The organism is Alloalcanivorax marinus (assembly GCF_016785095.1).
Taxonomy (GTDB): domain Bacteria; phylum Pseudomonadota; class Gammaproteobacteria; order Pseudomonadales; family Alcanivoracaceae; genus Alloalcanivorax; species Alloalcanivorax marinus_A.
In genome coordinates, this window is record NZ_JAEKJB010000010.1 from 287,396 (window position 1) to 343,436 (window position 56,041).

A 56,041-nucleotide genomic window follows, 5' to 3' on the forward strand; every position below is an offset into this window, starting at 1 on the left:
GTGAGCGCGCTCAGGCGTTCGCTGAAATCACTGTCACGGGTGTCGAGGCGGGTCGTTTTCATGCCGGGGTCCGTCGTTTCGCTACCGCTTGTTCCAGTTTATCCAGAATACCCTGAATGTCCGCGTGACGAGTCTTCATGCTGGCCCGGTTGACCACCACCCGGGACGAAATATCGTCGGCGATGGTCTCGGTGGGCTCCAGGCCATTGGCGCGCAGGGTGTTGCCGGTGTCGACGATGTCCACGATGCGGTCCGCCAGGCCCACCAGGGGCGCCAGTTCCATGGCCCCGTACAGCTTGATGATCTCGGCCTGCTTGCCCTGGCGGGCGAAGTAGGAGCGCGCCACGTTGACGAACTTGGTGGCCACCCGCACCCGGCCACTTACCGGCGGCGCATCCTTGAGCGCGGCCACCATCAGCTTGCAGCGGGCGATTTCCAGATCCAGGGGCTCGAACAGGCCCTCGGCGCCGTGCTCCATGAGCACGTCCTTGCCGGCCACGCCCAGGTCGGCGCCACCGTGCTGCACATAGGGCGGCACGTCGGTGGCGCGGATCACGATGATGCGTACATCGTCCCGGGTGGTGTCGAAGATCAGCTTGCGGGAGGCGGACGGGTCCTCCAGCAGCTCGATGCCCGCCTCCTTGAGCAGAGGCAGCGTGTCCTTGAGGATGCGCCCCTTGGAGAGGGCGATGGTCAGGGGTGTGGTAGCCATGTTCAGGGGTTCGCGCTCTTATCGGCCCGGCACGCGACGGATGGTCGCGCCCAGGGATTGCAGTTTTTCCTCGATGCACTCGTAACCACGGTCAATGTGGTAGATGCGGTCCACGGTGGTGTCGCCCTCGGCCGCCAGGCCAGCGATCACCAGGGACGCCGAGGCGCGCAGGTCAGTGGCCATCACCGGCGCGCCGGTAAGGCTTTCCACGCCACGGCAGATGGCGGTGTTGCCCTGCACCTCGATGTCGGCGCCCATGCGGTTCATTTCCTGCACGTGCATGAAGCGGTTCTCGAACACCGTCTCGACGATGGTGCCGGTGCCCTCGGCGATGATATTGAGCGCCATGAACTGGGCCTGCATGTCAGTGGGCATGGCCGGATACGGCGCGGTGCGCAAGCTCACCGCCTTGGGCCGGCGGCCTTCCATGTCCAGGCTGATCCAGTTGTCGCCGGTCTCGATGCGGGCGCCGGCTTCCTCCAGTTTCTGAAGCACCGCGTCCAGCAGGCTCGGATCGGTGTCCTTGCATTTGATGCGCCCGCCGGTGATGGCCGCGGCGATCAGATAGGTACCGGTCTCGATGCGGTCGGAGATCACGTCGTGGTGGCAGCCGCCCAGCTTGGGCACGCCTTCCACGATGATGGTGTCCTTACCGGCATCACGCACCTTGCCGCCCATGGCATTGATGAAGTTGGCCAGATCCACCACTTCCGGTTCCCGGGCGGCGTTCTCCAGGATGGTGGTGCCATCGGCCAGGGCGGCGGCCATCAGCAGGTTCTCGGTGCCGGTTACTGTGACCGTGTCCATGACAATGCGAGCGCCCTTGAGGCGACCGTCCACGCTGGCGTGCACATAGCCGTTGGTCACCTCGATGTCGGCGCCCATGGCCTCCAGGCCGCGCAGGTGGATATCCACCGGTCGCGAGCCGATGGCACAGCCACCGGGCAGCGACACCGAGGCACGACCGAAGTGGGCCAGCAACGGCCCCAGCACCAGAATCGAAGCGCGCATGGTCTTCACCAGCTCATAGGGCGCGGTGAGGTCCTCGATGCAGGTCGGGTCCACCTCCACGTTGAGGCGGTCGTCGATCACCACGTGCACGCCCATGCGGCCGAGCAACTCGATCAGGGTGGTCACGTCCTGCAAGTGCGGCAGGTTGCCCACCGTCACCGGCTCGCCCGCCAGCAAGGTGGCGGCCAGAATCGGCAACGACGAGTTCTTGGAACCGGAAATGCGGATTTCGCCGTCCAGGCGTTTGCCACCGGTGATGATCAGTTTGTCCATGGAACGCTCTCTCAGGGCCTGGCGGTCAGGCGATGCCCATCTTCTGGGCCTTGTCCCACTCGGCGCGGGTGAAGGTTTTGAGGGACACGGCGTGAATGCTGTTGTCCTTGAGGTGATCGTCGATGCAGGCGTAGATCAACTGCTGCCGCTTGACCGGCAGCAGGCCTTCGAAGGCATCGGATATCACGCGGATCAGGAAGCGGTCGCCCTCCCCTTCCACGGCCACGTCGGCGCCATCGAAGCCGGCTTCCACCAGCGCCTTCACGTCTTCCGGGTTCATGGTCGCTCCTTACAATACTGAACGGCGAATGATACGCGAGGGCCGGCGGGCTTGTCATGCGGGGCCGACGGTGGCCGGCCCCGGGAACGGGGCGTTACTGGCCGCCTTGGGGAGCGCCTTCCACGTTCACTTTTTCTTCCACGTCGGCGTTTTCCGCCGACCAGTTGTCGATGGCCTGGTCCATGTCGCCGTACTGCTGCATGGACTGGGCGAACTGCGCCTGATAGACGGCGCGCAGATCCAGCCCGTTGACGAACACATTGATCACTTTCCAGTCATCACCACTCTGGAACAGCGTGAAGTAGACCGGGATCACCTTGCCGTCCTTGGTGGTGCCCTGCACGCGCACCCGAGCATAATTACCCTTGCGGTCTTCCTCGCGCAGCGGCAACACCTCGATCTTCTGCCCCTGGTACATGGTCACCCCGGAGGCATAGGTGTTGATCAGGCTGTTCTTGAACACGTCCAGGAAGCGGTATTTCTGTTCGCGGCTGGCGTCGTTGAAATAATCGCCCATCACCATCCGGGTGATGCGCTTGAAATCCACCAGTGGCACCAGTTCTTCACGCACCAGTTCACGGGCGTACTCCGGCTCCTGATTCAAGCGCTGGCGATTTTCGTCGATCAAGGTGGTCATGCGCTCCACCGTGTCCTGCACCAGCTCGCGGGGGTCCTGGGCCGCCTGCGCCAGGCCGGCCAGGCCCAGCAGACACAGCGCCAGAACGGCCGCGAAGCGTTGTTTCAAGGTCATACGTCACTCCCTGTCGTTGTCGTGGGCTCCGGTTGTACGGTTTTCGCGCCGGAGTGTCCAGGCGTTTACCGTTGGAGTGCGGTAGCCGTGGCCGGGTTCCGTTCGCGGTGATCGCGGCATGGGCGGGCATTCAACTTCGCGGGAGCGGTTTCGGCCGCGATAGAAAGGACCAGCGTGGAACGCAGCCACCCCGGGAGAGGTCTGATCCCGGTCGAGGGCAGTCATTGGCCCGCCCGCCAGTGTATAATCGCCGCCAGCGAGGAGACACGAGACACCATGAGCAACAAGCATATCGCCACCGCCCGCCGTGTACTGGACGAGGAAGCCCGCGCCGTGGCGGCGCTGAGTGAGCGCGTCAGCGACGATTTCGAACGGGCCTGCGACCGCATTCTCCAATGCCGGGGCCGGGTGATCGTCACCGGCATGGGCAAAAGCGGCCATATTGGCAGCAAGGTGGCCGCCACCCTGGCCAGCACCGGCACCCCCGCCTTCTTCGTGCACCCCGGCGAAGCCTCCCACGGCGATCTGGGCATGATCACCAGCGACGACGTGGTGCTGGCGCTGTCCAATTCCGGCGAGACCGGCGAGATTCTCACCATTATCCCGGTGATCAAACGCAAGGGCAGCGGCCTGATCAGCATGACCGGCCGACCGGAATCATCCCTGGCGCGGCTCTCCGACGTTCACCTGGACGTGGCCGTGGAAGAGGAAGCCTGCCCGCACAACCTGGCGCCCACCTCATCCACCACCGCCACCCTGGCCATGGGCGACGCCCTGGCCATCGCCCTGCTGGAGGCGCGCGGCTTCACCGCCGAGGACTTCGCCCTCAGCCACCCGGGCGGCAGCCTGGGCCGGCGGCTTCTGCTCAAGGTCGACGACATCATGCATACCGAGGAACGCCTGCCCCGGGTACACCGCGACGCGGGCTTGTCCGAGGCGCTGCTGGAAATGACCCGCAAGGGGCTCGGCATGACCACCGTGGTCGACGACGCCGGCCTGCTGGTGGGGCTGTTCACCGACGGCGACCTGCGCCGCACCCTGGAAAAGGGCCTGGACATCCGCCAGGCGGGCATCGCCGAGGTAATGTCCACCCACCCGGTAACCATGGCGCCGGGCCAGCTCGCCGCCGAGGCGCTGCAGATCATGGAAACCCGCAAGATCAACGGCCTGATCGTCTGTGATGCCGAGCGCCGTCCGCTGGGCGCGCTCAACACCCAGGACCTGCTGCGCGCCGGGGTAATGTAATGGCTTTCCCGATTTCCGCCGACGACGCCCGCGCCCTGCGCCTGATGGCCTTCGACGTGGATGGCGTGATGACCGACGGTCGTCTTTATTTTGGCCCCGAAGGCGAAGCGCTCAAGGTGTTCAACACCCTGGACGGCCACGGCCTGAAGAAACTGGCCGCCAGCGGCGTCACCCTGGCCATCATCACCGGTCGCGATACCCCCATGGTGGCGCGCCGCGCCCGGGACCTGGGCATCGCCCATGTGATTCAGGGCCGTGAGGACAAGGCCGAGGCGCTCGCCGATCTGGCCGCCTCCCTGGGCATCGACGCCGGGGAAACCGGCTACGCCGGCGACGACGAGCCGGATGTGGGCGCCCTGCGATGGGCGCGGATCACCTTCGCCCCGGCCAACGCCCACGCCTGCGCCAAGGACGCCGCCGACCATGTCACCACCGCCCGCGGCGGCGAGGGCGCGGTGCGTGAGATCTGCGACGCCCTGATCGCCCTGCGGGAGGCGCCATGAAGCGTCAGGGTCTGCTCAGTGCCACCGGGGTGATCCTGCTCGGCCTGATCGTGCTGATGACCCTGCACGAGTGGGACAACCCCCTGGAGGAAGACCGCGAGGCCTTCCTCAACGCGCCGCTGATCATCGCCGACAACATCACCGCCAAGGCCTATGACCCGGAAACCGGGCAGGTGCAGTACGACCTCAAGGCCGACCATCTGGAACAGTACCAGCGCCAGGCCCTGACCCAGCTCATCGCCCCGGACCTGCGCATGGAAAATGAAAACGGCGCCTGGACCATCCACTCCCAGCGTGGTGAAGTGCGCGACAATGGCGACATCATCGTCTTCCTGGACCAGGTCAAGGCCCACAGCGAAACCAACGGTGTCGACCTGACCACCGGGGAGTTGCGCTATCTGAACAAGGAAAACCGGGTGCGCGCGCCCGGTGATCTGACCCTGCGCCACCGGGACGGCAGCACCCGGGCGGGCCGCATGGACGCCGACTTGACCAGCGGCGAAATGACCCTCGAACAAGGAGTGGTAAGTGAATTCACGGGTAATTGATCCGCGCCGCCTGGGCCTGATGCTCGGCCTGCTGCTCACCGGCCTGGCCGGCGCCGCCCAGCCCCCCGGCGGCCAGCCGGTGGAAGTAAGCGCCGACAGCGCCACCTTCGAGCAGAGCGCCGGCACCGGCGTGTACCGGGGCAACGCGGAAATGATCCAGGGCAACCGCCACCTGTACGCCGACGTGATCCGCCTGTTCACCGAAAACAATGAACTGGTGCGCGTCGAGGCCACCGGCAATCCGGTGCGCATGAAGGAAGGCAAGGAACTGCAGGCCCGCGCCAGCAACCTGGTCTACGACCTGACCACCCGCCGCCTGGTGCTCACCGGCGACGCCCATGTGGACCACCAGGGCAACACCTTCGAAGGTGCCCGCGTGGAATACAATCTGGATTCCCGGCGGGTGGACGCCAGCAGCGAGGGCGACAAGCGGGTGCGCCTGGTGATCCCGGCCAAGAACACCGGAAAAGCCGGCGACACCGACGATGAGCAGCCGGCCACCGATGGCGAAGCCGGCGGCAGCGACAACCAGCAGGACCAGGCGGAGACTCCCTGAATGGCACATCTGAGCGCCCATAACCTGGCCAAGAGCTACAAGCACACCCGCGTCATCGAGGACGTGTCCCTGGAAGTGGAAGCCGGCCAGATCGTCGGCTTGCTGGGCCCCAACGGCGCCGGCAAGACCACCTGCTTCTACATGATCGTGGGGCTGGTGGCCGCCGACGCCGGTCGCATCGAGATCAACGGCAACGACATCACCCACCTGCCCATGCACGGTCGCGCCCAGCGCGGCATCGGCTACCTGCCCCAGGAGGCGAGCATCTTCCGCCGCCTGACCGTGGAGCAGAACATCATGGCGATCCTGGAAACCCGCAAGAACCTGTCCAACGAAGAGCGCAAGGAGCGCCTGGAGAACCTGCTCCAGGAGTTCCATATCGACCACATTCGCGACTCCATGGGCATGAGCCTGTCCGGCGGCGAGCGGCGGCGCGCGGAAATCGCCCGCGGCCTGGCCACGGACCCGGATTTCATCCTGCTCGACGAACCCTTCGCCGGGGTCGACCCGATCTCCGTGAACGATATCAAGGGCATCATCCGCCACCTCAAGGATCGCGGCATCGGCGTGCTGATCACCGACCACAATGTGCGGGAAACTCTGGACATCTGCGACACGGCCTATATTGTCAGTACCGGGCACATCATCGCCGAGGGCGATTCGTCCTCCATCCTGGGTAACCAGCAGGTTCGGGATGTCTACCTTGGGGCGGACTTCCGGCTCTGAGAGCCGGCTCCCCGCCCTACACCCTCCTCCCCCAAAACGCAATACCTGGCATGATTATTGCTTAATCTGATTTGATGCTGCTATGCTGCCGGTCTTCGCGAGAACAATGACCTCACAGGCAGCATGAAACCCACCCTACAACTGCAAATCGGCCAGCAGCTCACCATGACGCCCCAGCTGCAACAGGCGATCCGCCTGCTGCAACTGTCGACGCTGGACCTGCGCATGGAGATCCAGCAGGCGGTGGAAAACAACCCGCTGCTGGAGCTGGAGGACGGCGCCGAGGACTTCTCCGCCGATGATTCGGACGGCGACGCCGACGGCGATCTCGACCTGGAGCGCGACGACGCCCTCGATGACCTGGTCGAGGGCCAGGTGGAAACCGACAGTGACTGGGACGACCTCTACGTGGGCCAGAGCAGCGCCGGTTCCAGCGGTGAAGGTGACGACGCCGATGCCTGGCAGCAGCGCCACGCCAACCCGGTAACCCTGCTTGAGCACCTGGAATGGCAGCTCAACCTGACCCCGATGAGCGACCGCGACCGGGTGATCGCGCAGATCATTCTCGAAGCCCTGGACGAACGCGGTTACGTAACGGTATCCCTGGCCGACCTGCTGACCACCGCGGAAACCCAGATCAACGACCCGGACGACCCGGTGGAAGAGGACGAGGTGGTGGCCGTGCTGCACCGGCTGCAGCAATTCGATCCGGTGGGCGTGGCCAGCCGCGACCTGGCCGAGTGTCTGGGCGTGCAATTGGCACAATTGCCGGGGGACACCGAACACCTGGGCACCGCCCGGGCCATCCTCGACCATCAGGAACTGCTTGAGAAACACGACTACGCCGGCCTGCGCCGCACCCTCGGCGTGGGCGAGGCGGACCTGGTCGCGGCCCTGGCGGTGCTGCGTACCCTGGACCCCGCGCCCGGGCAACAGATCGGTGGCGAAGAGGTGGATTACGCCGTGCCCGACGTGGTGGTGCGCGCCCATCGCGGCGGCTGGCGGGTGGAACTCAACGAGGAAGTGCTGCCCAAGGTCAACCTGCATGCCCAGTACGCCCACATGGCCCGCCAGGTAGGCGGTGAAGACGGCCAGTACCTGCGTAACTGCATGCAGGAAGCCAAGTGGTTCCTGAAAAGCCTGCAAAGCCGCAACGACACCCTGCTCAAGGTGGCCAGCCGCATCGTCGAGGTCCAGCAGGACTTCTTCAACTACGGCGAGGAGGCCATGAAACCGCTGGTCCTGGCCGACATCGCCGAGGCGGTGGAAATGCACGAATCCACCATCAGCCGGGTCACCAACCAAAAATTCATGCTGACTCCCCGGGGCGTGTTCGAACTTAAGTACTTCTTTTCCAGCCATGTGGACACGGACGGCGGCGGTGAGTGTTCCTCCACGGCCATTCGTGCCATCATTAAGAAGCTGGTCGCCGCCGAGAACCCTCGCAAGCCGCTCAGCGACAACAAGCTGGCGAACCTGCTCAACGACCAGGGTATCAAGGTGGCGCGCCGCACCGTCGCCAAGTACCGAGAGGCGATGCGAATCCCGTCCTCCAGCGCGCGTAAGCGACTGGTTTGAACGGTAAAAAAGGACATCTCTTTCAATAGAGAGAAGGAGCCAGCTATGCAAATCAACCTCAGTGGCCACCACCTGGATATCACCGACGCCCTGCGTGACTATGTGGACGAGAAATTCTCCAAACTGGAACGCCACTCCGACCAGATCACCAGCATCCAGGTGATCCTGTCGCCGGAGCCCAAGTCCCACAAGGCGGAATCCACCATCCACATTTCCGGTGCCGACCTGTTCGCCACCGCCCACGCGGACGACATGTACGCGGCCATTGACGCCCTGACCAGCAAGCTGGACCGGCAAATCCTCAAACACAAGGAAAAGACCGTGGGCCGTAAGCACGGCCACTAGGTCCGACCCGACAGACCCTGACTATGCGAGTACGTGAACTGCTCACCGAAGACCGCACCTACGACGAGGTAGCGGTTACCAGCAAAAAACGGTTGCTCGATCAGATCGCCCAGCTGGCCGCGGCCAGCTGTGGTGGTCTTAACGAGCAAGAAGTCTTCGACGCCCTGGTGGCCCGGGAAAAACTGGGTTCCACCGGCATCGGCGAGGGCATCGCCATCCCCCATTGCCGGCTCGGCCACTGCGACGCCGCCGTGGGGCTGCTGTTGAAATTGGCGGAGCCGGTGGACTTCGATGCCGTGGATGGCCGCCCGGTGGATCTTGTGTTCGTGCTCCTGGTGCCCGAACAGAACCCGGAACAGCATCTCAAGACGCTCAGCCACCTGGCCAACCTGTTCAACGACGACGACTATCGTGACGATCTGCGCCATGCCAGGGGCAGCCACCATCTTTACCAGACGGCGGTGGAGTCGGAAGCGGAAATACGCCTGGCCTCCTGATCACACCGGAACCGTCGCGCCTTATGAAACTGACCATCCTCAGCGGTCGCTCCGGCTCGGGCAAGACCACCGCCCTGCAAGCGCTGGAAGACCATGGCTATTACTGCGTGGACAACCTGCCCCTTGGCCTGTTGCCTACCCTCGCCGCCCAACTCCAGAATGAGGAACACGCCCTGGAACGGGTCGCCGTGGGCGTGGACGCGCGCAACCTGCCACGCCAGTTGCTGGCCTTCAACCACATCATCGAGGAACTGCGCCAGCAACAGCTGGACACCGAGATCATCTTCCTGGAGGCGGAGCCGGCCACCCTGCTCAAGCGCTTCAGCGCCACCCGGCGCCGTCACCCGTTGAGCGGCGACGAACGCACCCTGGCCGACGCCATCGCCCTGGAAGCGCGCCTGCTCGCCGACATCCGCATGCTCGCCGACCTGGTCATCGACACCAGCAACCTGGATGTGCACACCCTGCGCAATATGATCCGCCAGCGGGTAGCGCGCCGGGACGTGCGGCTGTCCCTGCTGATCCAGTCGTTCGGTTACAAGAACGGCCTGCCCCACGATGCGGACCTGGTATTCGACGTACGCGCCCTGCCCAACCCGCACTGGCAGGGAGACCTGCGTCCGCTCACCGGGCGTGACGAAAAGGTGGCCGAGTTTCTGCGCGGCCACCCGGAAAGCGGCGCCATGCTCGACGATATCTTTCACTTTCTGGACCGCTGGCTGCCCGCCTATGGCGCCAATGATCGCAGCTACGTCACCGTGGCGGTGGGCTGCACCGGCGGCCGGCACCGCTCCGTCTACATCACCGAGCAGCTCGCCCTTCGTCTGCGCGAGGAAGGCGTCCCCCTGCACGTGCGTCACCGGGAGCTGGACGGATGATCGAGCGGGACCTGACCATCACCAACAAGCTCGGCCTGCACGCCCGCGCCGCCGCCAAGGTGGTCAGCGTGGCCTCGCGCTACAGCTGCGCCATCGAGGTGGTCCATGGCGAGCGCCGCATCGACGCCAAAAGCATCATGGGCCTGCTGACCCTGGGCGCCGCCAAGGGCACCGAGCTGCGCGTGCGCGTGGACGGCGAGGACGAAGCGCCGGCCATGGACGAGCTCACCGATCTGTTCCAGCGCAAGTTCGACGAAGGCGAGTGACCCCTCCCTTTTGCATCCTTTGATCCTTCCGTCATCACGCCTGGGTTAAACTGTCCGTTGGCGAGGAGGGGTCATGTCGGAAAACACGCAGCATCAACGCAATCTCAAGACGGTTAACCGGGCCCTGGCCAGCGGCACTTTTTCCCAGGTGCGTCAGTTACTCAACAACCTGCCCGGTGCCGAAGCCGCCCACCTGATCGAATCCTCCCCACCCCGGGAACGGGAAATCCTCTGGCAACTGCTCAACCAGGAGCAGGAATCCGAGGTACTGCAGTATCTGGGCGAAGAAGTCCGCGTGGAGCTGCTGCGCGACCTGCCGCCGGAAGAACTGGTCACCCTGGTCGAGGACCTGGACACCGACGACCTGGCCGACCTCCTCCAGGAGTTGCCCGAGCAGGTTACCAGCCAGGTGCTCGCCGGCCTGGACGCCCAGAACCGGGAGCGCCTGGAACAGGTGATGAGCTACCCGGAGGACACCGCCGGCGGCTTGATGAACACCGACGTGATCACGGTGCGCCCGGAGATCACCTTCGAGGTGGTGCAACGCTACCTGCGCCGCCGTGGTGAAATACCCGAGACCACCGACAACCTGCTGGTGGTTAACCGCAAGAATCAGTTCGTGGGGGTACTACCGCTTACCAAGGTGTTGATCTCCGACCCGGGCACCACGGTGCGCGAAGCCATGCGCACCGATGTGGAGGCAATCCCCGCCCACCGTTCCGAACACGACGTGGCCAAGCTGTTCGAACGGTTTGACCTGGTGACGGCCCCGGTGGTGGACGAAAACGGCGTGCTGGTGGGCCGGATCACCATTGACGACGTGGTGGACGTGATCCGCGAGGAAGCCGCCCACTCACTGATGGGCATGGCCGGCCTGGACGAGGACGAGGACACCTTCGGCTCGGTGTGGCAGACCGCCCGCCGCCGCGCGCTCTGGCTGGGCATCAACCTGCTCACCGCCCTGGCCGCCTCGGCGGTGATCAGCCTGTTCGAGAACACCCTGGAAAAAGTGGTCGCCCTGGCGGTACTGATGCCGATCGTCGCCAGCATGGGCGGCATCGCCGGCAGCCAGACCCTGACCCTGGTGATTCGCGCCATGGCCCTGGGCCAGGTACAGGCGGGCAACACCCGCTATCTGCTGTTCAAGGAACTGTCGGTGGGGGCACTCAACGGCTTGCTATGGGCGGCGGTGATCGGCACCACCGCGGCGCTCTGGTTCGACAACCCGAGCCTGGGCGGTATCATCGCCTCGGCCATGGTGCTCAATCTGGTGGTAGCGGCCGGCGCCGGCGCGTTGATTCCGATCGTCATGAAGAAAATGGGGATCGACCCGGCGCTGGCCGGGTCGGTGGTGCTCACCACGGTCACCGACATCGTCGGTTTCATGGCCTTTCTGGGGCTGGCGACGCTGCTCTACGCGCAACTGCTGAGCTGAAGCCGGTCAGACCAGATCCGGCGTGGTATCCGGTTCATCGTCGGCGACACCAAAAATATCGCGGAACGAGGCGTACACCGATACCGTCGTCACCGCCATCAGGAACAGACTCACCACCAAGGTGGCCATCACCAACAGCAGGCCCAGCAGCATCATCGCCAGGCTGTCGGGCCCGAACAACATGCCCGCCAGAGCCAGTAAACCGGCCACCAGCGCCACCAGCACGCCCAACACCAATAGCGGGATCAGGCCGTACCAGAGCATCGGCAGCCAGTTACGCGCCACCGCCACCAGACTCTCCTTGATCGCCACCAGGCCGTTACGTTCACCGAACAACACCAGCGGCGCCTGGAACCAGATCAGCGCCATGTAGGGAACCGACAGGGCGGCGATCACCAGGCCCAGCAACAGCATCTTGAAAACGCTCAGCGCTCCCATGCCGGCCATCGCCTCGGCGCCCAGCGGATCACCGCCCAGGCTGGCGGAAAACAGCGCCGCGATTTCACCGCCATACAGGGCCAGCGTCGCCACCACCGTAAGCAGGGTAAACAGAATCTGCAGCCCTACCTGCACCAGGCCGGCCAGGAACAACGGCCCGGTACGCCGGGAAAAGCCCACGAACAAGTCGCCGAAATCAAACTCCTCGTCGTGCCAGCGCCGCCAGGCCAGCTGCATCAGCCCGGCGCTCAACACCGGGCCCAGCAGGGTGGGGGCGAAATTGCCGAGCACCGGCACGAACAAACCCACCAGGCTGACGCCCGTGAGTATCGCCATGAACACCAGCAACGCCAGGGTCCACAGCACACGGTTCGCGGCGGTCAGCCGCCAGGCACGCTTCCACCACAGCCAGCCATGGCCCAGCGGCCGACGCCGGGCCGGACCGACCACCTCTTCCTTGGTCGATTCCGGCGGCAGCGGATCACTGACCGGACCCTGGTAGGGGTTGCTCGGGTCCATCAACACTCCCGGTTCAGGCTTGTTCGGTAAGCACTTGCTTGAAGGACAGGTAGTAGGCACCGGCCATGATCGGCATCACGAACAGCCAGCCGAGCAGGAACGGCAGGGCCGCGACGGCCACGATCACCACCACCACGATGCCATACACGATGATCGGCAGCAGGTTGCGCAGACAGGCCTTGAAGCTCAGGGCCATGGCCTTGCCCGGGCCCAGGTCGGTGAGCATCACCAGGGGCACGGTGAAGTAGAACAGAAACGCCACCAGCACGGTCAGCACCAGGAACACCGGCACCAGCACCAGCAGGGCGGCGCTCAGGCCACCGTTCATCATCGCCGGGTCCATGCCCTGGGACGCGGAGAAGGCACCGGCGCCGGCGAACATCAGCGCCAGGCCGGCGATCAACAGGCCGAACACCACGTACACGCCCAGTTGCGCCAGAGCCAGCAGGATCAGCGGGCCGGTGCGCTCGGAAAAGCCGGCGAACAGATCCGCGAACTCGGACTGATTGCTGGTATCGATACGATGGAACATCTTCACCAGACCGGCGTACAACAACACCATCAGGAACGGCTGAGCCAGCGGACCGATGAACGGAATGAACTGCAGAACCATGGTGATCACGAAGGTCACCACCAGCGCCCCGATCACCACGCCCCAATGGCCACTCAGCATTTTCATGCCGTCGCCGATCCAGCCCACGGCTTGGCCCACGGAGACCTTGTTGGGGCCACTCAGGGTCAGGGCGCCGGCCGCCGGTGTTTCCTTCACCACGTCGGCTTCAGGCTGTTGATAGGGGTTCAGGTCGTCGCTCATGGATAGCTTCCCTTAATTTCACGAAAGTCGGAATAAAACAGTCAAACGCCGGCGACCTTCATGGGCGCCAGCAACAAGGATCCGGAGGCAATATTCCCGCGCCGGTCCACATCCGTGCCACTGCCCAGGATGCCGGCGAACATCTCCCCCAGATTTCCGGCAATGGTAAACTCTTGCAGTGGCTTCTGTATGACACCGTTCTCAATCCAGAAACCCGCCGCGCCTCGGGAATAGTCCCCGGTGACCAGATTGACGCCCTGCCCCATCACTTCCGTGATCAGCACGCCGGTGCCCATGCGCCGCATCAGCGCCGCCTGATCCTCGCCGGTATCGCTGATGGTCAGATTGCGCACCCCGCCGCCATTGCCGGTAGGCGACATATCCAGCCGCCGCGCGGCATACAATCCGAGCGCATAGCGGCGCAACACACCGTCTTCCACGAACGCCTGATTGCGGGTCGGCAGACCATCGGCGTCGAACGCCGCCGAACCATTGCCGCCGGCCAGCCGGGGACGCTCGGCGATGTCGATGCCGGCGGGAAACAGGCGCTCGCCAAGGCGCCCGCCGAGAAAGGACGCGCGCCGGTACAACAAACCACCGCTGATCGCCGACACGAAATGTCCGAGCAGGGAGGCGGCGATCTCCGGGGACAGCAGCACCGGCAGTTGGCCGGTGGCGGGCACCTCCGCGCCCAGGCGCGCCAGGGTCCGGCGACGGGCGGCCTCGCCCACCTGCTCCGGGCTGGCCAGCCGGTCGGCGCGGCGGCCCCCGTCGAACCAGTGATCGCGCTGCATGCCGTTATCGTCCCCGGCCACCACCGCGCAACCCCGCGAGTGGAAGGTGCCCACCTGCCCTTGCAGGAAACCGGCGCTGTTACCCAGCACCTGCACACTGGTGCCGGTGCTCACCGAGGCGCCCTCGGAATTGACGATACGAGGATCGTCCCGGGCCACACTCTCGCAGCGCAGCGCCTCCTCGATGGCCTGTTCGGTAGTCAGCGCCCAGGGGTGGTAAAGATCCAGGTCCGGGTTGTCGGTGGCCAGTTGCTCCGGCGCGGCCAGGCCGGCGAAGCGATCCTCCTCGGTATGGCGGGCAATGGCGCAGGCGGCGGCCACCGCGTCGCGCAGGCTCTCCGGACTGTCGTCGGAGGTACTCGCCTGGCCCTTGCGCTGACCAAAGTACACGGTCACGCCCAGGCCGCGATCGCGATGGAATTCCACCGTTTCCACTTCACCCAGACGGACGTCCACGGACAGACCCTGGGACAAACTCAGCCGTGCCTCGGCGGCGCTGGCGCCCTGACGTTTGGCTTCTTCGAGGACCTGGGCCACGATGTCCCGGGCGGCGCCCAGGTTATGCGGGCCGAGATTGGCTGTCGCGCTGGCGTTTTCGGACATAAAATAGGGTTTTCTCTTCCGCGTTGACGATATGACCGAGTATAACGATCCCCTGCCGAGCAAGACACGCCGCAAGCTGGAAATGCAGGACCTGCAGGAAGCCGGCCTGAAAATCATGGACCTCAAGGCCGGCCAGCAGGCCCGCCTGCCGCTCAACGACACCCTGCGCGCCGCCCTGGACGAAGCACGCCGCATCACCCATCCGGACGCGCGCCGCCGTCATGCGCTCTATGTGGGCCGCCTGATCAGCGACGACGACCCGGACAGCCTGCTTTCCGCCCTGGATACTCTTACCGATCCGCTACGCCAGCAGCGCCTCGTGCAATGGACCGAACAGGTGCTCGCCTGCCCCGGCCCCCGGGACGCGGAAGCGGTGCTGCAACGTATTCTGGAATTTTACCCGGAGGCGGACCGGCAGACTCTGCGCAACCAGGCCCGCAACCTGATCAAGGCCCGCCCGGACGGCGAGCTGGCCGAGGCCGACGCCGACCAGCGTGCCCGCCTCAAGCGCGAGCGCAAGCGCTTCCAGGGGCTGCTGAACGACCTTGAGAAGAACGCGCCGCTATACTGACTCGTCAGCCTGGACCGGCGCGCCCTCGGCGGCGTACACCCCGGAGACCGCCTGCACCACGGCGATCACCATCAAGAACACCATGGGAATCAACCAGGCGCCGGACAGATCGTAGACGGCGCCCAGGGTCACCGGCCCGGTGGCGGACAGCAAATACCCCAGCGACTGGCACATGCCGGACAGCCCGGCGGATACCCGGGCGTCCGCCCCGCGCACCGCGATCAGGGTCAGTCCCAGGGCGATCATGCAGCCCTGCCCCACGCCGAGCAGCACCACCCAAAGCAGCGGCGCGCTCAACGGCGCCATCAACAGCCCGGCCATCCCCACCAGCGGCGGCACCTGCATCAGCCCCATGGCCAGCCGGCGGCGGCGGCGAAACAGGGCAAACAACAGCGGCGCGAAAAAGTTGGCCGGCATCCCACTCAGGGTGAACAGGGTCAGCAGGCGCCCGGCCTCCGCCTCGCCGGTACCGGTATCGGCGAAGAACTTGGCCAGCCAGGCGGTGAGCGTGTAGAACAGCAGGCTCTGACAACCGAAGAACAGGCTCAGCACCCAGGCATCGCGCTGCCGCCACAGGGTCGGGCGCGCCGCGACCACGGCGTGGCGCGCCGGCCGGTAGCGCAACATGGGCAGCCAGGCCAGAGCACCCAGCAGCGCCACCAGCGCACTGGCCGCCAGCGGATAACGCCAGTCGCCGCCAAACTGGTCGCGCACCGGTACCGCGAAGGCCGCAGCCGCCGACGCACCGCAGGACATCACCACCGAATAGAGAGCGGTCACCGCCGCCACCCGGTGCGGGAAGCGCTGGCGTACCAGGCCCGGAGTGAGCACGTTCATCACCGCGATGGCGGCGCCCATCATCACCGTGCCCGCCAGCATCAACCCGTACACGCCGGGCACCCGCAGAGCCAGCCCCGCCAGCAGCACCCACAGGGCCAGCAGCAAGGCCCGCTCCAACCCCAGCCGCTCGCCCAGACGCGGCGCGAACAGTGACAATCCGGCGAAACACAGCAGCGGCAGGCTGGTCAGCAACCCCAGCGCCACCCCGTCCAGAGCCAGATCATCACCAATGCCGTCGGCCAGCGGGCCGATCACCACGATGCCAGTACGCAAATTGGCGGCCAACAGAATCAACGCGGCCAGAAAACCCAGAAGGGGCCCGGCCCGGCGCAACGCACCGGGAGCCTGGGGAGAAGGGGACATGCACAGCCTCGAACGCCAATGAAAGCGGGAAACGCAATCCTTAAGGATAACGCAAAATGCTTGACCTTTGGTGAGCGACTACCACCAGCCCAGGAACGCCTGGCCGAACCAGGCCCGGGGCAGCGAGCGCTGCTCCTCGTCGATGCCTTGCTCCGTTTCCATGGTGTCGACCCGGGCGCGGGCGGCCTTGAACAGGGCCTTGGGGTCGTCCGGCCCCGGGTTGTCCAGGGCGTCACCGTAGAGAGCCTCGCTGAACCAGGTGCGATCGGAGTCATCGCTGCAGCCAAAGGAGGTACGATCAGCCGCCGCCGCCGTGAAGATCACTCGGCGCCGTTCCGCCAGCGGGTCCACCCATTGGCCGGAGTAGCAAGCGGACACCACCAGCCACAGGTAACCGATGCCCGCTTCATCGAGCCATTCGTCAAACCGGGCCGGGGTCAGATCATTGAGGGCGAGACCGGGCTGCGCCAGCACCAGGTTGCCGTCGCTACCGCCGTGGCTGACCAGATGCACGAACAGCAGATCCTCCTCCGGATCAAGGATGGAGCCCAGGGTGCGCAGGCTTTCATGCAGACTGGTGAGGGTGGCGAGTGGCGCATCACCGTGCTCGCCATTGGCCAGCACCAGGTGGTGCCCCCGTGGCGACCAGTGGCCACCGAGGCGCTCCGCCACCCAGCGCGCCTCCCGGGCGAACACGCCCTGGCGACCGTCCCCGCCCACCACCAGCACATAGACGTCGCGCTGGCCGGCTTTCTGGGGCACCAGGGCGGTGAAGGCACGCTGCAGGCGCCGCTCCTCGGAATAAAGCCGCTGCTCGACCCGTTCAGCGCGGCGCCGGCGCCGGTCCTGATAGCCATTTTCATCCTGAAAAAAATCACCGTGGATGAAAAAGCCCCGTTCGCTGACCTGCTCGCCATCCTGATCCAGGGTGATGCGCTGCCCGGGACCTCGGACACTGCCGTACTGGAAGCGACCCTTGCGCACCTCGCCGTCCGGACGGGTCAGGGTGCCTTGCCCGTGGAACAGCCAGCCCTGGAAGCCCCCTTCGTAGGTCAGGCCGCTGTCATTGTGGTAGCGGCCCTTGACGATCTCGCCGTTTTTGAAGGTACCGCTGTAGACATCGCCGCCCTCACTGGTCCAGGTACCTTGGCCCTGGGGTTGCCAATCTTGGAACTCCCCCTCGTACCAGCCCGCTTCCGGAAACGTCGCCTTGCCACGCAGCGGATCGCCGGCGGCGAAGGTACCTTCGTAAACGGTGCCATCATCGCAGGCATAGCGGCCTTCCCCGTTGGCCAGGCCGTTCTCGAAGGCGCCTTCATGGACGCAGCCGTCGGCGTATTGATAACGGCCCTGCCCCTGGATCACGCCGTCCACGAACTGGCCCTGATAAACGCGGCCATCCGGCCAGGTCAGTTTGCCTTCACCGTTGAAACGGTCATCACGCAGCCCACCCTCGTAGACCGAGCCGTCCGGCAGCCGGTAATCACCGGGCAGCTGTTCCGGCCCGCAGCCGCCGAGCAGGCTGACGGCACCCAACAGGGCACAGGCAAGCAAAAAGCGTTTCATGACGTCCCCGATCCAGACCATCGATGCTCAGCCCAGCGGCAGCATGAACCGGGCCAGGCGGGAAGAGGTCTGGCGCAGGTTCTCGCACAGCAGCAGGGCGATGTTTTCCATCATTTGCGCGGCGGCATGGGGCCGCCGGCGGCGTAGTTGTTCGAAGCCCTTGCGGGTCAGTACCACCAGGGTGGTGTCCTCGGAGGCTCGCACCGTGGCGGAACGCGGCTGGCGATCCACCAGCGCCATCTCGCCCAGGGAATCACCGGGGTTGATGTGGGCGATCAGCACGGTACCGCCCTGGTCCGCCTGGTTCTTGAGAATTTCCAGCCGGCCACGCACCACGAAGCAAACGAAATCGCTGCGGTCCCCTTCCCGGCATACGGTGTCGCCCGCCGCCACCCGGTTAACGAACACCAGCTTCTCGGCGGCCGCCAGGTCGTCCGCGTCCAGGCCCTGAAACAGACCCATGCGTGACAGCACCTCCGCCACCTGCACGCTCATCAGGCGGTCCCGCCCACCGTCAGGGCGTCCACGCGCAGGGTCGGCTGGCCAACGCCCACCGGCACCGACTGACCGTCCTTGCCGCACACGCCGATGCCACTGTCCAGGGCCAGATCATTGCCGACCATGGAAATGTTGTTCATCACCTCCGCGCCGCTGCCAATCAGGGTGGCGCCCTTCACCGGGCAGACGATCCTGCCCTTCTCCACCAGGTAGGCCTCGCTGGTGGAGAACACGAAGCGCCCGGAGGTGATGTCGACCTGGCCGCCGCCGAAGTTCACCGCGTAGATGCCCCGGTCCAGGCTGGCCAGGATCTCATCCGGTTCGGACTCGCCGGGCAGCATGTAGGTGTTGGTCATGCGCGGCATGGGCAGGTGCGCGTAGGACTCGCGGCGACCGTTGCCGGTGGGCTTCACGCCCATCAGCCGGGCGTTGGTCTTGTCCTGCATGTAGCCGGCCAGGCGGCCCTGCTCGATCAGCACGTTGTAACCACTGGGCGTGCCCTCGTCATCCACGTTCAGGGACCCGCGCCGATCCGGCAGGGTGCCGTCGTCGACCACGGTGCACAGGCTGGAGGCCACCGGTTCGCCCATTTTCTTGCTGAACATGGAGGTACCCTTGCGGTTGAAGTCGCCTTCCAGGCCGTGGCCCACGGCTTCGTGCAGCAACACGCCGGGCCAGCCCGGACCAAGCACCACCGGCATGGTGCCGGCCGGAGCCGGTTCCGCTTCCAGATTGAGCAGCGCCTGACGCACCGCGTCCCGGGTCCAGGCCTCCAGCTTGCCGTCCTCGCGCAGCCAGTCGTAGGCCACCCGACCACCGCCGCCGGCGCTGCCGCGCTCGCGGCGACCGTCGCGTTCGGCGATCACGGAAATGCTGAAGCGGATCAGCGGGCGCACATCGGCGGCCAGGGTGCCGTCGGTGGCGGCCACCAGCACCACGTCCTGCTCGCCGCTGAGACTCACGGTGACTTCCTTCACCGCCGGGTCCAGGGAGCGCGCCAGGCGATCCATCTCGCGCAGCAGCGCCACCTTCATCTCACTGCTCCAGCCGGGCAGCGGGTCCAGGGCCGCGTAGCGTGCCGGTACCGGTTTGGCCACGTCGATGCGCACCGGCTTGTCGCCGCCCTGGCGGCCAATGGCGGCGGCGGCGCCACCGGCCTGGGTGAGCGCATCCAGGGAGATATCGTCGCTGTAGGCGAAGCCGGTCTTGTCACCACTGACGATGCGCACCCCGGCGCCCCGTTCCAGGTTGAAGCTGGCGTCACGTACCAAGCCGTCTTCCAGCACCCAGGCCTCGTGGCGGCTGTGCTGAAAGTAAATGTCCGCGTAATCGGCGCTGCCCGCCAGCTTGCCGCCGAGCAGGGTCTGCAGCTGGTCGGGGCCCAGATCGGCCGGGGCCAGCAGGATGTCGGACGCCAGGGAAAGGCGTTCACTGTCAGAGACAGGCACTCCGTCAAAAGTCATCGGGACCGCTCACTTGGAATCGTTGATGGGTATGAACCGGAAGGCCGGAGCGTACTGTCTTGAGCACCGCCGGGTCCACCGGGCCGAGCACCACGCCAGGGCCGTCACCGCCCTCGGCCACCACCCGGCCCCAAGGGTCCACCAGCAGGGAATGACCGTAACTGGTGCGCTGCGTGCTGTGCGCGCCGCACTGGTTGGCGCCCAGCACGTAGCAGCCGTTCTGGATCGCGGCGGCCCGCAGCAGCACCCGCCAGTGGGCCGCGCCGGTGGTGGCGGTGAACGCACTGGGGTAAACGATCAGATCGGCACCGGCGTCCGCCAGGGCGCGGGCATGGAGGGGAAAGCGCAGGTCGTAGCAGATCGCCAGGCCCAGGCGCAGGCCACCGGCCTCCGCCACCACCACCTGGTCACCGGCTTCAAACACGTCGGATTCCCGATAGCGGCCCTGGGCATCGGCCACGTCGGCGTCGAACAGGTGCAGCTTGTCGTAGCGCGCCGCCACCGCGCCGTCCGGGCCGGTGAGCACCGCCCGGGTGCGTACCCGGGGCGCCGGCACGGCGCTGCCGTCCGGTCGGGTCAGAGCCGGCAGGCTGCCCCCCAGAACCCACAGGCCGAGGGCTCGGGAACGCTCGCCGAGCCATTGGCATAGCGCCTCGTGGCGTTCCGCCAGTTGCCGGTAGTCGACGCCATAACCGGCGAAATTCTCCGGCAGCACCGCCAGGGTGGCGCCGCCCTCGGCGGCACGCTCCAGGCCATCGGCGGCCGCCGTCAGGTTGGCGTCGATGTCGGTGCCGCTGGTCATTTGCACGGCGGCCACGGTGATCGGGTTACTCAAGGAAGCCCTCCGTCTCCTTGACCTTGGGCTCGCCCCAGGGCCCGGAGACCTGGTATTTCATGGTGGTCGTTTTATCCAGCTTATCACCCCAGAGCCGCTCCACCACAAAGATACCGGCGCACACCGCCGGTCCGGCCAGGCAACCAGCGTACAGGTTACTGGACAACGGCAGGGTCATGCCCACCTCCAGGTCCAGGGTGTGTTTGGCCAGTTGCGCCTCGCCGTTCACCTCGAAGGCCGCCGAAGGAGACTCGATGGCCAGTTCACGAGCGGTGAGCACCGGTCCATCGAAGCGGAATTCGCCGTCGATACCATCACAGGCCAGTCCCTGCTGGTACACATCGGAGAAATCCAGGCGCAGGCGGCGCTGAATATTCGCCAGGTTGACCACCCCGAGCAGCCGCAGCAGGGAAGTCCGCCCCTCCGGGTCCGGCAGCCGGCATTCGCCGATATCCAGGGTGGCGGTGCCGTTCAAGGCCAGGTAATCGGGCTTCAGAGGCCAGTCGTTCCAGGCCAGATCCAGGGTCGCCCGGGCGTCCTCGGTTTCCACCAGCGGCGGCAAGTCCAGGGCGGAGAAAGCGGCCTTGAGGTCATCGGACCCCAGAGTGCCCTGATAGCGGCTGTGCTGGCTGCCCTCGCCGTCCTCGGTCCAGGTGAGCCGGCCATCCACGTTGATGTGGTTCCACTGGCCGCGCAGGGCGTCCACCCGCACGCCGCCGTCCACCGGGCGCAGCCGTCCGGACCAGGCTCCCAGGGCCTGGCCCCCGAGGCGCAGATCATGCAGTTCCACATCCATGATCGGTACCCTAGTCGGTGACAACGGTGGCTTGCCATCACCATCACCCTGGTCGCCGCCGCCCCCGAGGGGGCTGTCCGGCAGCCGCAGCCGGTTCACCGTCAGTGACAGGGGCGTATCGCCCCGGGCCTGGTACCCTTCCGGCAGGCGCACGGTGCCGGCCACCGACGGACTGGCCAGACCCAGCTCCCAATCGCGGCCGCGTGGGGCGGCGCTAAAACGGGCGGAGGACAGTTCGGTACCGAACAGGTCGAGCCGGTCGATGGACAGCGACACCCGGTTGATCAGACTCCGCGCGTCGGCGCCGCCCTCACCGCCGCTGCCGTTCTGGCCGGCGCCGGCGGGCGTCAGGCCAGAGACGAAATCCAGCCAGCTGGCGGCGTCGGCACGGGCCACCCGGCCTTCGATGGTCAACCCGTGGGCCGGCATTTCGGGCAGCTCGCCGCCGCCCAGCCGCACCGCCCCGGCCAGGCTGTCGCCCAGGCGGAATCGGGCCTCGCCGATCTGGCCGTAGAAAACGGAGACCTGATTGGCGCCGCTGCGCTGACGCCATACCAGGCGACTGGTGCGTGCCTGGCTGGCCGCCTTGCCAAGAGGGGCCGGGGCGTCCACCTTCACGCCTTCCAGGGTGGAACGTCCCTCCAGACGGAAGGCATTGCCGCCCCAGGGCATGGCCAGGTCCAGTTCCAGGGGCAAGGTGCCCGAGGCTGGCGCCATCCAGTCCGCATCCAACCAGTCACGCAGGCGCTCCACCGCCACCTTGCCGGTGAGCTGCATCTGGCTGTCCGGCCCCCGGGTCAACCAGCTCCCTTGGAAGCGGGCGCCGAGGGCGCGGCCTTCCAGGGTACGCATGTTGATGCCGCGCTTAAGGTGGAAATACACCGGTGCGCTCACGTCGGTCAGGCTCAGGTTGAGAGGTTCGTTGCGCAGTGTCACCTGGTCGCCGCGACCGTCCACGATCACCATCGGCTGGCGGGACTTACCACCCAGCGGCATATCCAGGAGCAGGTGCCCGCCCACGGTGCCGTCCCGGAAGCGCCAGTCCAGCAGGCCGGCGGGCAGCCGCTGGGCCAGCGGTGTGTCATGGAACAGGCGGTCCAGATCCGTGGCCGGGCCGTCCAGCCGGCCCTGGACCAGAATGTGGCGCTGGCCGGGGTCCGTCACCTCGGGCAGATCCACGCTCACGCCGCGCAGTTTGGTATTGAACAATTGCCCCTGGCTGACGGTGCCGGTGACGCGCCGGCCATCGATCAGCACATCGGCGTCAACCCCGGTGGCCGCCGGCCAGTCCGGCAGGAAGGACAACACCACGTCACGGGCCTGGAAGCGCATTTGGAAGGTGCGGTCCTGCTGACGGTCCGGGTCGATCTTCACCGGTCCCTGATACAGGAACCGGCCATGATCCAGGTGGCCGCCCTGGAAAGCCTGGGCCAGCCAGTCACCGAGCGGGTCCTTGAGCTTTTCCATGGGGATGTAGTGGGCGGCACGGGCACCGTTGCCATCGAAGACATCCGCCAGCAGGCGCAGTTCCGGCACCGGATAGGCGGCGCCACCGTCCACGCGCAGCATGGCCAGCCCGCGGGCGTCGGCGTTGGCGGCGCGTAACACGCCGCTTTCCACCCACCAGTGGTCCGCCTCGCTGCGCCAGCGCAGCGGGCCGTTAAAGGCCGCGCTCAGCGGGTGGCCATAGAGACGCGGCACGGTCAGTTGCAAGGGCTCGCCATCGAGCCGGGCCACGCCGCCGTCCGGGGTCCCCGCCAACCAGCCGGTCAGGCCGCTGATGCCGGGCACCCGGTCGAGGGCGTCACTGGCCAGCCCGGCGAAACGGGCCTGCAGGTGCGCCACCCGGCCATCCACGCCGTCCAGATAGACCGCCTCCAGCACCCCCCGGGGTTCGTGTTCGCGCAACCGGTCACGCACCGTATCCAGGCCTTCCGGCAACGCGAACGGCCATTCGGCCAGTTGCCGGGTAAGCGCGTGAATGGCCAAGTCGTCGCCCTTGAAACGCCAATGGTACTGATCGTCCTGGCGCCGCCAGCGCAGCGCTACCGGGCCCGGCGATACCGCGCCGGCGGGGGTCTCGCCGGTCAGGGAGGTCACCGACAACTGGTTCTCGCCGTCGCCGTCCCCGTCCCGCCGCCACTGGGCGTCCAGTCGCAGGTCGCTGAGTGGCCATTGGCCATCGCCGTCGGTGAGGGTGGCTTCCGGTGCCGTCAACCGCACCTGTCCGGCTCGGGGCGCGCCGTTCTCGATCCGGCCCCAGGCGCGCACCTGCCCGTTCAGCGCCGCCAGATCCAGCGGCCAGTCCCGTGCCTCGGGCAGCCATTCCTGCAAACGCTCACCGTGCACGTCGAGATAGCCACGGGCATTCAGCTCCGCCAGGGAAAGCGGGTCGCCGTCCACCAGCAGCCGGGCGTCCACGGAGAACGGCCGGTCTCTGGCTTCGACCCGCGCCGACAGCGCGTGCTCGCCGCCCTCGTTGACCATCGCCAGGGTCAGGGAGGAGGCCGCCAGAGGCGGCAGGCCGGGCCAGTCCAGGGAGAAACGGGCGTCCTCGACCAGAATACGATCCTGCCGGTAAAGGGTGCGCAGGCTGTCCGCCAGGTTATCGTCACCGTCACGGTGCAGCGCCTCGAAACCACGCAGCCGGATGCCACCGTCCGGGTCGCGGACCAGATGCACATCGACGCCCTGAATGCGCAGTTCGCGCAGGTAGGGCTGGCGATGCCAGAGGGTGGCCAGCACATTGACGCTTACCGAAACCTGATCCAGGCGCAAAGAGGGTTCGCCATCGGCGTCCGGCAGGGTCAGGCCGCGCACCTGGAAACGGGGCGTGAGCCCGTCCATATCGCCGCTGAGCTGGTCGATGACAATGGGAAAACCGAGCCGTTGCTCGATCAGAGCTTCGAGGTCCTGGCGGTAATCCGGCACCAGCATCATCAGTTGCCGCGCCACCACCGCGTAGGCGGCGATCAGCAATACCGGCGCGGCCACCAGCCACCAGAGCTGGCGGCGCAGCCTGTTACGCCAGCGCACGCCGTGATTCGTCACTGCCAATAGGGAACTCCGGCCCATTCCAGGAGCGAAACGGTCTCCGCCAGGGGCAGACCCACCACTCCACTGTAACTGCCCGTCACGGAAGCCACCAGTGCCGCGCCCAGGCCCTGAATGCCATAGGCGCCGGCCTTGTCCCGGCCTTCGCCGGTGGCCAGGTAAGCGCGCAACCGCTCGGTCGGCACCCGCCGCCAGCACACCCCGGTTTCCGAGGTGGCCAGACGGTGCGCCTCACCGACCCTCAGGCAGACCGCCGAGATGACCCGGTGTTCCCTGCCGTTGAGTGCTTCCAGCATGGCCAGGGCCTGCCGGTCGTCGGCGGGCTTACCGAGAATGCGGTCGTCCAGCACCACGGCGGTGTCGGCACCCAGCACCGGCGCGCCGGGCGGGGCGCCGGACTGGCCCGCGGCGGCTTTTTCCCGTGCCATGCGTTCCACGTAGTCCCGGGGCGCCTCGCCGTCAAAGGGAGTCTCATCGATGCCCGGCGCGCGCAGCACGCTGAACGGCACGCCGATCTGCGCCAGCAACTCGGCGCGCCGGGGTGAACCGGAAGCCAGATACAAACGCGGGGCGCGCGGGTCGCCGGCGGCCATCAGCGCACCAAAAAGCGCAGTTGGACCCAGCGCAACAGCGCGCACAGGGGCCGCCAGATCACGGCGCTGGCGGCGGCGGAATAGAGAATGGTATAGGGCGGGTAAAGCGTCCGCCCCACGGACTCCTGCACCAGATAGGCCAGCAACTGGGCCGAGCCCACCAGCAGGAACACCACCGCGCTTTGCTGCAACAGCGGAAACACCCGCATGCGCTTGTAGGCGGCGAGCATGAAATAGGCGCCCAGGGCGTAGGCCAGGGCCCACTGGCCCAGGGTGGTACCGACCAGCACGTCCTGGTAGAGCCCCACCATGAAGCCCCACAGCACGCCGATACGGTGCGGCAGAGACAGCACCCAGTACAGCAGTACCAGCAACAGCCACTCCGGACGCACCCAGTCAAGGCTGTCGCTGAGCGGCACCACCTCCAGCAGCGCCGCCAGCAACAGGGTCACCAGGATGACGCCAGTGCCGGCCGGGCGTTCGCTATTGAGCTGCATCGGCGGCCTCCTCTCCCCCGGCGGCGGCATCGCCGGGCTCGCGTTCCATGTCCGGGCCACTGACAGGCTCCATGGCCTGCACCAGCAGCACATGGCTGACACGGTCCAGATGGGCGGTAGGCCGGGCTTCGATCTCCGAGAAGGCGGCGCCGGAGTGATGACTCACACTGACCACCCGGGCCACCGGGTAGCCGCGCGGGTAGAGCTGGCCAAGGCCGGTGCTGACCAGCAAATCGCCTTCGCGGATATCGGCGGTATCCGGCACGTACAGCAGCCGCAGGCGGTTGCCCTGGCCAGTGCCGGCCAGGATCGCGCGCACGCCGTTGCGGTTCACCTGCACGCTCATGGCGTGGCTGGCGTCGGTGATCAGCAGCACCCGGGCGGACAGCGGCCCGGTTTCCACCACCTGGCCGATCAGCCCTTCGGAATCCAGCACCGCCTGGCCCTGGGCCACGTCATCGCGCCCGCCCTTGTTGATCACCAGTTCCTGGCGGTTGGGGTCCGGATCGACGCCGATGATCTCCGCCACCAGCACCGAGGCGTCCAGGTTCGCGGAGGAATTCAGCAACTCACGCAGGCGGGTGTTCTCCGCCTGCAACACCGCCAGGCGCTGCACCTTCTGCTCCAGGATCAGGACCTGGCGCTCCAGGCGCTCCCGGGATTCCATCAGCTTGGTACGGGTTTCGGTCAGTCGCAGAAAGCCATTCACGGCGTCCACCGGCAGGTGGGCCAGATAGTGCACCGGGGCGGTCAGGTAGCCAAAGCCGTAACGCACCGGCTCGACCCAGCGGCTGCGCTGATCCAGAGCGATCAGCACAACCGCCAGCACCAGGGCGATCAGCAGGCGGTAGGTAGGGTTGGCGGAGGACATGGGCCCTTAGCCCATGGCCAGCATGTCCAGGCCCTGCGTATCCATCAGTTCCAAGGCCTTGCCGCCGCCACGGGCCACGCAGGTGAGCGGGTCGTCGGCGATGATCACCGGCAGGCCGGTTTCCTCGGAGAGCAGCCGGTCGATGTCGCGCAGCAGCGCACCGCCACCGGTGAGCACCAGACCACGCTCGGCGATGTCGCTGGCCAACTCCGGCGGCGAGGCTTCCAGGGCGTTCTTGACCGCGTTGACGATCACCGACAACGGGTCCTTGAGCGCTTCCAGGATTTCCTCGGAATTGAGGGTGAACTGGCGCGGCACGCCCTCCGCCAGGTTACGGCCACGCACGTCGATCTCCAGGATCTCGCCGCCCGGGTAGGCGGTGCCGATCTCGTGTTTGATGCGCTCGGCGGTGGACTCGCCGATCAGGGAGCCGTATTCCTTGCGCACGAAGGCCACGATGGCCTCGTCGAAGCGGTCGCCGCCGGTGCGCACGGACTCGGAATAAACCACGCCGTTCAGGGAGATCAGGGCGATCTCGGTGGTGCCGCCACCGATGTCCACCACCATGGAGCCGCGCGCCTCTTCCACCGGCAAGCCGGCGCCGATGGCGGCCGCCACCGGTTCCTCTATGAGGTACACGTCCCGGGCACCAGCGCCAAAGGCGGAGTCCTGGATAGCGCGGCGTTCCACCTGGGTGGATTTGCACGGCACGCACACCAGTACTCGCGGCGCGGGCGGGAAGAAGCCGGTGTCATGCACTTTTTTGATGAAGTACTGCAGCATCTTCTCGGTGACGTCGAAGTCGGCGATCACGCCGTCCTTCATGGGCCGGATGGCGGTGATGTTACCCGGGGTCCGCCCCAGCATCCGCTTGGCGTCGGCGCCCACCGCCGCAACGCTCTTCTGAGCACCATGATGACGAATCGCCACCACGGAGGGCTCATCAAGGACGATGCCGCGGCCACGCACATAGATAAGGGTGTTGGCGGTGCCAAGGTCGATGGAAAGATCGGTGGAGAACATCCCCCGAATGCGCTTGATCACGGACATCCTGGCCTGTTTCCTGAGAGTTCGATAAGAAGTAGCGGGGCTGCCGGCGGGGATCGTCACGCGCCGGCAACAAGATGGCGCAACTCTAGCAACGGCGCGGGGAATCGGCAAGGAGAGCGGGCCATCCCTGCTGGCCCGGTCGTCACTTCGTATCCACAACGCCCCCCTTGATGTGGTATTTTCCCGCCTTTCCCCCGAATTCGTGGAGAACCCCATGGCCATTGACTCCCAGGTGGTCGCGCGCGTGGCCCATCTGGCCCGTTTGCAGGTGGACGACGGCGAGAGCGAGGCGCTTTCCGAGCGCCTCAACGAGATTCTCGGCATGGTCGACCAGCTCCAGCAGGCGGACGTGAGCGATGTCGAACCCCTGGCCCACCCGCTGGAAGTGAGCCAGCCCCTGCGCGACGACCGGGTCACCGAACCGGACGTGCGCGACAAGGTCCTGCCCATCGCCCCCGCCAGCGAGGAAGGCTGTTTCCTGGTACCCCGGGTGATCGAGTAATCCAATGCATGACAAGACACTGACCGAATTGAGAGCCGGCTTGCAGGCGAAGGATTTTTCCGCCCGTGAGCTGACCGAGCACTTCCTGGGCCGTATCCAGGCCCGCGACGGCGAGCTGAACAGCTTCGTCACCGTCACCGGCGAGCAGGCTCTGGCCCAGGCGGACGCCGCCGACCAGGCCATCGCCGCCGGCGACCAGCGCCTGCTCACCGGCCTGCCCATCGCCCACAAGGATATTTTCTGCACCGAGGGCGTACGCACCAGCTGCGGCTCGCGGATGCTGGACAACTTCATCGCGCCCTATACCGCCACCGTGGTGGACAACATGGCCCGGGAAGGCGCCATCATGCTGGGTAAGACCAATATGGACGAGTTCGCCATGGGCTCCTCCAACGAAACCAGCTTCTACGGCCCGGTGCGCAACCCCTGGGACACCGAACGGGTACCCGGCGGCTCCTCCGGCGGCGCCGCGGCCTGCCTGGCGGCGCGGCTGGCCCCCGGCGCCACCGGCACCGACACCGGCGGCTCGATCCGCCAGCCGGCGGCGCTGAATGGCGTCACCGGCCTCAAGCCCACCTATGGTCGCGTATCCCGCTGGGGCATGATCGCCTTCGCTTCCAGCCTGGATCAGGCCGGCCCGCTGGGCCTCAGCGCCGCCGACTGCGCGCTGATGTTGCAGGCCATGGCCGGCCATGACGATAAGGACTCCACCTGCCTCAACGAACCGGTGGACGATTACCTGGGCGCCCTGGAGCAAAACCTGGACGGCCTGCGCATCGGCGTGCCGGAGGAATTCTTCCCGGACAACCTGGACGGCGCGATCGCCGACAATGCCCGCGACGCCATGCGCGAACTGGAAAAACAGGGTGCCAAACTGGTCAAGGTGTCACTGCCCAGCATCAAGCTGTCGGTACCGGCCTACTACGTGATCGCCCCGGCGGAAGCCAGCTCCAACCTGTCCCGTTTCGACGGCGTGCGCTTCGGCTATCGCTGCGAGGCCCCGAAGGATCTGGAGGACCTGTACAAGCGCTCTCGCTCCGAAGGCTTCGGCGCGGAAGTGAAGCGCCGCATCCTGGTGGGCACCTATGCGCTGTCCGCCGGCTACTACGACGCCTACTACAAGCGCGCCCAGCAAGTGCGCCGGCTGATCCGCGACGACTTCGCCCGTGCCTTCAAGGAAGTGGATGTGCTGATGGGTCCCACCAGCCCGGAAACCGCCTTCAAACTGGGCGCCAAGGCCGACGACCCGGTCAACATGTACATGGCGGACGTGTTCACCATCGCCGTGAACCTGGCCGGCCTGCCGGCGCTGTCCATGCCCAGCGGCTTTGTCGACGGGCTGCCCGCCGGCACCCAGGTGATCGGCAACTACTTCCAGGAAGGCCGCATCCTGAACGTGGCGCACCGCTACCAGATGGCCACCGACTGGCACCAACGGATCCCGGGAGCGTTTCAATGAGTTCCTCTTTGCACAATGGCTGGGAAGTGGTGATCGGGCTGGAGGTGCATGTGCAGCTGGCCACCCGCTCGAAAATCTTTTCCGGCGCCAGCACCGCCACCGGCGACGCTCCCAACAGCCACGCCAGCCTGATTGATCTGGGCATGCCCGGCACCCTGCCGGTGGTCAACAAGGAAGCGATCCGCAACGCGGTACGCTTCGGCCTGGCGATCAACGCGGACATCGGCCGCCGCTCGGTGTTCGAGCGGAAAAATTATTTTTATCCGGATCTGCCCAAGGGCTATCAGACCACGCAGTTGGCGGAGCCCATCGTCGGCGCCGGCGAAGTGGTCATCCAGCTTGAGGACGGCCGCGAAAAAACCGTGCGCATCCACCACGCGCACCTGGAAGAAGACGCCGGCAAATCGCTGCACGAGGACTTCCATGGCCAGACCGGCATCGACCTGAACCGGGCCGGCACGCCACTCATCGAGATCGTCTCCGAACCGGACATGGGCAACGCCGAGGAAGCGGTGGCCTTTGCCCGCAAGCTGCACGCCATCGTCACCTCCCTGGGCGTGTGCGACGGCGACATGTCCCAAGGCAACATGCGTTTCGACGTGAACATCTCCGTGCGCCGCCCGGGCGAGCCGCTGGGCACCCGCACCGAAACCAAGAACCTGAACTCCTTCCGCTTCATGGAAAAAGCCATCAAGCTGGAAGTGGAACGCCAGATCGACGTGCTCGAGGACGGCGGCAAAATCGTTCAGGAAACCCGGCTCTATAACGGTGAAACCAATACCGCGCGTTCCATGCGCACCAAGGAAGACGCCAACGACTACCGCTACTTCCCCTGCCCGGACCTGTTGCCGGTGCTGGTCAGCGAGGAAGAGATCGACACCCTTCGCGCCGAGTTGCCGGAACTGCCGGACGCCCGCCAGGCCCGCTACGTGGAGCAGTACCAGCTGTCCGATTACGACGCCGGCCTGCTGTCCGGCTCCATCGCCACGGCGCGCTACTTCGAAGCGGCGGCGCAACACGGCGGCGACGCCAAGCTGGCCGCCAACTGGGTGATGGGCGAACTGGCCGCCAGGCTCAACAGCGAGGACAAGGACATCGCCGACAGCCCGGTCAGCGCCGAACAGCTCGGCCAGCTGATCCTGCGTCTCAAGGACGGCACCATCAGCTCCAAGATCGCCAAGCAGGTGTTCGAGGCCTGCTGGAACGGCGAAGGCGACCCGGACGCCATCATCGAGGCCAAGGGCCTCAAGCAGATGAGCGACACCGGTGAGCTGGAGAAGATCGTCGACCAGGTAATCGCCGACAGCCCCGCCCAGGTGGAGGACTACCGCAGCGCCGACGACGCCAAACGCAAAAAGAAAATCGGCTACTTCGTCGGCCAGGTGATGAAAGCCACCCAGGGCAAGGCCAACCCGCAGCAGGTGAATCAGCTGCTCCAGCAGAAGCTCGCCCCATGAACATGGCCCGCGTCACGCTCACGGTCGAGGACCACATCGCCACCGTCACCCTGAACCGGCCGGACAAATACAACGGCCTGGACCTGCAAACCCTGGAGGAGCTGGTGAACACCGCCCGCGCCATCCGCAAGAACCGGGACGTGCGGGTGGTGATCCTGCGTGGCGCGGGCAAGGCGTTCTGCGCCGGCCTGGATTTCGCCACCGTCACCAAGACGCCGCTGAAAATGCTGCTGGCGTTCACCAAATTCGGCGTCAGGAAAACCAACCTGTTCCAGAAAGCCTGCTGGGCCTGGCGGGAACTGCCGGTGCCGGTGATCGCCGAGCTGCATGGCTACTGCTATGGCGGCGGCCTGCAACTGGCCCTGGCCGCGGACTTCCGCGTCGCCACGCCGGACTGCGAACTGTCGGTGATGGAAATCAAATGGGGTCTGATCCCGGACATGACCGGCACCGTCACGCTGCGCGAGCTGGTACCCCTGGACGTGGCCAAGGAACTGGCCATGACCGGCCGCCGTTTCGACGCCACCGAAGCCAAGCAACTCAACCTGGTGACCCGCGTCGCCGACGACCCACGCGCCGAAAGCCTGGCCCTGGCCCGCGCCCTGCTGGAACGCTCCCCGGACGCGATCAGCGCCACCAAGGCCTTGTTCCAGCGCACCTGGAACCAGTCCGAGGACCAGGCCTTCCACGAGGAATCCCGGCTGCAGTTCAAGCTGCTGCGCGGCAAGAACCAGGGCGAAGCCATGGCCGCCAACTTCAAGAAACGGGCGCCTGATTTCACGAATCGTCAACGGAATTACTGAATCAGGCCCCCTGACATGGAACTTCACCCGGCTACGCAAACATATGGAAGCGCCAAGAGACCATCTGTATCCATCGGGATGAACCGGCGAAACGGAGAGGAGCGTATCAACAATGAAATTCGCCATTGCTTATGCCCTGGCCTGCTCGCTTCTATGCGTCACCACGGCCAGCAGGGCGGACGGCGGCGCCCGGGTCTCTTCGGGTCGAGTCGATATAGAGCGAGCCACGGCCTCGCTGCAACGGGCTTCGACACGCTCCACCGGCGCGCCTTTATTTCATCTTTCCAACTGGTCAGAAAAGTATCGCTGCCCGGTGGAAGCATCCTTGTGACGCCATGGCGCCAGAGCATCCCGCCAAACCGGCACCGTTACCCTGCGCGAGCTGCTCCGCGGCAAGAACCAGGGGCAGCCATGGCCGCCAATTTCAAGAAACCGGCGCCTGATATTTCCGCAATCGGCAACGGGATTATTGACCGTCAACCCGGCTATTTGGCCGTATTTACCAATAACGGCCAACTCTCATGTCTCCCTACCAGCGTCAGCGGCACGTTTTGGCGGCCCTCCAGCAACTGGGCACGTCCGCCAGCCTCCCCGAAATCCTTCAATGCTTGCCCGAGGGCTTCGCGGAGTGCTCGGTGCGCTGGCTGGCCGGCCTGGGCGTGACCCGGGAGGAATATCAGCGCCGGCGTGATCGCCAGACGGAACCGCCCTCCCCCTGAGCCGGCCCCGAATCCGTTTCCCGTGTGGTAGACTCCCCCCGGATTTTTGTATCTTATTCCCGCCCGGAGTCGTCGCCATGAGCGCCCAACGTATTCTTTGCCCCCGACTGCGCCAACGCATCATGGACGCCGACGCGGCGGCGGCGTTGATTCCCGCCGGGGCCAACGTGGGCATGAGCGGCTTTACCGGCGCCGGCTATCCCAAGGCGGTACCGCAGGCTCTGGCGGCGCGGATGCGCGCGCACCACAACCATGGCGAAGCCGACCGCATCAGCATCTGGACCGGTGCCTCCACCGCGCCGGAACTGGACGGCGCCCTGGCCGAGGTGGACGGCATTGAACTGCGACTGCCCTACCAAAGCGACCCGGTATGCCGGCAAAAGATCAACGAAGGGCGGATGGAATACATCGACATTCATCTGTCCCACGTAGCCCCCTACGCCTGGGCCGGTTTCTTCGGCAAACTGGACGTGGCGGTGATCGAGGTGGCCGGCATCACCGAACAGGGGGCGTTGATTCCCTCCTCGTCCATCGGCAACAACAAGACCTGGATCGACCTGGCCGACCGGGTAATCCTGGAAGTGAACCACGGCCAGAGCGCCGGCCTGGACGGCATGCACGACGTCTACTATGGCACCGCCCTGCCCCCGCACCGCCAGCCGATTCCACTCACCGGCCCGCAGCAACGCATCGGCGAACGCTACCTGCATTGCCCGCCGGAAAAGATCATCGCCGTGGTGGAAACCAACGCCCCGGACCGCAACTCCCGCTTCAGCGAACCGGATGAGGCATCGCGCCGCATCGCCGGCCACCTGCTGGAATTCTTCAGCCGCGAAGTGGACGCCGGCCGCCTGCCGGCGAACCTTCTGCCACTGCAATCCGGCGTCGGCAACATCGCCAACGCGGTGCTCGCCGGCCTGGCCGACGGCCCCTTCGAGAACCTCACCGCCTACACCGAGGTGCTCCAGGACGGCATGCTCTCACTGCTCAAAAGCGGCAAGCTGGCTTCGGCTTCCGCCACCGCCTTTTCTCTGAGCCCGGACGCCAACCGCGACCTCGCCGAACACATCGACTTCTACCGCGACCGCATCGTCCTGCGCCCCCAGGAAATCAGTAATCATCCGGAAGTGATCCGCCGCCTCGGCGTGATCGCCATGAACGGCATGATCGAGGCGGACCTCTACGGCAACGTCAACTCCACCCATGTGATGGGCACGCGCATCATGAACGGCATCGGCGGCTCCGGGGACTTCGCCCGCAACGGCTACCTGTCCGTGTTCATGACGCCGTCCACCGCCAAGGACGGCGCCATCTCCGCCATCGTGCCGATGGTCTCCCACGTGGACCACACCGAACACGACGTGCAGATCGTGGTCACCGAACAGGGCCTGGCCGACCTGCGCGGCCTGCCGCCCCGGGAACGGGCGCGCCGCATCATCGAGCACTGCGCCCACCCGGACTTCCGCCCGCGCCTGCTCGACTACTTCGAGCGCGCCAGCGCCAGCGGCCGTGGCCTGCACACCCCCCACCTGCTGAGCGAAGCACTGAGCTGGCACGAACGCTACGAACAGACCGGCCGCATGTAAGCGCTGGAGTGCCCGCTAGAAACGCCACTCGAATTTCAGACTGGCGGCGTTTTCCTCGTAGCTGTACAGCCAGTCCACGTTGCTGCGCACCCGGGTGTGCTCCAGATTCAGGCTCGGCACCAGGCCGGCCACGGACAGACGTGGAAAGCTGAACATGGCGATATAGCGTCGCTCCCGATCCTCACGACGCTCGCCCAAAAGAGCACTGTAGGCGTCGTAGTGTTTCTCGCGCAGAGAGGCGAACATGGTGCTTTCCACCAGCGGAAACGATCTTGAGACACCAAGACGCAGGCCATATTGCTCATAGGAACTAAGCGCTTCCTCCGTGTTCCGGTCCACGCCATCGAGACCGCCGAACAGGGTCCATCCTCCATTGAGCCGGTGCCAGGCGGTGGCATACAGATTATTCATGTCGCCATCAAAGCGGGAATAGACCTCCCGATAGCGCATGCGCTTATGGCTGGCCTCGAACTTGAACGCGGTACGCGGCGATAAATAGTGCATCCATTCCGCACGCGCCCCCCAGGCGTCATACAGCCCATCATTACCGTAACGGGCATGCTCGAACGACGGCGCCAGGCTGTACACATCATTGACGTCACGAAACCGGTAGCCAGCACTGGCGTTGATGGTGTCCTGGTTGTAAATGCTGTAATCCCGATAGCGATCGCCATAGGCCAGCCCACGGAAATACAAGCCATGATGGCCGGGCAGGAACACGTCCTTCTCCAGGCTCATTTCATAGGTCAGGGTTTCGGTACTGATCGCTTCCGGAGCCGTGCGGCTCACGTAGCACAAGCCCTCGGCGAACCAGATCAGGCAGGTTTCGCTTTCTGAACTCTGGTTGACGTTGTCACTGTAACCCGGCCCCACGGCTATGCGCCCCTGCCAGCTACGGCGTTCCTTTAACGCCTGCAGGAAATTCTCCAGCGTGCTTCTTACCCCAGCGGTTTTCCGTTGATCCGGAACCCCTTCGACCTGGGCAAGAATGTCACGGAAACGGGTTTCGGCTTCACGATTCTTCTGGTTCTCGAACAACACCCGGGCCAGCTCCAACCGGCCCGGCAGGAAGGTGTCGTTCAACGCCAACAAGGAGCGAAACTCTTGCTCCGCCCGATCCAGATCACCGCGTAATCGGGCCAACTTGCCTTCCGCATAGTGCAACAGGATAGGGTCCGGATTTTCCAGCTCACGATAAGCATCAAGAAAGCGCACGGCCGCCGACCAGTTACGACTACGCAGCGCCACGTACAAGGCCCTGCCCAAATCGTTCCGGTTGCGGCGCACCTGGTATTCCTCGCCATTGATGATCAGATTCGGCAGCGCTTCGTCCTTGGCCCGCTCATCGCGCAACAGTTCCTGCTCCCGCTGCCGTGCCGAACGCTCGATATCCTGCTGCAGACGCAGTTCGGTGTCCTGGTCAGCGATGACGACATTCTGGGATATACCGAAAGCCAAAAAAATCAAGAAAAGAAGATGAGCATATCGGTAGGGAACACGGAATAACGCGAAGAAGCGCATGGAGGAAAGCTCGCGGAAAATAGCAGGAAAATGAAAGGAACCGGGCGGCGGCTAACGCCGTGCCCGGCTCAAAATCAAGCGGAGGAACACCACGGATCAGGGAATGATCGCGCCGCGCTCGCCGCCGAAGGAGGTGTCGTACTCAGCGTGGTCTTCAAAGGTGGCCATGCCCGCCAGGAACTCGGCTTGGTTACCATAGAACTCGCCTTTACTCAGGCCATTGGCCAAGGTGGAGTCGTTACTAGGGGCATATGCCCGTGAAGTACCGTCAAACGAACTTCCGGAAATCTCGGCGTTTACACTGATACCGAAATCACGGCTGGTGTTTGTAAGCTGCCCCTGGACACTGCCCGGCCCCCCCCCAAAGTCCACGTTGATTTCACCGCTCAGGTGATCCCCAGCCGCGGCAAATTGGTTCAGGCCGTTTACACTGTAAGTGGCGGACCCGGACGAAGGCATGGACACGCTTTCCTTATCACCGATGTAGAACACGGACCGGTCACTGAATCCTGAAGGGCCACCCCATGACCACTCCCCGTACCAAACGTCATCGCTGATATCACCCACCCCGACAAGGGTAAAGTAACCCAGCCCGGTGTGATCGGGATCCGGCCCGGTACCTCTCATGTCGAGCTGCCGGGCGACTTCACCATAATCCAAAGCCTGGCCGGTCGGGTCCATGCTCGCCAGGAACCGGATATCCACGATCTGGCTTTGCGTCATCCCGCCAGCATCCAGACCAATACCAGAGAGATTCGGTTGGTGTGGCCCCCAGGGTCCACCGGACTTGCCGACCGCGATATAGGTGCCATCGCTGACATCACCCTCGAAGGGGGCAGCCTGAACCCCCCCGGTCATGGAAATCGAAAGCACAGCGGCGCCGAGGACGGACTTCATGATTTTCTCTTTCATCACTCAAACTCCTTGATCAATGAAATGTTTTGGAAAGTGGCCGAAGGTGGGGTCATCCCTGTTCCTTCCGTAGCCCAGCTCCGGCCGCCGGGGCGGCCCCGGCAAGAACACAAATGATTTGCGTTCTCATATAAATAACGAGAGCGGCGACAAAATTTTTCATGTTTTTTTCGATCAATCGAAAAAAGCGGTCTCCTTCACATTTTGGCGGCCCCAAAAAAAACGCCGGACTCAAAGCCCGGCGTTCTAAGAGCGGAAAATGAAAAGCTAGCCGCCAATAGAGATCATCCAGCCCGCCCTTTCCTGTATACGGAAGGAGCCGTGTATGTTCGCCTCTCGCAAACGAGCGGCGACAGCCTCCCTACCATCCTGACTAGTCGGCTCTGATTCACCTGAAATTGCTAATCGATAAACAATATCAATGGACTCTCCCTGTGGGATGACATAACCCTCCGTTATCGCTCTGCCGCTGGTCAGATCATAAAACTCGGGAACATAGTTCGGATTGTCGGAATTGGTGGCCACATCCACCAGGGTGTAATCACCACCAAAGGCGGTTAAACGGAAAGTTTCACGGTTGATCAAGCCCTCATTCCATTGCTGCAAATCCGATGATCGCCAAACCTGCTCATCAACCCATGGAAAGGTGGCTTGCAGAGCCCCATCAATGGGGTTTCCATCCCGGTAGTATGTTGTCGGTATTTCTAGCAAAAGCCCCGGATAGTTTTCTCTAAGAACGGCATGCACGGTGGCAGTGAAGGGTCCGGCAAACTCACTACCATCATAGACCTGATACTGGAAAACATAGGTGCCGGGCTCGGTTGGCCCTAATCGTAATTCCGGACAGGGCCACTCGGTACGGGCGGCAACACGGCCAAGATAGTCCTGAAGATTCTCGCCGCCCAAACGATTCCAGGTCTCCAGACAACCCAATCCGCCGTAACTGTTATATTCCCAGCGATTAACCGACGGACCATCCACCAGAGACCAGAGGTGGCTCAAGGGGTCTCCGTCAGGATCGTAACTGTCGGCGACCAGGGCGAAATAATCGTTCCTGAAAAAAGGACCATCGCCACCGGAGTTGCTCCGTTGGCCGACAATCGCAAACGGCTGCTCCTCGCTGTAATCGGGTTGCGTGAAAGTACGGGCCTCACCCGCCATATGGCTCGCCGCTTTTGAGATACGGGTCAGAGGTATGTTATTCGCGGCCTTCGCCATCAACACGACCTCGGTCGCCAGCGATGACCAACCGTGTTCATCAGTAACCACCAATCGCACCCGGTAAGGCCCAGCCTGATCAGGGACCAGCGTGGGGAAAGCGGTATTTCTGCCCTGAAGCACGGTCTGGCTGGCGTCGGGGCGATCAAGAAGTGTCCACTGGTAATCAAGCCGGTTATCATCCGGGTCAGTGCTACCTTCTCCGTCAAACGTGACCCTCACACCAACCAGCACGGTGGATGCACCCGAGATCGCCGCGGAGGCCGAAGGGGGCCGGTTGGCACCCAACCTGGCGGTAAAGGTTTCCGTCGCTGAATCGCTGGCTTCACCGTCGGAGACCGTGAGCCGAACCTGATAACTCCCGTCCACCGTCGGCGTGAAACCCGGCCAGCAGGTGCTACTCACACAACTATCCAGGCTGCTGTTTGATCCGGCGTCAAATCCACTCGGCGCGGAAACCAGTTCCCATTTATAGGTCAGAGCATCACCATCAATGTCATAGGAACTGCCACCGCTGGTATTCACCGATGCCCCCCGCTCCGCCTCCCAGGTCGCGTTGTAGGAGGGGGCGATCACCGCGACCGGCGGCGTGTTCGGTTCATCTTCCGGCGCCGCCACATTCACCTGAAACGGGCGGGTACAGGTTCTTGAAATGCCGTTGTAAACGCATAGTTCAAGGCGGTAGTAAGCCCTCGCCGCCGAATCCACCACGAAGCGGGCCTGGGCTTGCTTCTCGCTGCCATTGAGAAACTCGCCGCTGGCACCGGCGGGGAGACTGGTAAAGCGCCAACGGTATTGGAGTTCACCACCATTGGGATCCTCGCTGGGTGAGCCATCCACGGTGGCGATCTCGCCACGCAGAACGGTTTCGTCCAGCGGCGCGATGGCTGCTACCGGCGGCGCCTTTTCCTCGACGATATGAATGTTCACCGTGGCCGGCTGGCTGGCCTTGTCACCGTAGCGCACTACCAGTTCGGCCTGATACTCGCCGACTTCATCGGCGGTGAAGCGCGGATAGATCTGGCTGCCATCGTCCAGTTCCGCCGCGCTCCCGTCCGGTTTTTGCGTCAGGGTCCAGTCATAAACCAGCTGGCTGGCGTCGCCGCCGTCCGGCGGCAGGCTGCGCGAGCCGTCCAGTTGCACGGTGCCCAGGATCCAGTTGATCTCGTTGGGCACCACCGCCAGCGGGTTGGGGTTGAGGGCGGTGACGGTGACGCGGCTGGACGAGCCGTCGCCGCTGTCGGCGGTCCCGTCGTTGACCACCAGCTGGATCACGTAGGTGCCGGGCAGATCCGGGATGAAGCTGGCCTGGGCGGTGTCGGCGCCGTCCAGGGTGGCTTCGCTGCCGTCCGGGCGGCTCAGGAAGCGCCATTGCCAGGTGGTAATGTCGCCGTTGGGCGAGGTGCTCTCGCCGCCGTCCAGGTGAACGGTGCCTTCGGCGGCGTTGACCTCGGTGGTGTCGGCGCTGGCGCGGGCCTGGGGGCGGTCCACGGCGTCACCGCCGCCTCCACCACCACCACCGCCGCCACAGGCGGCAAGCACCAGCAATAAGCAAAACAGGGATATCGGTCTGATCAGCAGGGCCATAAGGGGAGTCTCCCAAAGAAAGCGTCGCACCCGATTGAGGGTGATTCTCATTTACAGCCCTATAACGATCGAGAGCCGGGTATTTTTCAGGAGCATGGCCCGACGCTGAAAAAAGGAGAAAGGCTTAATAACCTTCGATTGTTACCGTCCAGCCCGGCCTCTCCTGCACACTGAAGCTGCCCCGGATATCGGCGGACCGCAAACGTTGCAGCATCTGAATGGCTTCACTAACGCTGGAAGGTGGCGTCTCCCCCGTAATCTCCACTTTATAGACAAGCTCCACGGTTTCCCCCTCGGCGATGAGATAGCCATTACCCACGGTTTCACCGGTGGCCGTATCCAGTAACAAGGAACTGTAATTCATGTTCTCGGACCCGGTTTCCACGTTCATCAGCGTGTAGTCACCGCCGAAGGCGGTGAGCCGGAAACGTTGCACTTCGATTTCCGGGCCTTTCCAGGGGTAGACGTGCGAAATAACAAACCCATTGCCTATGGTAAGCGGGAAAAACGTCTGCACATCAACACTGGACGGCTCCGCCGCTAGATTTTTTGAAGGGACTTCCATCAGCAACGTCGGGTAATTCGCCCGCTCCACGGCATGTACCGTGGCCGTGAACGGTCCGGCGAACTCACTGCCATCGTAGACCTGATACTCGAAGACATAGACGCCCGGCTCGGTGGGCGACAAGGCGGGCTTTGAACAGGGCCATTCCGTGTACGCCTCAATACGTTCCCTGAAGGCCTGCCAGGTCTCCTCGCTCACCGGCGTCCAGGCTTCCACACAAGTATTATCGCCAAAGACGCCATCCATACCGGAGGACCCGTTTACCTGCATCCGATTGCCCGCCGGCGCGCTGACCAGGGTCCAGAGGTGACTGAGCGTATCGCCGTCCGGATCGGTGCTGTCCGCTTCCAGTTTGAATCGGTCGGCCCGGAACTCGTTTCGGTCACCCTCAAGCCACTGGTTCGTGATGACGAAGGGTTGCGCCGCATCGTAGTGTGGATGTTGCGGCCCCGGGTTGGCGCGATTCTCATAGTCGGCAATGCCCGCGGTGGCTTTGTATATCCGGGTGATGGGCGCGTTGTTTTCGGTTTTGGCAAGCACCGTGACTTCGTACAGGCTGTTACCCGGTACATAGTTGCTGGTGGCCCCATGTTCATCGGTGACCACCAGGGATACCACATAGGCCCCGGCCCGATCCGGGGTCAGGGTCGGTAAGGCGGTGTTGGGACGTTGCAGTTGCGCCTGACTGTCGTCGGGGCGCTGGATAATGGTCCATTGATAGCTCAGACGGTTGTCATCCGGATCGGAACTGTCTTCTCCGTCCAGCGTCACCGGGTTCCCCACCAGGGTGGTGGGCGTGCCGCCGGCGATGGCCGCCCGGGCGGAGGGTTCCCGGTTAGCGCCCAGGCGGGCGGTGAAGGTTTCCGTGGTGGTGTCGCTGGCTTGCCCGTCGGAAACCGTCAGTTGCACGGTGTAGTCGCCATCCACCGTGGGGGTGAACGTGGCCGGGCAATAGGTAGCGGAACAGTAGCTGCTCGGTTCCAGGCCATTGGCGCTTTCCGGGTCGAAGCCGCTCGGGTAATCGGTGAATTCCCACTCATGGGTGAGGGCGTCGCCGTCCACGTCGTAGGCACCGCTGCTCACGGTGACCTCCGCGCCGCGTTCCGCTTCGAAGGTATCGCCGTTGCCCGGGTTGATCTCCGCCACCGGCGCGGTGTTGTCGCCCCCGGTGGCCGGGGCCGCCTCGATACGGGTGTCGGTGCAGTTGCGCGAAGTGCCGTCGAACACGCACAACTCCACGTTGTAACGGCCGGTGCCATAGGCGGAATCCGCCACGAAGGTGGTCTCCGCGCCGTCGGTGCTGCTGAGTTCGGCACTGGAACCCCGTGGCCGGTTCTGGATAAAGCGCCAGCGGTACTGAAGGCTGTCGCCATCGGCGTCCTCGCTGCCGCTGCCATCCAGGGTTACCGTGTCGCCTCGGGTGACATCGCTGGGCGCGTCGATGCGCGCCACCGGAATGGCGTTGGCCTCCACGATATTGATGTTCACGGTGTCCGGCTGACTCACCTTATCGCCATAGCGCACCACCAACCGGGCTTGGTAGACGCCGACTTCATCGGCGGTGAAGCGCGGATAGATCTGGCTGCCATCGTCCAGTTCCGCCGCGCTCCCATCCGGCTTTTGCGTCAGGGTCCAGTCATAAACCAGCTGGCCGGCGTCACCGCCGTCCGGCGGCAGGCTGCGCGAGCCGTCCAGTTGCACGGTGCCCAGGATCCAGTTGATTTCGTTGGGTACCACCGCCAGCGGGTTGGGGTTGAGGGCGGTGACGGTGACGCGGCTGGACGAGCCATCACCGCTGTCGGCGGTGCCGTCGTTGACCACCAGTTGGATCACGTAGGTGCCGGGCAGGTCCGGGGTGAAGCTGGCCTGGGCGGTGTCGGCACCGTCCAGGGCGGCTTCGCTGCCCTCCGGGCGGCTCAGGAAGCGCCATTGCCAGGTGGTGATGTCGCCGTTGGGCGAGGTGCTCTCGCCGCCATCCAGGTGCACGGTGCCTTCGGCGGCGTTCACCTCGGTGGTGTCGGCGCTGGCGCGGGCCTGGGGGCGGTCCACGGCGTCGCCGCCGCCTCCGCCACCACCGCCGCCGCCACAGGCGGCGAGCACCAACAATAAGCAAAACAGGGATATCGGTCTGATCAGCAGGGCCATAGGGGGAGTCTCCCAAAGAAAGCGTCGCACCCGATTGAGGGTGATTCTCATTTACAGCCCTATAACGATCGAGAGGCGGGTATTTTTCAGGGCCGTGGCCCGGCGCTGAAAAATCCCGGCGCGGCCTTCGTTATTAGGGTGGATGCATCACCTTGGGAAGAACGCATGTTGCAACGAAGTCTGGTGCGGCGCGGTGTCGCGCTGTTCGCTTTTCTGTTTTTGCTGATCGGGGCGCCCGCCGGCGCCCAGCCGGCCCCGACGAGCGACGAACCGACGACCGTGACGACCGCCAATGACGCAGCCGGCGGCGACGCTGGCGAGCCGACCGCCGCCCCGGCGCCGGCGGAGAACGCCCAGGCAACGGCGCCTCCAGCCAGGACCGGCGCCGACACCCTGCCCCATGATCTGACGCCGCTGGGCATGTTCCGGCAGGCGGACTGGGTGGTGAAGGCAGTGATGATCGGCCTGCTGATGGCCTCGCTGATTACCTGGATCGTGCTGGTGGCCAAGAGCCGGGAGCTGGCGCTGCTGACCCGCCGCCAGAAGCGCGCGCTGGAGGCGCTGGCCGGGGCGCCGAGCCTGGAGGCGGCGGAGATCGAGCCGCGCGCGGACGGCGCCTTCGTGGCAGCGGCGCGGGAGGAGTGGCGTCTGTCCAGCGGCGCCCTGGACGACCGAGAAGGCCTCAAGGAAAGAGTGGCGGCCAGCCTGGAGCGGCTGGCGGCGGCCAGTGGCCGCCGCGCCAGCCGGGGCACCGGGGTGCTGGCCACCATCGGCGCCACGGCGCCGTTCGTGGGCCTGTTCGGTACCGTGTGGGGGATCATGAACAGCTTCATCGGCATCTCCCAGGCCAACACCACCAATCTGGCGGTGGTGGCGCCGGGGATCGCCGAGGCGCTGCTGGCCACGGCCCTGGGGCTGGTGGCGGCGATTCCGGCGGTGGTGATCTACAACCACTTCGCTCGCCGCATCCAGGCATACCGTGCCTTGGTGGGCGACACCACGGCGGCGGTGCTACGACTGGTGTCCCGGGATCTGAGCCGCCAGCGTCGTGGCCTGGCGGCGGTGGCCGGGGGCTGAGCCATGGGCATGCGCATCGACCAGGACGACGAACTGGCGGAAAACCACGAGATCAACGTCACCCCGTTCATCGACGTGATGCTGGTGTTGCTGATCATTTTCATGGTGGCGGCGCCGCTGGCCACGGTGGACATCAAGGTGGACCTGCCGGCGGCCAGCGCCCCCCCGGAGGAGCGACCGGACGATCCGCTCTATCTGACCCTGGCCGAGGACCACACCCTGACCCTGGGCGAGACCCCGGTGGCCGACGGTGGCCTGGCGGCGGCGCTGGCGGCGGCCAGCGGTGGCCGCGAAGACCCGAGAATTTTCCTGCGCGCGGACAGCCGGGTGGATTACCAAACCCTGATGGGCACCCTGGATCGCCTGCGCGAAGCCGGCTATCTGAAGGTGGCCCTGGTGGCCCGGGAAGGCCCGGGCGGGAGCGCCGGCGATGAATGACCTGAGCCGGCCGGGGCCGGCGCTCAAGCCAGTGGCCCCTCTGGACCTGCCGCCCAGCCTGATGCTGGGCGCCGGCCTGGGGCAGCGCGGCCTGGACGCGGATACCCGCCGCTGGCTGAGTTCCGCGCTGCTGGTAACACTGGTGTACACGGCGCCGCTGGGCTGGTGGCTGTGGCGGGCACCGCCGCCGGCGATGGACAGCGCCCCGCCGGCGGCCATGGTGGTGGAACTGGCGCCGCTGGCCAGCTCCCCGGCCACTCCCACGGAACTGCCACCGGGCCCTGAAAGCCAGGCCAACCAGGCATCCCGGGCGGCGCCCCCGGAACCGCGACCGGAACCGGAGCCCGAACCGGCCCCGCCGGAACCGGTCACGCCCCCTACCCCTGCCCCGGAGCCTCCGGTCCATGCCGAACCGGAGGTGGCGCTGCCCGAACCGGAGCCTCAGCCGGAGAGGGAGGAGCCTCAGCCGGAGAGGAAAGAGCCTCAGCCGGAGAGGAAAGAGCCTCAGCCGGAGCAAGAAAAACCTCAGCCCGAATCGGAGCCGCAACCGACCGAACAAGCGGCACAACCGCCCTCCCCTGAAAAAGCATCCCGGGACGCCATGGCCTCAACCGCCAGCGCGCCGCCGGATGCCGCCCGGCAATCGGAGCAGGCGGCGGCGCCCCGCCAGGGCATGCAGCGCCCGATGGCCGATCTCAACCAGGTGCCAAGCTGGCGCGACGCCCTGCTGCGCCGACTCGCCGAGGCCAAGCGCTATCCTTCACGGGCGCAGCGATTACGCCAGGAAGGTGTCAGCTATCTTCGTTTCGAGACCAACATGGAAGGCCGGGTACTGGCCGCCAGCATCACCCGTGGTTCCGGCTACGAACTGCTGGACAGGGAAACCCTGGCGCTGATCCACCGCATCGAACCGCTGCCGCGCCCGCCCAAGGAACTGGCCGGGCAACGGCTGGAGTTCGTGGTGCCAGTGGAATTCTTCCTCAGTAACTCACGGTGACACCGAGCCGGGCGGTGCGGCCCGGCGCCGGCACCATGCCCAGGCTCAGGGCGTCCAGGTAATACTCGTCGGTGACATTGTCCACGTTGAAATCCACGGACAGGGTGTCGTTGGGCGTCCAGGTCACGAACGCATCCAGGATCGAATATTTGTGCCAGGGAATCGGGCGCGCGAAGCGACCGGCGGTTTGGTCGTTGTATTCCGGCACCCGGTTGCGGGCGCCCATCCAGGTGTTGCGCGCGCCCACTTCCAGAGTACGGTCGAACAGGCGGAAGCCGAGGGTGGCGTTGGCCTGCCATTTGGGTGGAATCATGTTGTTGATGTAGCTGCTCGCCACCCCGTAGTCGGTGCAGCGCTGGCGGCGGTAGCTGCCTTCATGGCACAGCTCGATGTCGTTGTAGCGGGTGCCGCCAAGTTCGGTGTAGACCCAGCCCAGATCGTATTCCAGCGACATCTCCAAGCCGTGGAATTCCACGCTTTCCAGGTTCTGGATGCGGAACAGGGCGCCATTCTGCCCGATGCTGGTGTCGTCCCAGGTGTTGGGGATGGTACGGGTGATGTAGTCCTCGGTGCGGTTCTCGAAGTACGCCAGTTTGAAACGCAGCGCGTCGCCGCCGGCGAACAGGTCGTCCTTGAGGATGTTCATGCCCACCTCCTTGTTCTTGGCGCGCTCCGGCTTGATGCGCTGGCCAGGCACCGCCGCCACGGAAAAGCCGGTGGTGGTCTCGAACAGGCTCGGCATGCGCAAGGCCTCGGAATACTTGGCGAAGAACTGCAGCCCGCGCAGCGGCTCCCACAACAGGCTGGCCATGGGGGCCGAGCCGGAACCGCTGAAATCGTTGTACAGCGGGTCGCATTCCCCGTCGCCGTCACCGTCCACGCAGAAGTCGCTGTCCGGGTCATTGACCTCGGTGGGCCGGCGGTCGCCGGAGTCGTAGCGGGTATAGCGGATGCCGGCGTCCAGGGTGAGGGTGGGCACGAAGGTCCACTTCATGGCCAGGAAGCCGCTGGTTTCCTCGCGCTCTCCGTCGCGCAGGCCGAAGCCGTTGCCGTCCTCATCCCGCTTGGGTTCCACGTCCTCGCGCTGCCAGGCGAGCCCGTAGCGGAACTGCAGGTCGCCCAGGCTCGGTATCGAGGTGGTGTTGCTCACGTCGCCGCCCCAGCGCTGATAGATCTCGGTCCCGGGCCGTCCGTTGAGCAGTTCCAGCATTTCGTCGGAGTAGCTGTTGTTGCGGCTTTCGGTATCGGTATGCCAGAGGCGGGAATCCAGATCCAGCCAGTCATTATCGAACGGCTGCCACTGGTAGCGCGCGGTGTAGGTGTTGGCGGTGACCCGGGAGGCCCGGGTCTGCTTGATGCGGCCCAGCCACAGCAGCTCCGAGGGCATCAGCTCTCCATATTCGCTGTCGTAACGCAGGTAGCTGAGATCCAGGGTGTGTTCATCGCTGGGGTAAAGTCGCGTCTTGAGCAGCACGGACTCGCTTTCAAAGTGGGTATTCACCACCTCCTCGCCACCACGAACCCGCGAGGCGCCGTCCACCTCCGGCCGGATCTCGGTATAGAAGCCCCGGTCGATGCGGTCGGACAAATCCAGGGTCGGCGTGGGGCCGTGCTCACCGGCGAAGTAGTTGCCCTGGCGGCGCTGGGCATAGGCGGCCACCAGGTCGGCACCGGCCAGGCGCCGGGTCACCGCCAGGCTGCCGGCATGGCCGTCGAAGTCCAGCAAGCCGGGGCGGTCCATGGAGCCGTCCGGCGGGTAGGCGTTATCCAGGTTATAGAGCCCGTCGCACAGGGTGCTGCCCGGCTGACAGTCGGTGCGGTAATGGGAGGGCGTGCCCAGACCGCCCACGTTGTAGCCCGCCTGGGTACCAATGGGCGCCGGTGAACCGCTATTGTTGCCCACCAGGCTGCCGCGCAGGCGCAGCCCCCAGTCGTTGCCGGGCTTGGCGATGTCGTCGGCGTTCAGGGTGTGCATGCTCACCAGACCACCGATGGCGCCGGTGCCGCTGGCGCCCATGGTCGGGCCCTTGTCGATTTCCACGCCGCCAATCAGGTCCGGGTCTATGTAGCTGCGGCTGGTGACGCCGGCATAGCCCCGGTAGACGGTGGTTTCCTGGCGGGCGCCATCCACCAGCACCGGCACCCGGCCCTGGCCCTGCATGCCGCGAATGTTGATGTTGAGCCCACCGCTGTTGCGGTTCTCCGCCACCAGCACGCCGGTGGTGCCCTTGAACATATCGCCCACGGAAAGGCCCCGGAAGCGCTCGATGTCCTTCTTGCCAATGTAGGCGGAAGAACCGGCGGTGGCGTAGGGGCGATCCGCGGCGGCGGCCTGGCGGGGGGCATCGCCCTGCACCTTCACCGCCGGCAGCATCTGGGCGTCGCCCAGCGCCACCGGCCCGCGCACCACCACCGTGCGGCCGGCGCCGAAATACCAGCTCAGGCCGGTGCCGGCCAGCAACAGGTCAAGGGCCGAGGACACCGGCAGATCACCGCTTACCGGATGGGACCGCTGGCCGCTCAGATCGGCCGCGTCGGCGGAGACCTGATAGCCGGACTGGCGGGAAAAGCTGTCCAGGGCGGCGGGCAGGGGCTGGGCCGGGATGTCGAACCGGGCCTGGCCGGCGTCCTCCTGGGCGCGGGCGCCCGCCGTCAGCAGCAGAAAAAAAGCCAATAGCCAGACCAGCGCGGAGCGGAGTCCGCGCCCTGGCAGGAAAAAGGTTGGTGTCATGCTCCCGTGTCTCCGGACGTACCGTGAATGCGACGCATTTCGCGACGAGTACCGGAACAACGAACGAGGCGGGGCGTTTTTTCAGGGGCGGGTGTAATCGCGATTACAGAACGATGCGCAGCAGGGGCGTAATGCGCAAAACCCGGCCACCATGGGGCTGAACCATGGCGCCCAAGGCGGCATCGATGTCGGTGAGGTCATAGCTGCCGGTGACGCGGCGGGCGGCCAGGTCGCCGTCGGCGATCAGGATGTAGCCGGGGGCGTAACGCTCCAGGGTGGCGGCCAAATCCGCCAGGGTCCGGTCCTGGACGAACAGACGTCCCTGGCGCCAGGTGGCGACCCGGTCCGGCGGCAACCGGTAGCGACGGGCCGCGCCGTCACGGGTCAGGGCCAGTTGGTCGCCGGCCAGCAGGCGGTGCTCGCCCTCCCGGTAACGCACCGCCACCTCGCCGTCGCTGACCGCCACCGCGTAGCCCTGATCGTCGGCGCGCACATTGAAAGCGGTGCCGATATCCCTGGCCTGCATATCCCCGGCCTGGACCAGGAAGGGGCGCCGGTCGGCGGCCACCTCGAAGAAGGCTTCGCCCTCCAGCAGGCGCACCCGGCGGCGGTCGTCACTGAAATCCGTCGCCAGGGCACTGTCCGCGCCCAGCACCACCTGGCTGCCGTCGCTCAGCGTCAGCGCCAGGGTGTCCCCCACCGGCGTGCGGTAATCCGCCTGCCAGTACCGCCAGGCGGCGGGCAGCACCGCCAGCAGCAGGCAGGCGGCCAGCGCGGTGCCGGCCAGGCGCGCCATGGGTGGGTAGCGGCGGGCGGCGGCGGGCGGCGACGGGTCGGCGGGCCACAGGTCCGGTTCCGACGGTGCCTCGCCGATCAGCTCCCAGGCGCCACGCACCCGCCGCCAGGCGCCGCGGTGCTCGTCATCGGCGTCCAGCCAGGCATCCAGCTCACGGCGCAGGGCGCGGTTGTCGGGGTCCGCCTCGAGACGCAGCATCCAGTCCGTGGCACGGCGCAACAGCGCGGCATCGGGCCGCGGCGGCATCCCGTCTTCACGGGCGGAGGTGCGCTTTTCGGAAGTTTCCATCTCAGATCCGGACAGGCTGGGCTTCGCGGCGCGAAACCGGGCTCGGGCTCCTCACCCTACTCCAGGGACGCGGCGACGTGCACCACCGCGTTGCGAACCAGGCGGTGCGCGGTGGCCGTGGATACGTCCAGCCGCCGCGCGATTTCCGACAAAGTATAGCCTCCGACCCGGTGCATTTCGATGGCGACCCGTTCGCGCTCGGGCAGCTCGTCGAGCACCGCGACCAGTCTCTCGATCCGGTCATGCTGCAGCAGCGTCTGCTCCGGGCTGCTTTCCGCCCGGGGCTTGAGCCACTCCACGGTTTCCTCGTTCTGGTGGCGGCTCTCCATGGCCGAACGGCGCGTCAGGTCGATGGCCAGATTGCGCACGATACGATACAGATAAGCGATGCCGGAGGTGCTTGGCGTGGAAACCCCGCCACCATCGGGCACGAAACGCAGGAAGGCATCCTGAACCACGTCCTCGGCGCGGGCCCGGCAGCCGGTGATGGAGGTGACATAATCCACCAGGGCGGCCCGGTGATCCAGATAGGCATTGAGCTTGCTATCGGCGTATTTCACGTTACCACCCGATCCATGCGCGCCCCTCTTTGCAAACACCGGCGTTGCGAACACCGGTCTGAAAATGCCGGCGGATGCCGGCAGCCCATCAATCTAAACGGAAATCATTCTCATTTCAATGCGTACTGTTGCGGATTCATCAAGGTGGCACAATGTCTGCTTAGGGTCTGTTCACGCTACGACGCAGTAGAAGGCAGTACGCCATGATTCCCCTGGGTGAACCCATTGACGGACTCACCGGCCTGGCCCGTCAGTACAAACAGCTAGGCCATGAGTTGATGCAGGGCCTGCGCACCACCGCCACCACCCTGCCCCTGGCCGCCGGTCGCGATGCGCGAGACCAGGGCTGGCGCCCGGACCGGCTCTACGTGGTGCGTGGCGGCACGCTGCTGGCCCGCTACCGGGACCGCCGCCTGTTGCTGTGGGACGAAGGCGACGTGATCCTGCCGGACCCGGAAAACGCTCTGGTCCATCAGAGCGACGGCGCGGTGCTGCTGGCCGGCTACGACTACCCGGCGGTGCTCGACGAACTGCTCGCCGAGCCGGCACGGGCGCGCCGTTGGAGCGAGCTACTGATCACCCGCCAGGCCCTGTTCCTGCGGCTGCTGGCCGCGCGGATCCCCGAGGATGCCCACGCCCGCTCACACTTCGCCTACTTCCACCCCGGTGACGACATCATTCGCCAGGGCGAGCCGGCGGACGGCGTTTTCAATCTGTTCGAAGGGCAGGCGGAGGTGCTGGTGGACAACGTGGTGGTGGGCTGCGTGGGCGCCGGCGAAGTGCTCGGCGCCATCGCCATGCTCACCGGCGCGCCGCGCGGCGCCACCGTGCGTGCGCGCAGCCGTTGCGCGGCGGTAAAGGTTCCGGCGGATCAGTTCCGGTCACTGATCCGCTCCAACCCGTCCATGATCCTGGGATTGTTGACCGACATGGCGCGTCAGATCACCGACCTGAATGGTCAGGTGGTGGCCTTGAACGCACCGCCCCCGGCGGCCTGGAGCACATCATGAACCTGGCCGGTTCCGATCTGAATCTGTTGCGGGTGTTCTTCGCCGTGGTCGAGGCGAACGGGGTCGCCAACGCCCAGGCGATTCTCAACAAGGACTCCTCGACCATCAGCCGGGCGCTGTCGCAACTCGAACAAAGGCTCAACGTACGGCTGTGCGAACGCGGCCGGCAGGGGTTCCGGCTGACACCGGAAGGCGCCACCGTTCACCGTCAGGCGCAGCGCCTGTTCACCTCCCTGCGCGGCTTCGAGCAAACCGTGGAGAGCCTGCAAAGTGTCGCCACTGGCCGCCTGAAACTGGGCATCATCGACAATATCATCACCGACCCGGCCTGCCCGCTCCTGCCCGCCCTGAGACGCTTCCAGGCGCCGGACCGGGACCGGGTGAAGCTGAATCTGGAAGTGCTGGCGCCGGAAGAAATGGAACGGCAACTCCAGGACAAACGGCTCGACCTGGCCATCGGCATCTTCGAAAGTCCCAACGAGCATCTGCATTACCAGCCGCTGTACCGGGAAACCGACTACCTTTACGCCGCGCCGGACCACCCGGCGGCGGTCGACGTCGACCGCCCCGACATTGCCCTTGCCTGCTCGCGCATCGTCTCGCGCCGGTTCCTGCGCGAGCAGGAGCTGGCGCTGCTGAACCAGACGGACCGGGAAGGCATCACCTTCACCGCCAGCCTGGAAGCGGTGGCGGCGTTGATTCTGTCCGGCGCCTACGTGGGATTCCTGCCCGGCCACTACGCCCGGCGCTGGGTCGCCGACGGCGAGCTGGTACGTCTCGACCCGCGCCGCTACCAGCGCGACACGACACTGCAACTGGCCACCCATCCGGACAGCCTGGAGCGCCCGATCATCAAGGACTTCACCGGTCGACTGCTGGCCGGTGAGCCGCCGGCGCGCACGTAAACGTGCGCGATCCGTCATGTTAGGCCCGGCGACGCACCCATAAGCTGGAAACACATTGACCGACGCAAGGAAATGTCATGTTGTTTTCACGCACTTCGAGATTGTGCCTCGCCGCCGCCCTGCTCGCCCTGACCGTGCTGCAACCGGCCCAGGCCCGCGAACGTTACACCGTGGCCTGGACCCTGTACGCCGGCTCCATGCCCCTGGCCTACGCCGACGAAACCGGCATCCTCAAGAAGTGGGGAGACCGCTATGGCTTCGATCTGGAAGCCGTGCAGATGAACGACTACATCGAAGCGATCACCCAGTTCTCCCTGGGCCAGTTCGACGCGGTCATCGCCATGTCCCTGGACGCCCTCACCATCCCCGCCGCCAGCGGCGTGGACACCACCGTGATCATGCCGCTGAGCACGTCCAACGGCAGTGACGGCATCGTCGTCCGGGGCAAGGGCAAGACCGTCGCCGATCTGGAAGGGCTGCCGATCAATCTGGTGGAACTGTCCGGCTCCCACTACATGCTGGTACGGGCCCTGGACAGCGTCGGGCTTGAGGAAAAGGACGTGACCGTGGTGAACACCTCCGACGCGGACATCGCCAGTGTCTTCGAAGCCGCCGACACCCAAGCGGTGGCCACCTGGAAACCACAGCTCAGCGAAATCCTCGCCCAGTATCCGGATACCAGCCTGGTGTTCGATTCCTCGGACATCCACGGCGAACTGCTGGACGTGATGATCGCCCGCTCCGACGCCCTCGCCGACAATCCGGACCTGGGCCGCGCCATCGCCGGCGCCTGGTTTGAAGCCGCCGCCCTGCTGCAAGCCGACCATCCACGGCACGGGGATTTCATGGGCTTCACCGCCGCCACCCTGAACACCGACAAGGACGGCGCCCGCAATCAACTAAGCACCATCGATTTTCTGTCCGCGCAGCAGGGCCGCGAGCTGGTTCGTGGCGAAGAGTTCGCCGGGACGCAGAAAAAGATCACCGGGTTCGCCTTCGACCACGGCCTGCTCGGCGACGGCGTGCCGGATGCCGGCTTCGTCGGCATCGAAACCGGACGCGGCACCGTGATCGGCAATCCCGACAACGTCAAACTGCGCTTCCCGACCACCTGGCTGGAGGCGCAATGAGCGGCTTCGCCCCCCTGTCCGCCTCGCGGCCCTATGCCTGGCCCCTGGCGGGCCGCTGGGACACCTCGGACACCGCCTTGCTGATGATCGACCTGCAACGGGATTTCCTCGACCCGCGCGGCTATTTCGCCCGGCTCGGCGAGGACATCACCCATGGCCGCCGGGTGCTGGAGCCGGCGCGCCGGCTGCTCGCCGCCGCCCGTCAGGCGGGGCTGCTGGTGATCCATACCCGGGAGGGGCACCGCCCGGATCTCACCGACCTGAACGACACCAAGCAGCGGCGCGCGCAACGGGCCGGCGCCGCCATCGGCAGCGAAGGCCCGCTGGGGCGGCTGCTGGTACGCGGTGAACCCGGCTGGGAAATCGTCGACACCCTGCGGCCGGTGGCCGGCGAACCGGTGGTGGACAAGTGCGGCAACGGCGCCTTCTACGCCACCGATCTGGAGCAACTGCTGCGGCGCGCCGGCATCCGCCATCTGATTCTCACCGGCGTGACCACCGACGTGTGCGTGTCCTCCACCCTGCGCGAAGCCAATGACCGGGGCTTCGACTGCCTGGTGCTGGAAGACGTGTGCGGTGCCGCCCGGCCGGAGCTGCACGAGGCGGTTTTCCGGGGACTGGAACGCGAAGGCGGTATTTTTGGTGCCTTCGCGAACAGCTCCGATCTGCTCGCCACGCTCGACCGCTAACCCGACCGCGTCCTGCCTTCAGGTCGCCGGGTAGTTGGACGGAAACAAAGCACGCAGAGCCTGCTCGTCCATCTCCGTTTTGAAATCGTGGCGGGTGTCCAGAGCCTTGGCCCGGGCCGCCGCTGGACGCGCGTCCACGCGCTGGTAAAGCGCGTGCAGACGCGGCCAGGCGGCCAGCGGATCGTCGTCGCCGGGCAGCACTCTCGGTGCCCGTTCCAGCCAGCCCCAGGCGGACATATCAAGAATCGAGTACTGGTCACCGAGCAGGTACTCGCGCCCTTCCAGGCGTTCCTCCAGAACCTGGTAATGCCGCTGCACTTCGCGCCGGTAGCGGTTCACCGCGTACTCCAGTCGCTCCGGCGCCGCGTGCTGAAAGTGCACCGCCTGGCCGGAGAACGGGCCCAGCCCGGACGCGATGAAGAACAACCAGGACAGCAGCTCCGGGCGATCCCCGGGGCGGCCCAGGAACTGGCCGCTCTTCTCACCCAGGTACAACATGATGGCGCTGGAATCGAACAGCCGGGCCGGGGCGCCATCCGGCCCGTCATGATCGACGATGGCCGGCACCTTGTCGTTGGGATTGATGGCATGGAAGGCCGGCTCATGCTGCTCGCCCTTGCGAGTATCCACCGGCTTGAGCCGGTATGGCAGGCCGGTCTCCTCCAGCATCAGGGCGACCTTGGCGGGGTTCGGGGTGGGATGGAAATAGAAATCGATCATGGGGCCTCCCGGGCCGTCGGCATTCGATGTGTTTTGTAACGACCGTTCTAGAATAGACAGAACGGCATCGCCATGCCACTCTTCAGCCACCCCATGAGAACGGAGCGACCATGGCCCGGCCCCGACAATTCGACGAATCCGAGGTACTGGACGCGGCCACCCGCTGCTTCTGGCGGCACGGTTATCAGGCCACCTCGATGCGCGATCTGGCCGCCGAAACCAACCTCACCGGCGCCAGCCTGTACAACGCCTTTGGCGATAAACGGGCCCTCTACCGGCGGGTGCTGGCGCATTACGCCCGGCACGGCTCGCTGCAACGCATCCGTGAGCTGGAGGGCACCCTGCCCCCGGCCCGCGCGATCCGGGTGTTTCTGCAGGACATCATCGAGCGCTCCCTGGACGATCAGGATCATAAGGGCTGCTTGCTGGTGAATTCGGCGCTGGAACTGGCGCCGGAGGATGAGGAGCTGCAACAGGCGGTCAACGAACAACTGGCCGAGCTGGAAGCGTTTTTCTGGCGCTGCGTGCGCGCCGGGCAAAAGGACGGCAGCATCTCCGACCAGCGCCCGGCCCGGGAGCTGGCCCGTTTTCTGCTGGGTATTCTGATGGGGATACGGGTGCTGGCCCGCGCTCAACCACGGCGGGCCACCCTGGAAGCGGTGCTACGCCCGGCGCTGTCGGTACTGGCCTGACCGGCGGCGCCGGGATTCAGTCGCGCATCTTGCGCAGCAGCCCCAGCGCCATGACCACCACCAGCGCGGCGCCCAGCAGCAGAATGCCCCACAGCACGATGCGTCGCGTGGGCAGCGGCTCCGGCGCCGGGCGCAGCGCCGCGTCGCCGCCCAGCACCCGCGCCGGCCGCACCCGCGCCGCCGCCGCCTCCCCGAACCGGGCGCAATCGATCACCTGGGCCGGCGGCGCCGTGCCACTGCCGTAGGCGAGCAGGAAAGGCCCTTCGCCCTGGGCCAGGAACGCCAGATCCAGGGGCGCGTACCCCAATTCCAGAATCACCGGCTCCGGGCCCAGGGATTCGGCGCCGGACAGAATCCGCAAGCGCCAGAACCGGTCCGCCGGCGACGTGGTGGAACCGGTCGGTTGGGTACCGGTCACCGGGTTATCGGGGCCGGAGGCCACGGTACTCTGAAAACGGCGCCGCCATGAATCTTCGGCATCGGCCCGGGAACTCAGCTCCACCCGCAACACCCGGTTGGGGCCGGGCAGACGCAGGCGCCATTGCCGCGCCGTCAGCGGTCGTTCGGCGTGGAACCGGAGCGCGCCATCGGCGTCCGGCTCGCCCATCCGGGCGGCGGCGACCCAATCCAGCGCCGGGCCGTCGCCGGCGTCCGGGCGCGGCAACGCGGAGGCGCCCCGCAACCAGTCCCGGGCGCGCTCATCCAGGGGAATCAGGCGCAGGAAACGATAGCGCCGTTGCGGCAAGGTCACGGTGGCGACCTCCAGGGTATCGTCCTGCACCCGCAGCAGGGTGCTGCGCGATACCACCGTGCGCCACTGGTCCAGGTCGTCGCTGGCGTCCACCCGGATCGGTAATTCGGCGCGGCCTTCCGGCGAGCGCCAGTGCCAGTCCAGGCGCACGCCGGTGAGCTCGGTGTCCAGATCGCGGGCATCGAGAATATATTCAAACGAACCGGAGGCCGGCTCCGGCGCCTGGGAGGGCGCCTCCCGCCAGCGCATGCGCAGCCCGTCCGCGGTCTCGATGGACAGCCCCGCGCCCGCCGCCTGATCGGCGCGCCCCGCCGGTAAACCATGGACCGGCAGCGGCCGGGCGGTGACCGTCGACGTTGCCGGCGGCGTGCACAGGGCATGCTGCACCACCTGCCCGTCACGATTGAACACGCGCAGGTCGCCCAGATCATCCCGCGTGCTCAAGGCGTACACGGTCTCCGGCAACGGCAGCCGGTAGGCGCTGGCCGGGGCCGATGTCTCCAGCGGGATGCCCTCGGCGAAATCCTCCGGCACCGGCGCCGCCATCACGGTCTCCGCCAGCCCCAGCGCCAACATCACCAGCCCTACGAAGCGACCACGCATCAAGACGACTCCTTTGCTCGCGGCGGCAGCGGCGAGAAGTACCCCACCACCAGCAGCACCAGACCCACGCCGAGGAACGAAACGGTCCGCGCCAGCGTCTCCGTGCCCGCCAGGTCCACCAGAAACAGTTTCACCACCACCACGCCCAGCAACGCCATGCCGGCCATCCACACCGGACGCCAGCCCCGCCGCGTGGCGCTGATCATGGCCGCCAACCCGAGCAGCGCCCAGAACAGCGACAATGCCATCTGAACCGTCACCGAGCGCAGCATGCCGTCGGCCTCCAGCGGTGTGCCCACGCCATAGTGCAACGCCCGTACCAGGGCCGCGCTGAGCCACACAAACGCCAGCCCCACGGCCACCGTCACACCGACGCTCCACCGCCCAGGCCAGGCCGCGCGCCACCAGCCA

The 56,041-nt window shown here is 65.7% G+C and carries 55 protein-coding genes (2 of these 55 cut by a window edge); 27 read left to right on the forward strand and 28 right to left on the reverse strand.

Going from position 1 to position 56,041, the window contains the following annotated elements:
• The 5 genes from hisD to JF515_RS15015 form a co-directional block, all read right to left on the reverse strand.
• Window positions 1–62 carry the 5' portion of a histidinol dehydrogenase gene (hisD, locus tag JF515_RS14995; protein WP_203105261.1) on the reverse strand. The gene continues 1,240 nt to the left of window position 1, outside the view, so 62 of the gene's 1,302 nt are visible here — the first part of the coding sequence; its start codon is at window positions 60–62; the stop codon falls past the left edge of the window.
• On the reverse strand, window positions 59–712 hold the full coding sequence (hisG, locus tag JF515_RS15000) for an ATP phosphoribosyltransferase (protein ID WP_203105262.1): 654 nt from the start codon (window positions 710–712) through the stop codon (window positions 59–61). Before hisG ends, hisD begins: the two co-directional genes overlap by 4 nt.
• An 18-nt stretch (window positions 713–730) precedes the next feature.
• On the reverse strand, window positions 731–1,996 hold the full coding sequence (gene murA / locus JF515_RS15005) for a UDP-N-acetylglucosamine 1-carboxyvinyltransferase (RefSeq protein WP_203105263.1): 1,266 nt from the start codon (window positions 1,994–1,996) through the stop codon (window positions 731–733).
• Between the two features lie 25 nt (window positions 1,997–2,021).
• Window positions 2,022–2,276, reverse strand: coding sequence for a BolA family protein (locus tag JF515_RS15010; protein ID WP_161383373.1), 255 nt, complete (start codon window positions 2,274–2,276; stop codon window positions 2,022–2,024).
• 94 nt (window positions 2,277–2,370) lie between these two features.
• Window positions 2,371–3,027 (reverse strand): MlaC/ttg2D family ABC transporter substrate-binding protein, encoded by a 657-nt coding sequence (locus JF515_RS15015; RefSeq protein WP_203105264.1) that lies wholly within the window; start codon window positions 3,025–3,027, stop codon window positions 2,371–2,373.
• Window positions 3,028–3,303: 276 nt separating this feature from the next.
• Between JF515_RS15015 and JF515_RS15020 the strand changes: the two genes are divergently transcribed.
• The 11 genes from JF515_RS15020 to mgtE all read left to right on the forward strand — a co-directional run bounded on the left by JF515_RS15020 (window position 3,304) and on the right by mgtE (window position 11,604).
• Window positions 3,304–4,272: a KpsF/GutQ family sugar-phosphate isomerase gene (locus JF515_RS15020; RefSeq protein WP_203105265.1), complete on the forward strand. Its 969-nt coding sequence runs from the start codon at window positions 3,304–3,306 to the stop codon at window positions 4,270–4,272.
• Entirely contained in the window at window positions 4,272–4,775 is a 504-nt protein-coding gene (locus JF515_RS15025; protein ID WP_203105266.1) for a KdsC family phosphatase, read from the forward strand. The genes JF515_RS15020 and JF515_RS15025 overlap by 1 nt, the downstream gene beginning before the upstream one ends.
• A complete protein-coding gene (gene lptC / locus JF515_RS15030) occupies window positions 4,772–5,323 on the forward strand; it encodes an LPS export ABC transporter periplasmic protein LptC (RefSeq protein WP_203105267.1) in 552 nt (183 codons plus the stop codon). Before JF515_RS15025 ends, lptC begins: the two co-directional genes overlap by 4 nt.
• A complete protein-coding gene (lptA, locus tag JF515_RS15035) occupies window positions 5,304–5,879 on the forward strand; it encodes a lipopolysaccharide transport periplasmic protein LptA (protein ID WP_338015232.1) in 576 nt (191 codons plus the stop codon). Before lptC ends, lptA begins: the two co-directional genes overlap by 20 nt.
• Entirely contained in the window at window positions 5,880–6,605 is a 726-nt protein-coding gene (gene lptB / locus JF515_RS15040) for an LPS export ABC transporter ATP-binding protein (protein ID WP_203105268.1), read from the forward strand.
• Window positions 6,606–6,728: 123 nt separating this feature from the next.
• Window positions 6,729–8,183, forward strand: coding sequence for an RNA polymerase factor sigma-54 (locus JF515_RS15045; protein WP_203105269.1), 1,455 nt, complete (start codon window positions 6,729–6,731; stop codon window positions 8,181–8,183).
• A gap of 45 nt (window positions 8,184–8,228) precedes the next feature.
• Complete coding sequence (gene hpf, locus JF515_RS15050; RefSeq protein WP_203105270.1) at window positions 8,229–8,528, forward strand: ribosome hibernation-promoting factor, HPF/YfiA family; 300 nt, start codon at window positions 8,229–8,231, stop codon at window positions 8,526–8,528.
• A 23-nt stretch (window positions 8,529–8,551) separates the two neighbouring features.
• Window positions 8,552–9,025, forward strand: a complete 474-nt coding sequence (gene ptsN / locus JF515_RS15055) for a PTS IIA-like nitrogen regulatory protein PtsN (RefSeq protein ID WP_203105271.1) — start codon at window positions 8,552–8,554, stop codon at window positions 9,023–9,025.
• 23 nt (window positions 9,026–9,048) lie between these two features.
• Complete coding sequence (gene rapZ, locus JF515_RS15060; protein ID WP_203105272.1) at window positions 9,049–9,903, forward strand: RNase adapter RapZ; 855 nt, start codon at window positions 9,049–9,051, stop codon at window positions 9,901–9,903.
• Complete coding sequence (locus JF515_RS15065; RefSeq protein WP_203105273.1) at window positions 9,900–10,169, forward strand: HPr family phosphocarrier protein; 270 nt, start codon at window positions 9,900–9,902, stop codon at window positions 10,167–10,169. The genes rapZ and JF515_RS15065 overlap by 4 nt, the downstream gene beginning before the upstream one ends.
• A gap of 73 nt (window positions 10,170–10,242) precedes the next feature.
• Window positions 10,243–11,604 (forward strand): magnesium transporter, encoded by a 1,362-nt coding sequence (gene mgtE / locus JF515_RS15070; protein ID WP_203105274.1) that lies wholly within the window; start codon window positions 10,243–10,245, stop codon window positions 11,602–11,604.
• Between the two features lie 6 nt (window positions 11,605–11,610).
• On the opposite strand, the gene JF515_RS15075 is transcribed toward mgtE, so the two are convergent.
• The 3 genes from JF515_RS15075 to pmbA are packed head-to-tail and all read right to left on the reverse strand — an operon-like array spanning window position 11,611 to window position 14,772.
• On the reverse strand, window positions 11,611–12,561 hold the full coding sequence (locus JF515_RS15075; protein ID WP_203105275.1) for a BPSS1780 family membrane protein: 951 nt from the start codon (window positions 12,559–12,561) through the stop codon (window positions 11,611–11,613).
• Window positions 12,562–12,574: 13 nt separating this feature from the next.
• Window positions 12,575–13,375: a BPSS1780 family membrane protein gene (locus tag JF515_RS15080; RefSeq protein ID WP_203105276.1), complete on the reverse strand. Its 801-nt coding sequence runs from the start codon at window positions 13,373–13,375 to the stop codon at window positions 12,575–12,577.
• Between the two features lie 41 nt (window positions 13,376–13,416).
• Window positions 13,417–14,772, reverse strand: a complete 1,356-nt coding sequence (gene pmbA / locus JF515_RS15085; protein WP_203105277.1) for a metalloprotease PmbA — start codon at window positions 14,770–14,772, stop codon at window positions 13,417–13,419.
• A 31-nt stretch (window positions 14,773–14,803) separates the two neighbouring features.
• On the opposite strand from pmbA, the gene yjgA reads away from it, so the two are divergent.
• The gene (gene yjgA / locus JF515_RS15090; RefSeq protein WP_203105278.1) at window positions 14,804–15,343 is read left to right on the forward strand and encodes a ribosome biogenesis factor YjgA; all 540 of its coding nucleotides are present in this window, start codon (window positions 14,804–14,806) and stop codon (window positions 15,341–15,343) included.
• Here the strand turns inward: yjgA and JF515_RS15095 are convergent.
• The 10 genes from JF515_RS15095 to JF515_RS15140 all read right to left on the reverse strand — a co-directional run bounded on the left by JF515_RS15095 (window position 15,335) and on the right by JF515_RS15140 (window position 27,763).
• Complete coding sequence (locus JF515_RS15095) at window positions 15,335–16,546, reverse strand: MFS transporter (RefSeq protein ID WP_203105279.1); 1,212 nt, start codon at window positions 16,544–16,546, stop codon at window positions 15,335–15,337. The genes yjgA and JF515_RS15095 overlap by 9 nt on opposite strands.
• A 78-nt stretch (window positions 16,547–16,624) precedes the next feature.
• Entirely contained in the window at window positions 16,625–18,112 is a 1,488-nt protein-coding gene (locus JF515_RS15100) for a C13 family peptidase (protein ID WP_238401093.1), read from the reverse strand.
• A gap of 27 nt (window positions 18,113–18,139) precedes the next feature.
• The gene (locus JF515_RS15105; RefSeq protein WP_203105280.1) at window positions 18,140–18,607 is read right to left on the reverse strand and encodes a cyclic nucleotide-binding domain-containing protein; all 468 of its coding nucleotides are present in this window, start codon (window positions 18,605–18,607) and stop codon (window positions 18,140–18,142) included.
• A complete protein-coding gene (gene tldD / locus JF515_RS15110) occupies window positions 18,607–20,073 on the reverse strand; it encodes a metalloprotease TldD (RefSeq protein ID WP_203105281.1) in 1,467 nt (488 codons plus the stop codon). Before tldD ends, JF515_RS15105 begins: the two co-directional genes overlap by 1 nt.
• A complete protein-coding gene (locus JF515_RS15115) occupies window positions 20,063–20,908 on the reverse strand; it encodes a carbon-nitrogen hydrolase family protein (RefSeq protein ID WP_203105282.1) in 846 nt (281 codons plus the stop codon). Before JF515_RS15115 ends, tldD begins: the two co-directional genes overlap by 11 nt.
• A complete protein-coding gene (locus tag JF515_RS15120; protein WP_338015236.1) occupies window positions 20,901–24,755 on the reverse strand; it encodes a YhdP family protein in 3,855 nt (1,284 codons plus the stop codon). The genes JF515_RS15115 and JF515_RS15120 overlap by 8 nt, the downstream gene beginning before the upstream one ends.
• On the reverse strand, window positions 24,752–25,351 hold the full coding sequence (locus JF515_RS15125; RefSeq protein ID WP_203105284.1) for a Maf family protein: 600 nt from the start codon (window positions 25,349–25,351) through the stop codon (window positions 24,752–24,754). Before JF515_RS15125 ends, JF515_RS15120 begins: the two co-directional genes overlap by 4 nt.
• Entirely contained in the window at window positions 25,351–25,848 is a 498-nt protein-coding gene (gene mreD, locus JF515_RS15130; RefSeq protein ID WP_203105285.1) for a rod shape-determining protein MreD, read from the reverse strand. Before mreD ends, JF515_RS15125 begins: the two co-directional genes overlap by 1 nt.
• Complete coding sequence (mreC, locus tag JF515_RS15135) at window positions 25,835–26,719, reverse strand: rod shape-determining protein MreC (protein ID WP_203105286.1); 885 nt, start codon at window positions 26,717–26,719, stop codon at window positions 25,835–25,837. Before mreC ends, mreD begins: the two co-directional genes overlap by 14 nt.
• Window positions 26,720–26,725: 6 nt before the next feature.
• Window positions 26,726–27,763: a rod shape-determining protein gene (locus JF515_RS15140; protein WP_138774288.1), complete on the reverse strand. Its 1,038-nt coding sequence runs from the start codon at window positions 27,761–27,763 to the stop codon at window positions 26,726–26,728.
• A 220-nt stretch (window positions 27,764–27,983) separates the two neighbouring features.
• On the opposite strand from JF515_RS15140, the gene gatC reads away from it, so the two are divergent.
• The 7 genes from gatC to JF515_RS15175 all read left to right on the forward strand — a co-directional run bounded on the left by gatC (window position 27,984) and on the right by JF515_RS15175 (window position 34,295).
• The gene (gatC, locus tag JF515_RS15145) at window positions 27,984–28,271 is read left to right on the forward strand and encodes an Asp-tRNA(Asn)/Glu-tRNA(Gln) amidotransferase subunit GatC (RefSeq protein ID WP_203105287.1); all 288 of its coding nucleotides are present in this window, start codon (window positions 27,984–27,986) and stop codon (window positions 28,269–28,271) included.
• Window positions 28,272–28,275: 4 nt separating this feature from the next.
• Window positions 28,276–29,730, forward strand: coding sequence for an Asp-tRNA(Asn)/Glu-tRNA(Gln) amidotransferase subunit GatA (gatA, locus tag JF515_RS15150; protein WP_203105288.1), 1,455 nt, complete (start codon window positions 28,276–28,278; stop codon window positions 29,728–29,730).
• Window positions 29,727–31,187: an Asp-tRNA(Asn)/Glu-tRNA(Gln) amidotransferase subunit GatB gene (gatB, locus tag JF515_RS15155; RefSeq protein WP_203105289.1), complete on the forward strand. Its 1,461-nt coding sequence runs from the start codon at window positions 29,727–29,729 to the stop codon at window positions 31,185–31,187. The genes gatA and gatB overlap by 4 nt, the downstream gene beginning before the upstream one ends.
• Entirely contained in the window at window positions 31,184–31,990 is an 807-nt protein-coding gene (locus tag JF515_RS15160; RefSeq protein ID WP_203105290.1) for a crotonase/enoyl-CoA hydratase family protein, read from the forward strand. The genes gatB and JF515_RS15160 overlap by 4 nt, the downstream gene beginning before the upstream one ends.
• A gap of 112 nt (window positions 31,991–32,102) precedes the next feature.
• A complete protein-coding gene (locus JF515_RS15165; protein ID WP_203105291.1) occupies window positions 32,103–32,321 on the forward strand; it encodes a hypothetical protein in 219 nt (72 codons plus the stop codon).
• Window positions 32,322–32,511: 190 nt separating this feature from the next.
• Window positions 32,512–32,709 carry a hypothetical protein gene (locus tag JF515_RS15170; RefSeq protein WP_203105292.1) on the forward strand — a complete coding sequence of 66 codons (198 nt, stop codon included), beginning with the start codon at window positions 32,512–32,514 and terminating at the stop codon, window positions 32,707–32,709.
• 77 nt (window positions 32,710–32,786) lie between these two features.
• Window positions 32,787–34,295, forward strand: coding sequence for an acetyl-CoA hydrolase/transferase family protein (locus JF515_RS15175; RefSeq protein WP_203105293.1), 1,509 nt, complete (start codon window positions 32,787–32,789; stop codon window positions 34,293–34,295).
• Window positions 34,296–34,310: 15 nt separating this feature from the next.
• Here the strand turns inward: JF515_RS15175 and JF515_RS15180 are convergent, their stop codons facing one another.
• The 4 genes from JF515_RS15180 to JF515_RS15195 all read right to left on the reverse strand — a co-directional run bounded on the left by JF515_RS15180 (window position 34,311) and on the right by JF515_RS15195 (window position 42,243).
• Window positions 34,311–35,753, reverse strand: coding sequence for a surface lipoprotein assembly modifier (locus tag JF515_RS15180; RefSeq protein ID WP_203105294.1), 1,443 nt, complete (start codon window positions 35,751–35,753; stop codon window positions 34,311–34,313).
• A 159-nt stretch (window positions 35,754–35,912) separates the two neighbouring features.
• A complete protein-coding gene (locus tag JF515_RS15185; RefSeq protein ID WP_203105295.1) occupies window positions 35,913–36,728 on the reverse strand; it encodes a Slam-dependent surface lipoprotein in 816 nt (271 codons plus the stop codon).
• Window positions 36,729–36,995: 267 nt separating this feature from the next.
• On the reverse strand, window positions 36,996–39,533 hold the full coding sequence (locus tag JF515_RS15190) for a PKD domain-containing protein (RefSeq protein ID WP_203105296.1): 2,538 nt from the start codon (window positions 39,531–39,533) through the stop codon (window positions 36,996–36,998).
• Window positions 39,534–39,657: 124 nt separating this feature from the next.
• Window positions 39,658–42,243 carry a PKD domain-containing protein gene (locus JF515_RS15195; RefSeq protein WP_203105297.1) on the reverse strand — a complete coding sequence of 862 codons (2,586 nt, stop codon included), beginning with the start codon at window positions 42,241–42,243 and terminating at the stop codon, window positions 39,658–39,660.
• Window positions 42,244–42,408: 165 nt separating this feature from the next.
• Here JF515_RS15195 and exbB point away from each other — a divergent pair, with 165 nt between their 5' ends.
• From exbB to JF515_RS15210, 3 genes are read left to right on the forward strand one after another with little or no spacing between them, the layout of a single operon-like run.
• Entirely contained in the window at window positions 42,409–43,320 is a 912-nt protein-coding gene (gene exbB, locus JF515_RS15200; protein ID WP_203105298.1) for a tonB-system energizer ExbB, read from the forward strand.
• A gap of 3 nt (window positions 43,321–43,323) precedes the next feature.
• Window positions 43,324–43,758 (forward strand): TonB system transport protein ExbD, encoded by a 435-nt coding sequence (gene exbD, locus JF515_RS15205; protein WP_203105299.1) that lies wholly within the window; start codon window positions 43,324–43,326, stop codon window positions 43,756–43,758.
• Complete coding sequence (locus tag JF515_RS15210) at window positions 43,751–44,755, forward strand: energy transducer TonB (protein ID WP_203105300.1); 1,005 nt, start codon at window positions 43,751–43,753, stop codon at window positions 44,753–44,755. Before exbD ends, JF515_RS15210 begins: the two co-directional genes overlap by 8 nt.
• Here JF515_RS15210 and JF515_RS15215 read toward each other — a convergent pair.
• The 3 genes from JF515_RS15215 to JF515_RS15225 all read right to left on the reverse strand — a co-directional run bounded on the left by JF515_RS15215 (window position 44,739) and on the right by JF515_RS15225 (window position 49,130).
• The gene (locus tag JF515_RS15215; RefSeq protein WP_238401095.1) at window positions 44,739–47,486 is read right to left on the reverse strand and encodes a TonB-dependent receptor; all 2,748 of its coding nucleotides are present in this window, start codon (window positions 47,484–47,486) and stop codon (window positions 44,739–44,741) included. The two genes, JF515_RS15210 and JF515_RS15215, sit on opposite strands and share 17 nt — an antisense overlap.
• A 103-nt stretch (window positions 47,487–47,589) precedes the next feature.
• A complete protein-coding gene (locus JF515_RS15220; protein ID WP_203105301.1) occupies window positions 47,590–48,570 on the reverse strand; it encodes a FecR family protein in 981 nt (326 codons plus the stop codon).
• A gap of 56 nt (window positions 48,571–48,626) precedes the next feature.
• The gene (locus JF515_RS15225) at window positions 48,627–49,130 is read right to left on the reverse strand and encodes a sigma-70 family RNA polymerase sigma factor (RefSeq protein WP_203105302.1); all 504 of its coding nucleotides are present in this window, start codon (window positions 49,128–49,130) and stop codon (window positions 48,627–48,629) included.
• 203 nt (window positions 49,131–49,333) lie between these two features.
• Here JF515_RS15225 and JF515_RS15230 point away from each other — a divergent pair, with 203 nt between their 5' ends.
• The 4 genes from JF515_RS15230 (at window position 49,334) to JF515_RS15245 (ending at window position 52,864) form a co-directional block, all read left to right on the forward strand.
• The gene (locus tag JF515_RS15230; protein ID WP_203105303.1) at window positions 49,334–50,140 is read left to right on the forward strand and encodes a cyclic nucleotide-binding domain-containing protein; all 807 of its coding nucleotides are present in this window, start codon (window positions 49,334–49,336) and stop codon (window positions 50,138–50,140) included.
• On the forward strand, window positions 50,137–51,045 hold the full coding sequence (locus tag JF515_RS15235) for a LysR family transcriptional regulator (RefSeq protein ID WP_203105304.1): 909 nt from the start codon (window positions 50,137–50,139) through the stop codon (window positions 51,043–51,045). Before JF515_RS15230 ends, JF515_RS15235 begins: the two co-directional genes overlap by 4 nt.
• A gap of 77 nt (window positions 51,046–51,122) precedes the next feature.
• Window positions 51,123–52,175, forward strand: coding sequence for a putative urea ABC transporter substrate-binding protein (locus JF515_RS15240; protein WP_203105305.1), 1,053 nt, complete (start codon window positions 51,123–51,125; stop codon window positions 52,173–52,175).
• Window positions 52,172–52,864, forward strand: a complete 693-nt coding sequence (locus JF515_RS15245) for a cysteine hydrolase family protein (RefSeq protein ID WP_203105306.1) — start codon at window positions 52,172–52,174, stop codon at window positions 52,862–52,864. Before JF515_RS15240 ends, JF515_RS15245 begins: the two co-directional genes overlap by 4 nt.
• Window positions 52,865–52,882: 18 nt before the next feature.
• On the opposite strand, the gene JF515_RS15250 is transcribed toward JF515_RS15245, so the two are convergent.
• Window positions 52,883–53,584 carry a glutathione S-transferase family protein gene (locus tag JF515_RS15250; RefSeq protein WP_203105307.1) on the reverse strand — a complete coding sequence of 234 codons (702 nt, stop codon included), beginning with the start codon at window positions 53,582–53,584 and terminating at the stop codon, window positions 52,883–52,885.
• A gap of 110 nt (window positions 53,585–53,694) precedes the next feature.
• On the opposite strand from JF515_RS15250, the gene JF515_RS15255 reads away from it, so the two are divergent.
• The gene (locus JF515_RS15255; RefSeq protein WP_203105308.1) at window positions 53,695–54,276 is read left to right on the forward strand and encodes a TetR/AcrR family transcriptional regulator; all 582 of its coding nucleotides are present in this window, start codon (window positions 53,695–53,697) and stop codon (window positions 54,274–54,276) included.
• A 16-nt stretch (window positions 54,277–54,292) separates the two neighbouring features.
• On the opposite strand, the gene JF515_RS15260 is transcribed toward JF515_RS15255, so the two are convergent.
• Together JF515_RS15260 and JF515_RS15265 are read right to left on the reverse strand one after the other, a co-directional pair.
• Window positions 54,293–55,630 carry a DUF3999 domain-containing protein gene (locus JF515_RS15260; RefSeq protein ID WP_203105309.1) on the reverse strand — a complete coding sequence of 446 codons (1,338 nt, stop codon included), beginning with the start codon at window positions 55,628–55,630 and terminating at the stop codon, window positions 54,293–54,295.
• Window positions 55,630–56,041, reverse strand: the 3' portion of a protein-coding gene (locus tag JF515_RS15265; RefSeq protein WP_203105310.1) for a DUF2339 domain-containing protein. It continues 2,372 nt past the right edge of the window; the window shows 412 of its 2,784 coding nt (coding positions 2,373–2,784); its start codon lies beyond the right edge, outside the window; the stop codon is at window positions 55,630–55,632. Before JF515_RS15265 ends, JF515_RS15260 begins: the two co-directional genes overlap by 1 nt.

Bases quoted from the DNA above. Each gene is read 5' to 3' on its own strand.
- hisG (WP_203105262.1), bottom strand. From the start codon at position 712: ATGGCTACCACACCCCTGACCATCGCCCTCTCCAAGGGGCGCATCCTC.
- murA (WP_203105263.1), bottom strand. From the start codon at position 1,996: ATGGACAAACTGATCATCACCGGTGGCAAACGCCTGGACGGCGAAATC.
- JF515_RS15010 (WP_161383373.1), bottom strand. From the start codon at position 2,276: ATGAACCCGGAAGACGTGAAGGCGCTGGTGGAAGCCGGCTTCGATGGC.
- JF515_RS15015 (WP_203105264.1), bottom strand. From the start codon at position 3,027: ATGACCTTGAAACAACGCTTCGCGGCCGTTCTGGCGCTGTGTCTGCTG.
- JF515_RS15020 (WP_203105265.1), top strand. From the start codon at position 3,304: ATGAGCAACAAGCATATCGCCACCGCCCGCCGTGTACTGGACGAGGAA.
- JF515_RS15025 (WP_203105266.1), top strand. From the start codon at position 4,272: ATGGCTTTCCCGATTTCCGCCGACGACGCCCGCGCCCTGCGCCTGATG.
- lptC (WP_203105267.1), top strand. From the start codon at position 4,772: ATGAAGCGTCAGGGTCTGCTCAGTGCCACCGGGGTGATCCTGCTCGGC.
- lptB (WP_203105268.1), top strand. From the start codon at position 5,880: ATGGCACATCTGAGCGCCCATAACCTGGCCAAGAGCTACAAGCACACC.
- JF515_RS15045 (WP_203105269.1), top strand. From the start codon at position 6,729: ATGAAACCCACCCTACAACTGCAAATCGGCCAGCAGCTCACCATGACG.
- hpf (WP_203105270.1), top strand. From the start codon at position 8,229: ATGCAAATCAACCTCAGTGGCCACCACCTGGATATCACCGACGCCCTG.
- ptsN (WP_203105271.1), top strand. From the start codon at position 8,552: ATGCGAGTACGTGAACTGCTCACCGAAGACCGCACCTACGACGAGGTA.
- rapZ (WP_203105272.1), top strand. From the start codon at position 9,049: ATGAAACTGACCATCCTCAGCGGTCGCTCCGGCTCGGGCAAGACCACC.
- JF515_RS15065 (WP_203105273.1), top strand. From the start codon at position 9,900: ATGATCGAGCGGGACCTGACCATCACCAACAAGCTCGGCCTGCACGCC.
- mgtE (WP_203105274.1), top strand. From the start codon at position 10,243: ATGTCGGAAAACACGCAGCATCAACGCAATCTCAAGACGGTTAACCGG.
- JF515_RS15075 (WP_203105275.1), bottom strand. From the start codon at position 12,561: ATGGACCCGAGCAACCCCTACCAGGGTCCGGTCAGTGATCCGCTGCCG.
- JF515_RS15080 (WP_203105276.1), bottom strand. From the start codon at position 13,375: ATGAGCGACGACCTGAACCCCTATCAACAGCCTGAAGCCGACGTGGTG.
- pmbA (WP_203105277.1), bottom strand. From the start codon at position 14,772: ATGTCCGAAAACGCCAGCGCGACAGCCAATCTCGGCCCGCATAACCTG.
- yjgA (WP_203105278.1), top strand. From the start codon at position 14,804: ATGACCGAGTATAACGATCCCCTGCCGAGCAAGACACGCCGCAAGCTG.
- JF515_RS15095 (WP_203105279.1), bottom strand. From the start codon at position 16,546: ATGTCCCCTTCTCCCCAGGCTCCCGGTGCGTTGCGCCGGGCCGGGCCC.
- JF515_RS15100 (WP_238401093.1), bottom strand. From the start codon at position 18,112: ATGAAACGCTTTTTGCTTGCCTGTGCCCTGTTGGGTGCCGTCAGCCTG.
- JF515_RS15105 (WP_203105280.1), bottom strand. From the start codon at position 18,607: ATGAGCGTGCAGGTGGCGGAGGTGCTGTCACGCATGGGTCTGTTTCAG.
- tldD (WP_203105281.1), bottom strand. From the start codon at position 20,073: ATGACTTTTGACGGAGTGCCTGTCTCTGACAGTGAACGCCTTTCCCTG.
- JF515_RS15125 (WP_203105284.1), bottom strand. From the start codon at position 25,351: ATGGCCGCCGGCGACCCGCGCGCCCCGCGTTTGTATCTGGCTTCCGGT.
- mreD (WP_203105285.1), bottom strand. From the start codon at position 25,848: ATGCAGCTCAATAGCGAACGCCCGGCCGGCACTGGCGTCATCCTGGTG.
- mreC (WP_203105286.1), bottom strand. From the start codon at position 26,719: ATGTCCTCCGCCAACCCTACCTACCGCCTGCTGATCGCCCTGGTGCTG.
- gatC (WP_203105287.1), top strand. From the start codon at position 27,984: ATGGCCATTGACTCCCAGGTGGTCGCGCGCGTGGCCCATCTGGCCCGT.
- gatA (WP_203105288.1), top strand. From the start codon at position 28,276: ATGCATGACAAGACACTGACCGAATTGAGAGCCGGCTTGCAGGCGAAG.
- gatB (WP_203105289.1), top strand. From the start codon at position 29,727: ATGAGTTCCTCTTTGCACAATGGCTGGGAAGTGGTGATCGGGCTGGAG.
- JF515_RS15160 (WP_203105290.1), top strand. From the start codon at position 31,184: ATGAACATGGCCCGCGTCACGCTCACGGTCGAGGACCACATCGCCACC.
- JF515_RS15165 (WP_203105291.1), top strand. From the start codon at position 32,103: ATGAAATTCGCCATTGCTTATGCCCTGGCCTGCTCGCTTCTATGCGTC.
- JF515_RS15170 (WP_203105292.1), top strand. From the start codon at position 32,512: ATGTCTCCCTACCAGCGTCAGCGGCACGTTTTGGCGGCCCTCCAGCAA.
- JF515_RS15175 (WP_203105293.1), top strand. From the start codon at position 32,787: ATGAGCGCCCAACGTATTCTTTGCCCCCGACTGCGCCAACGCATCATG.
- JF515_RS15185 (WP_203105295.1), bottom strand. From the start codon at position 36,728: ATGAAAGAGAAAATCATGAAGTCCGTCCTCGGCGCCGCTGTGCTTTCG.
- JF515_RS15190 (WP_203105296.1), bottom strand. From the start codon at position 39,533: ATGGCCCTGCTGATCAGACCGATATCCCTGTTTTGCTTATTGCTGGTG.
- JF515_RS15195 (WP_203105297.1), bottom strand. From the start codon at position 42,243: ATGGCCCTGCTGATCAGACCGATATCCCTGTTTTGCTTATTGTTGGTG.
- exbB (WP_203105298.1), top strand. From the start codon at position 42,409: ATGTTGCAACGAAGTCTGGTGCGGCGCGGTGTCGCGCTGTTCGCTTTT.
- exbD (WP_203105299.1), top strand. From the start codon at position 43,324: ATGGGCATGCGCATCGACCAGGACGACGAACTGGCGGAAAACCACGAG.
- JF515_RS15210 (WP_203105300.1), top strand. From the start codon at position 43,751: ATGAATGACCTGAGCCGGCCGGGGCCGGCGCTCAAGCCAGTGGCCCCT.
- JF515_RS15215 (WP_238401095.1), bottom strand. From the start codon at position 47,486: ATGACACCAACCTTTTTCCTGCCAGGGCGCGGACTCCGCTCCGCGCTG.
- JF515_RS15220 (WP_203105301.1), bottom strand. From the start codon at position 48,570: ATGGAAACTTCCGAAAAGCGCACCTCCGCCCGTGAAGACGGGATGCCG.
- JF515_RS15230 (WP_203105303.1), top strand. From the start codon at position 49,334: ATGATTCCCCTGGGTGAACCCATTGACGGACTCACCGGCCTGGCCCGT.
- JF515_RS15235 (WP_203105304.1), top strand. From the start codon at position 50,137: ATGAACCTGGCCGGTTCCGATCTGAATCTGTTGCGGGTGTTCTTCGCC.
- JF515_RS15240 (WP_203105305.1), top strand. From the start codon at position 51,123: ATGTTGTTTTCACGCACTTCGAGATTGTGCCTCGCCGCCGCCCTGCTC.
- JF515_RS15245 (WP_203105306.1), top strand. From the start codon at position 52,172: ATGAGCGGCTTCGCCCCCCTGTCCGCCTCGCGGCCCTATGCCTGGCCC.
- JF515_RS15250 (WP_203105307.1), bottom strand. From the start codon at position 53,584: ATGATCGATTTCTATTTCCATCCCACCCCGAACCCCGCCAAGGTCGCC.
- JF515_RS15255 (WP_203105308.1), top strand. From the start codon at position 53,695: ATGGCCCGGCCCCGACAATTCGACGAATCCGAGGTACTGGACGCGGCC.
- JF515_RS15260 (WP_203105309.1), bottom strand. From the start codon at position 55,630: ATGCGTGGTCGCTTCGTAGGGCTGGTGATGTTGGCGCTGGGGCTGGCG.